The 57,124-nt window shown below is 60.5% G+C and carries 53 protein-coding genes (1 of these 53 cut by a window edge); 23 read left to right on the forward strand and 30 right to left on the reverse strand.

The window, feature by feature from the left end; translation table 11 throughout:
- Positions 1-74 precede the first annotated feature (74 nt).
- On the forward strand, positions 75-494 hold the full coding sequence (locus HX783_RS20405) for a polyribonucleotide nucleotidyltransferase (protein ID WP_159960113.1): 420 nt from the start codon (positions 75-77) through the stop codon (positions 492-494).
- A gap of 9 nt (positions 495-503) precedes the next feature.
- Positions 504-1,397 (forward strand): cation diffusion facilitator family transporter, encoded by an 894-nt coding sequence (locus HX783_RS20410; protein WP_159960115.1) that lies wholly within the window; start codon positions 504-506, stop codon positions 1,395-1,397.
- On the opposite strand, the gene HX783_RS20415 is transcribed toward HX783_RS20410, so the two are convergent.
- Positions 1,394-2,413, reverse strand: coding sequence for a DUF6515 family protein (locus tag HX783_RS20415; protein WP_177018048.1), 1,020 nt, complete (start codon positions 2,411-2,413; stop codon positions 1,394-1,396). The genes HX783_RS20410 and HX783_RS20415 overlap by 4 nt on opposite strands.
- 443 nt (positions 2,414-2,856) lie before the next feature.
- On the opposite strand from HX783_RS20415, the gene HX783_RS20420 reads away from it, so the two are divergent.
- Complete coding sequence (locus HX783_RS20420) at positions 2,857-3,336, forward strand: Lrp/AsnC family transcriptional regulator (RefSeq protein ID WP_003194418.1); 480 nt, start codon at positions 2,857-2,859, stop codon at positions 3,334-3,336.
- A 204-nt stretch (positions 3,337-3,540) separates the two neighbouring features.
- Entirely contained in the window at positions 3,541-3,750 is a 210-nt protein-coding gene (locus HX783_RS20425; protein WP_025858220.1) for a DUF2788 domain-containing protein, read from the forward strand.
- Here the strand turns inward: HX783_RS20425 and HX783_RS20430 are convergent.
- The 4 genes from HX783_RS20430 to HX783_RS20445 all read right to left on the reverse strand — a co-directional run bounded on the left by HX783_RS20430 (position 3,745) and on the right by HX783_RS20445 (position 10,226).
- A complete protein-coding gene (locus HX783_RS20430) occupies positions 3,745-4,380 on the reverse strand; it encodes a pseudouridine synthase (RefSeq protein WP_256347219.1) in 636 nt (211 codons plus the stop codon). The two genes, HX783_RS20425 and HX783_RS20430, sit on opposite strands and share 6 nt — an antisense overlap.
- Before the next feature lie 71 nt (positions 4,381-4,451).
- The gene (gene amn / locus HX783_RS20435) at positions 4,452-5,924 is read right to left on the reverse strand and encodes an AMP nucleosidase (protein WP_024077553.1); all 1,473 of its coding nucleotides are present in this window, start codon (positions 5,922-5,924) and stop codon (positions 4,452-4,454) included.
- Positions 5,925-6,108: 184 nt separating this feature from the next.
- Positions 6,109-7,758 carry an acyl-CoA dehydrogenase family protein gene (locus HX783_RS20440; protein ID WP_177018049.1) on the reverse strand — a complete coding sequence of 550 codons (1,650 nt, stop codon included), beginning with the start codon at positions 7,756-7,758 and terminating at the stop codon, positions 6,109-6,111.
- 89 nt (positions 7,759-7,847) lie between these two features.
- Positions 7,848-10,226 carry a hybrid sensor histidine kinase/response regulator gene (locus tag HX783_RS20445; protein ID WP_177018050.1) on the reverse strand — a complete coding sequence of 793 codons (2,379 nt, stop codon included), beginning with the start codon at positions 10,224-10,226 and terminating at the stop codon, positions 7,848-7,850.
- Positions 10,227-10,512: 286 nt separating this feature from the next.
- On the opposite strand from HX783_RS20445, the gene HX783_RS20450 reads away from it, so the two are divergent.
- The 4 genes from HX783_RS20450 to HX783_RS20465 all read left to right on the forward strand — a co-directional run bounded on the left by HX783_RS20450 (position 10,513) and on the right by HX783_RS20465 (position 14,033).
- Positions 10,513-11,310, forward strand: a complete 798-nt coding sequence (locus tag HX783_RS20450; RefSeq protein ID WP_159960125.1) for a hydroxymethylpyrimidine/phosphomethylpyrimidine kinase — start codon at positions 10,513-10,515, stop codon at positions 11,308-11,310.
- A gap of 19 nt (positions 11,311-11,329) precedes the next feature.
- Positions 11,330-11,959 carry a thiamine phosphate synthase gene (thiE, locus tag HX783_RS20455; protein WP_119740910.1) on the forward strand — a complete coding sequence of 210 codons (630 nt, stop codon included), beginning with the start codon at positions 11,330-11,332 and terminating at the stop codon, positions 11,957-11,959.
- 11 nt (positions 11,960-11,970) lie between these two features.
- Complete coding sequence (gene hemL, locus HX783_RS20460; protein WP_010174801.1) at positions 11,971-13,254, forward strand: glutamate-1-semialdehyde 2,1-aminomutase; 1,284 nt, start codon at positions 11,971-11,973, stop codon at positions 13,252-13,254.
- A gap of 224 nt (positions 13,255-13,478) precedes the next feature.
- Entirely contained in the window at positions 13,479-14,033 is a 555-nt protein-coding gene (locus HX783_RS20465; protein ID WP_177018051.1) for a tetratricopeptide repeat protein, read from the forward strand.
- Positions 14,034-14,161: 128 nt separating this feature from the next.
- Here HX783_RS20465 and HX783_RS20470 read toward each other — a convergent pair whose 3' ends face one another.
- On the reverse strand, positions 14,162-14,488 hold the full coding sequence (locus HX783_RS20470) for a DUF1820 family protein (protein ID WP_003194436.1): 327 nt from the start codon (positions 14,486-14,488) through the stop codon (positions 14,162-14,164).
- Positions 14,489-14,619: 131 nt separating this feature from the next.
- On the opposite strand from HX783_RS20470, the gene miaB reads away from it, so the two are divergent.
- The 5 genes from miaB (at position 14,620) to lnt (ending at position 20,224) form a co-directional block, all read left to right on the forward strand.
- Entirely contained in the window at positions 14,620-15,948 is a 1,329-nt protein-coding gene (miaB, locus tag HX783_RS20475) for a tRNA (N6-isopentenyl adenosine(37)-C2)-methylthiotransferase MiaB (protein WP_159960131.1), read from the forward strand.
- Between the two features lie 230 nt (positions 15,949-16,178).
- Positions 16,179-17,180, forward strand: coding sequence for a PhoH family protein (locus tag HX783_RS20480; RefSeq protein ID WP_159960133.1), 1,002 nt, complete (start codon positions 16,179-16,181; stop codon positions 17,178-17,180).
- A complete protein-coding gene (gene ybeY, locus HX783_RS20485; RefSeq protein WP_159960135.1) occupies positions 17,173-17,631 on the forward strand; it encodes an rRNA maturation RNase YbeY in 459 nt (152 codons plus the stop codon). Before HX783_RS20480 ends, ybeY begins: the two co-directional genes overlap by 8 nt.
- 43 nt (positions 17,632-17,674) lie before the next feature.
- Positions 17,675-18,514, forward strand: coding sequence for an HlyC/CorC family transporter (locus tag HX783_RS20490; protein WP_015373027.1), 840 nt, complete (start codon positions 17,675-17,677; stop codon positions 18,512-18,514).
- A gap of 186 nt (positions 18,515-18,700) precedes the next feature.
- Positions 18,701-20,224, forward strand: a complete 1,524-nt coding sequence (gene lnt, locus HX783_RS20495; RefSeq protein WP_177018110.1) for an apolipoprotein N-acyltransferase — start codon at positions 18,701-18,703, stop codon at positions 20,222-20,224.
- Between the two features lie 154 nt (positions 20,225-20,378).
- Here lnt and HX783_RS20500 read toward each other — a convergent pair whose 3' ends face one another.
- On the reverse strand, positions 20,379-21,140 hold the full coding sequence (locus HX783_RS20500) for a YdcF family protein (protein WP_177018052.1): 762 nt from the start codon (positions 21,138-21,140) through the stop codon (positions 20,379-20,381).
- A gap of 96 nt (positions 21,141-21,236) precedes the next feature.
- Positions 21,237-21,554: a hypothetical protein gene (locus tag HX783_RS20505; protein WP_159960139.1), complete on the reverse strand. Its 318-nt coding sequence runs from the start codon at positions 21,552-21,554 to the stop codon at positions 21,237-21,239.
- Between the two features lie 262 nt (positions 21,555-21,816).
- On the opposite strand from HX783_RS20505, the gene leuS reads away from it, so the two are divergent.
- The 5 genes from leuS to HX783_RS20530 all read left to right on the forward strand — a co-directional run bounded on the left by leuS (position 21,817) and on the right by HX783_RS20530 (position 27,887).
- A complete protein-coding gene (gene leuS, locus HX783_RS20510; protein WP_177018053.1) occupies positions 21,817-24,423 on the forward strand; it encodes a leucine--tRNA ligase in 2,607 nt (868 codons plus the stop codon).
- Positions 24,424-24,511: 88 nt separating this feature from the next.
- Positions 24,512-25,117, forward strand: coding sequence for an LPS assembly lipoprotein LptE (lptE, locus tag HX783_RS20515; RefSeq protein ID WP_177018054.1), 606 nt, complete (start codon positions 24,512-24,514; stop codon positions 25,115-25,117).
- A 39-nt stretch (positions 25,118-25,156) separates the two neighbouring features.
- Positions 25,157-26,194, forward strand: a complete 1,038-nt coding sequence (gene holA / locus HX783_RS20520; RefSeq protein ID WP_106579369.1) for a DNA polymerase III subunit delta — start codon at positions 25,157-25,159, stop codon at positions 26,192-26,194.
- A gap of 141 nt (positions 26,195-26,335) precedes the next feature.
- On the forward strand, positions 26,336-26,500 hold the full coding sequence (gene arfA, locus HX783_RS20525) for an alternative ribosome rescue factor ArfA (RefSeq protein WP_003176285.1): 165 nt from the start codon (positions 26,336-26,338) through the stop codon (positions 26,498-26,500).
- A gap of 61 nt (positions 26,501-26,561) precedes the next feature.
- Positions 26,562-27,887: a lytic murein transglycosylase gene (locus HX783_RS20530; protein WP_177018055.1), complete on the forward strand. Its 1,326-nt coding sequence runs from the start codon at positions 26,562-26,564 to the stop codon at positions 27,885-27,887.
- Positions 27,888-27,926: 39 nt separating this feature from the next.
- Here the strand turns inward: HX783_RS20530 and HX783_RS20535 are convergent, their stop codons facing one another.
- From HX783_RS20535 to HX783_RS20595, 13 genes are all read right to left on the reverse strand, one after another.
- A complete protein-coding gene (locus tag HX783_RS20535) occupies positions 27,927-28,856 on the reverse strand; it encodes an LD-carboxypeptidase (protein ID WP_177018056.1) in 930 nt (309 codons plus the stop codon).
- Positions 28,857-28,983: 127 nt separating this feature from the next.
- A complete protein-coding gene (gene lipA, locus HX783_RS20540) occupies positions 28,984-29,985 on the reverse strand; it encodes a lipoyl synthase (protein ID WP_057444888.1) in 1,002 nt (333 codons plus the stop codon).
- A 26-nt stretch (positions 29,986-30,011) separates the two neighbouring features.
- Entirely contained in the window at positions 30,012-30,659 is a 648-nt protein-coding gene (gene lipB / locus HX783_RS20545; protein ID WP_106579371.1) for a lipoyl(octanoyl) transferase LipB, read from the reverse strand.
- The gene (locus HX783_RS20550; protein WP_017136054.1) at positions 30,659-30,940 is read right to left on the reverse strand and encodes a DUF493 domain-containing protein; all 282 of its coding nucleotides are present in this window, start codon (positions 30,938-30,940) and stop codon (positions 30,659-30,661) included. Before HX783_RS20550 ends, lipB begins: the two co-directional genes overlap by 1 nt.
- Before the next feature lie 85 nt (positions 30,941-31,025).
- Entirely contained in the window at positions 31,026-32,183 is a 1,158-nt protein-coding gene (locus HX783_RS20555; RefSeq protein ID WP_159960148.1) for a D-alanyl-D-alanine carboxypeptidase family protein, read from the reverse strand.
- A 178-nt stretch (positions 32,184-32,361) separates the two neighbouring features.
- On the reverse strand, positions 32,362-33,366 hold the full coding sequence (locus HX783_RS20560) for a septal ring lytic transglycosylase RlpA family protein (RefSeq protein ID WP_177018057.1): 1,005 nt from the start codon (positions 33,364-33,366) through the stop codon (positions 32,362-32,364).
- A complete protein-coding gene (gene mltB / locus HX783_RS20565; protein WP_159960152.1) occupies positions 33,366-34,376 on the reverse strand; it encodes a lytic murein transglycosylase B in 1,011 nt (336 codons plus the stop codon). The genes HX783_RS20560 and mltB overlap by 1 nt, the downstream gene beginning before the upstream one ends.
- Positions 34,377-34,393: 17 nt before the next feature.
- Positions 34,394-35,497, reverse strand: a complete 1,104-nt coding sequence (rodA, locus tag HX783_RS20570) for a rod shape-determining protein RodA (protein ID WP_162530315.1) — start codon at positions 35,495-35,497, stop codon at positions 34,394-34,396.
- A gap of 31 nt (positions 35,498-35,528) precedes the next feature.
- A complete protein-coding gene (gene mrdA / locus HX783_RS20575) occupies positions 35,529-37,427 on the reverse strand; it encodes a penicillin-binding protein 2 (protein WP_177018058.1) in 1,899 nt (632 codons plus the stop codon).
- A 15-nt stretch (positions 37,428-37,442) separates the two neighbouring features.
- A complete protein-coding gene (rlmH, locus tag HX783_RS20580; protein ID WP_003176297.1) occupies positions 37,443-37,910 on the reverse strand; it encodes a 23S rRNA (pseudouridine(1915)-N(3))-methyltransferase RlmH in 468 nt (155 codons plus the stop codon).
- A 9-nt stretch (positions 37,911-37,919) separates the two neighbouring features.
- Positions 37,920-38,414, reverse strand: coding sequence for a ribosome silencing factor (gene rsfS, locus HX783_RS20585; protein ID WP_003215432.1), 495 nt, complete (start codon positions 38,412-38,414; stop codon positions 37,920-37,922).
- A 69-nt stretch (positions 38,415-38,483) separates the two neighbouring features.
- On the reverse strand, positions 38,484-39,128 hold the full coding sequence (gene nadD / locus HX783_RS20590; protein WP_078739280.1) for a nicotinate-nucleotide adenylyltransferase: 645 nt from the start codon (positions 39,126-39,128) through the stop codon (positions 38,484-38,486).
- Positions 39,128-40,393 (reverse strand): glutamate-5-semialdehyde dehydrogenase, encoded by a 1,266-nt coding sequence (locus HX783_RS20595; RefSeq protein ID WP_177018059.1) that lies wholly within the window; start codon positions 40,391-40,393, stop codon positions 39,128-39,130. Before HX783_RS20595 ends, nadD begins: the two co-directional genes overlap by 1 nt.
- A gap of 173 nt (positions 40,394-40,566) precedes the next feature.
- Here HX783_RS20595 and HX783_RS20600 point away from each other — a divergent pair, with 173 nt between their 5' ends.
- Both HX783_RS20600 and HX783_RS20605 read left to right on the forward strand, forming a co-directional pair.
- Complete coding sequence (locus HX783_RS20600) at positions 40,567-41,250, forward strand: DNA-3-methyladenine glycosylase (RefSeq protein ID WP_177018060.1); 684 nt, start codon at positions 40,567-40,569, stop codon at positions 41,248-41,250.
- Positions 41,251-41,424: 174 nt separating this feature from the next.
- The gene (locus tag HX783_RS20605; RefSeq protein WP_177018061.1) at positions 41,425-42,741 is read left to right on the forward strand and encodes a bifunctional DedA family/phosphatase PAP2 family protein; all 1,317 of its coding nucleotides are present in this window, start codon (positions 41,425-41,427) and stop codon (positions 42,739-42,741) included.
- On the opposite strand, the gene HX783_RS20610 is transcribed toward HX783_RS20605, so the two are convergent.
- The 3 genes from HX783_RS20610 to HX783_RS20620 are packed head-to-tail and all read right to left on the reverse strand — an operon-like array spanning position 42,735 to position 44,416.
- Positions 42,735-43,328, reverse strand: a complete 594-nt coding sequence (locus HX783_RS20610; protein ID WP_159960164.1) for an LON peptidase substrate-binding domain-containing protein — start codon at positions 43,326-43,328, stop codon at positions 42,735-42,737. The genes HX783_RS20605 and HX783_RS20610 overlap by 7 nt on opposite strands.
- 21 nt (positions 43,329-43,349) lie before the next feature.
- Positions 43,350-44,066 carry an LrgB family protein gene (locus HX783_RS20615; RefSeq protein ID WP_159960166.1) on the reverse strand — a complete coding sequence of 239 codons (717 nt, stop codon included), beginning with the start codon at positions 44,064-44,066 and terminating at the stop codon, positions 43,350-43,352.
- Complete coding sequence (locus HX783_RS20620; protein ID WP_094951239.1) at positions 44,063-44,416, reverse strand: CidA/LrgA family protein; 354 nt, start codon at positions 44,414-44,416, stop codon at positions 44,063-44,065. The genes HX783_RS20615 and HX783_RS20620 overlap by 4 nt, the downstream gene beginning before the upstream one ends.
- Positions 44,417-44,575: 159 nt before the next feature.
- On the opposite strand from HX783_RS20620, the gene HX783_RS20625 reads away from it, so the two are divergent.
- The 3 genes from HX783_RS20625 to HX783_RS20635 all read left to right on the forward strand — a co-directional run bounded on the left by HX783_RS20625 (position 44,576) and on the right by HX783_RS20635 (position 47,526).
- Positions 44,576-45,031 carry a MaoC family dehydratase gene (locus HX783_RS20625; RefSeq protein ID WP_005791783.1) on the forward strand — a complete coding sequence of 152 codons (456 nt, stop codon included), beginning with the start codon at positions 44,576-44,578 and terminating at the stop codon, positions 45,029-45,031.
- Between the two features lie 105 nt (positions 45,032-45,136).
- Positions 45,137-46,855: a C13 family peptidase gene (locus HX783_RS20630; RefSeq protein ID WP_159960168.1), complete on the forward strand. Its 1,719-nt coding sequence runs from the start codon at positions 45,137-45,139 to the stop codon at positions 46,853-46,855.
- 29 nt (positions 46,856-46,884) lie between these two features.
- Positions 46,885-47,526: an oxidoreductase gene (locus tag HX783_RS20635; RefSeq protein WP_159960170.1), complete on the forward strand. Its 642-nt coding sequence runs from the start codon at positions 46,885-46,887 to the stop codon at positions 47,524-47,526.
- Between the two features lie 117 nt (positions 47,527-47,643).
- Here the strand turns inward: HX783_RS20635 and HX783_RS20640 are convergent, their stop codons facing one another.
- The 6 genes from HX783_RS20640 to HX783_RS20665 form a co-directional block, all read right to left on the reverse strand.
- Positions 47,644-47,928 (reverse strand): YceK/YidQ family lipoprotein, encoded by a 285-nt coding sequence (locus tag HX783_RS20640; RefSeq protein ID WP_177018062.1) that lies wholly within the window; start codon positions 47,926-47,928, stop codon positions 47,644-47,646.
- Positions 47,921-48,550 carry a flavin prenyltransferase UbiX gene (ubiX, locus tag HX783_RS20645; RefSeq protein WP_003219402.1) on the reverse strand — a complete coding sequence of 210 codons (630 nt, stop codon included), beginning with the start codon at positions 48,548-48,550 and terminating at the stop codon, positions 47,921-47,923. The genes HX783_RS20640 and ubiX overlap by 8 nt, the downstream gene beginning before the upstream one ends.
- Entirely contained in the window at positions 48,547-49,896 is a 1,350-nt protein-coding gene (mpl, locus tag HX783_RS20650) for a UDP-N-acetylmuramate:L-alanyl-gamma-D-glutamyl-meso-diaminopimelate ligase (protein WP_177018063.1), read from the reverse strand. Before mpl ends, ubiX begins: the two co-directional genes overlap by 4 nt.
- Before the next feature lie 160 nt (positions 49,897-50,056).
- On the reverse strand, positions 50,057-53,257 hold the full coding sequence (locus HX783_RS20655) for a hypothetical protein (protein ID WP_177018064.1): 3,201 nt from the start codon (positions 53,255-53,257) through the stop codon (positions 50,057-50,059).
- A gap of 202 nt (positions 53,258-53,459) precedes the next feature.
- Positions 53,460-54,839 (reverse strand): hypothetical protein, encoded by a 1,380-nt coding sequence (locus tag HX783_RS20660; protein ID WP_177018065.1) that lies wholly within the window; start codon positions 54,837-54,839, stop codon positions 53,460-53,462.
- A 498-nt stretch (positions 54,840-55,337) separates the two neighbouring features.
- Positions 55,338-57,124 carry the 3' portion of a hypothetical protein gene (locus tag HX783_RS20665; RefSeq protein WP_177018066.1) on the reverse strand. 1,426 nt of this gene lie beyond the right edge of the window, so 1,787 of the gene's 3,213 nt are visible here — the last part of the coding sequence; the start codon falls outside the window, past its right edge; the stop codon is at positions 55,338-55,340.

Below are 57,124 nucleotides of genomic sequence, written 5' to 3' on the forward strand. Positions count from 1 at the left end.
CTCCCACATTGGATCATCGTCGTCCGGTGGATCTGGCTTATAGTTTCGTATCAACCGTGTTCAGGAGAGTCTTCATGCGTATCGCTTCCCGTGTTATCGGCGGTGTCCTCGCCGTCACCCTGCTGAGCCAATTGACGGCCTGCGGTTCGATCTTCTACCCGGACCGCCGTGGCCAGATCGACGGCAAGATCGACCCGGCCATTGCCGTGCTCGACGCCGTGGGCCTGCTGTTCTATGTAATCCCGGGCCTGATCGCGTTCGGCGTCGACTTCGCCACCGGCGCGATCTACTTCGAGCCGGGCAAGACCGCCCAGGTCGCCCCGGAAAAACTGCGCGAAGCCATCGGCGCCGACGGCAAGGTCGACAACGCCAAGCTGCAAACCATCATCCAGAAAGAAACCGGCCGCACCTTGCCGCTGGACGATCCACGCATGATCCAGTTCAAGGGCAGCGTGCAACAGCTGGCTTCCCTGGGCCTGCAACCCGCTGCTTAAGGACCGTTCATGACCAGCAGTCCCGAACACGCCAGGCTCTTGCGCCTGGCCACACGCGCGTCGGTGGGCGTGGCGTGTGCGTTGATTATCACCAAGGCCATCGCCTGGTGGTTCAGTGGCTCGGTGAGCATGCTCGCCGGGTTGACCGACTCACTGCTCGACGGCGTGACCTCGCTGCTGAATTTGCTCGCGGTGCATTACGCGCTGCGCCCGGCCGATGATGATCATCGCTATGGGCATGGCAAGGCCGAGTCGCTGTCGGGCATGGCTCAGGCGCTGTTTATCGCCGGCAGTGCGGTGTTGATCGCGTTCCAGGCGTACCAGCGCTTGCAGCATCCGGAACCGGTCGGCGCGCCGTGGCTGAGCATTGGCGTGATCGTGTTTTCGCTGGTGATGACGGTGGCGCTGCTGATGCTGCAACACCGGGTGATCCGCGAAACCGGCTCCAACGCCGTGCGCGCAGATTCGCTGCACTATCGCTCGGACTTGATGCTCAACGGCAGCATCTTGGTAGCACTGGTGTTGGCGGGTTTAGGCTTTCATCAGGTGGACGCGTGGTTCGGCCTGGGGATCGCCGCGTACATCTTGTGGAGTGCAATCCAGATCGCCCGGGAAAGTTTTGCGGTGTTGATGGACGAAGAGCTGCCGCCGGATGTGAGCCAGCACATGCTGGAGCTGGCGCGGGGTGTGCCGGGCGTGTTGGGTGCGCATGACCTGCGCACGCGGATTTCCGGCAGCCACTGGTTTGTGCAGCTGCACCTGGAATTGCCGGGGGAATTGACGCTGTCAGTGGCCCACGGCATCAGCGACCAGGCCGCCGATGCCATTCACGCCGCCTACCCGCGCGCCGAAGTGCTGGTGCACGCCGACCCGCGGGAAGTGGTCACCGGTAACAAGGCCTAGTACTGCACCTGATAGCCACGGCTGGTCAGGCAGTTGCCCTGGGCCTGGCGGTAGGTTTGCACCACCGCCGGGTCCGGAGCGTAGGTGACGGTGCGTGGGTCGAACCCGCTTTGCTGCACGGCCCAGCGATAACAATCGTAACCGTCCTGCTGCACCTGAGCCGGTGATTGGCCGTTGGCCGGGTAGGCCGTCACGTCATACCCGTTGCCCTGCGGCGCGGGTTGCGGCGCCGGCACTTCGGTTGGTGGCTGCACCACCACGTATTGCTGGGTGGCGCTTTCGTAGGTGTAGTAGGAACCGGCTGCGAGGAAAAACAGCGCGCTGCCCACCCACACTTCCCGCGCGTAGTCCGGCAGGTATTGCACGCGAATGCCATACGGCGGCGTCACCACCACGTAGCGCGGGCCTTGCGGGCGATACCAGTAGCCGCCGGAGAAGAAGTAATCCTGGCCACGGTAAGGCACGCGGTAATTGCGGTCGGGGAAACGGTCGACGATGTAGCCCGGGCGGTATTGCGGGCCTGGGCCCCAGCCGTTGCCGTGCCCATTCGGGCGGCCCGGCCAGTGGTTGTCATTGGGGTGGCCATTGTTGAAGCCGCCACCAGGGCGCGGGCCGGGGCCATTGCCGCCCTGCCAATGCGGGTTGCCATCGTTGCGACGTGGGATGTCCTGGTAATAGCCCTGGCGCGGTTCCTGGGTTTGCCGAACCGTGTCCGGACGCCCCTGGATCGGCAGGTTATTCGCAGGCTGCGGCGCTGGCCGAGGCTGCTCGGCATTTTGCGGGCGACCTTGCCACTGCCCGCCGCCATGGGGCTGTTGCTCGGCGCGGTCGAAATGCTGGTTTTGCGGATGCGGCTGGTTGTTTTCCGGGCGCGGCTGTTCGTTGCCTTGCCGCCCGCCCTCCGGACCTCTTTCATGCTGACCGCCGCCTTCAGAGCGCGGGTCGTCGGCCATCACTTGCGTGCCGACGGTAACCATCAGCAAACCTACACCTGCCATACGCCAGATGCGCTTCATGCTATTCCTCACTGCGGATAAGGGCCTAGAACGTCCGGCCTCATAGATGAGACTGGAAAAGCCTCGCCCGGTTCTGAGACAGGTTATCAGTCACGAGAAGTATTTTTTCGGCAAAACGCGCAGGCAAAGAAAAAGGGGTGACCCGTCGGCCACCCCTTGAGAATTTCGTCCTTGCTCAACGCTTTTGACGTTGGCTCACCTCACGCCGTCTTGTGGACAGTGTGCAGCCTGGAGGCCGGCTCAACCCTGCTGGGGCGGCGGCCGCAACGGGCCTGATTGGGCTCGCTGCAAGTGGACTGTTGTCCAGGCGGTGATTCTGTTGGTAATCATAGGCTCGCCGCACCGGCAGATGATTGCGAAGATTGCGTCAATAAACAGTGCTTGCGCAATTTTTAACCCTTCATAGATAATTCGCCGCAATAGTTACGACAAAGGCCAACCCAATGAGCAAGCTTGACCGATACGACCTGAGTATTTTGGCGGAATTGCAGCGCGACGCGAGGATCTCCAACCAGGAGTTGGCCGAACGCATCGGCCTGTCGCCTTCGCCCTGCTCGCGCCGGGTCAAGCAGCTTGAAGACGATGGCTACATCGCGCGCCAGGTCGCGCTGCTCGACCGCAAGATGCTTGGCTTGAGCCTCACGGCCTATGTGCTGATCGGCATGGACCGCCATACACCCGAGCGTTTCGAAAACTTCGAAGCGGCGATCCGCACCCTGCCGCAGGTGCTGGAATGCAGCTTGGTGACCGGGATGGATGCTGACTATCAGTTGAAAGTGGTGGTGCCGGACATGGATCACTACCAGAAACTGCTGCTGGGGCATTTGACCCGTATTGAAGGCGTGACCAGCGTGCGCTCAAGTTTTGTGCTCAACCAAGTGCTCAACAGCACCGAATTGCCGCTGACCCACCTGCGTACCTGATCTCAAGCACAATGAAGATCCCCTGTGGGAGCGGGCTTGCTCGCGAAAGCGATCTGTCAGTCGACGAATATGTTTCTGATACACCGCATTCGCGAGCAAGCCCGCTCCCACATTTGGGCTGCACTTCGATTCAGGTCAATATTGCGTCTGTAACGCTGCCGTATACTTGCCCGCCTGCCCTGTCGGAAGAAGCCCATGAACAACATCGACCCCGCCCTGTTCGAAGAATGGATGATGACCGGCCTGGTCACCCTCCTGATCATTTTCATGGGCTTCATCGTCTGGGACCTGGCGAAGAAATCCAAGGCCGGGCGCTTTGGCTCGTTCATCCTGTTCTTCGTATTGGGCCTGGGCGTGGCCGCGTTCATCATCAAGAGCGTAGTGATCGGCCTGATCGAGTCCGGCGCCTTATAAACGCGCCGGTACTTCCTTCCATTGGCCCTGGTCCAGGCCATCAATCGACCAGTCACCAATGCGCACGCGCACCAGACGCAAGGTCGGCAAGCCCACCGCCGCGGTCATGCGCCGCACCTGGCGGTTACGCCCTTCACGAATCACCAGCTCCAGCCAGTGCGTGGGCACACTTTTGCGAAAACGCACGGGTGGGTTACGCGGCCACAGTTCAGGCTCGTCCAACGGGCGTGCCTCGGCAGGCAAGGTCATGCCGTCGTTAAGCTCCACACCGTCGCGCAGGCGTTGCAGTTGCTCCTCGGTGGGCTCGCCTTCGACTTGCACCCAGTAGGTTTTTGCCAGCTTGTGCTTGGGGTCGGCAATCCGCGCCTGCAACTGGCCATCGTTGGTCAGCAGCAGCAGGCCTTCGCTGTCACGGTCCAGGCGCCCGGCCGGGTAGATGCCGGGGATGTCGATAAAATCCTTGAGCGTCGCGCGCCCGCCTTCGTCGCTGAACTGGGTCAGCACGTCGAAGGGTTTATTGAACAGGATCAACTTCGGCTCGGCCGGTGGCGCCTTGGCGACGCGACGTGCAGCGGAGTACGTAGGTTTCACGCCAGGGCGGCGCGCATCGGGACGGGTGGGACGGGACATGGCAAAGGAACATCTAACGGTCAGGACCGACAATGCTAGTGGCCTGACCGCTAAATGACCATCCCAACCGCTTAGCGGAACGGCGGCTCGTCGAAGCTGCGCAGTTTGCGCGAGTGCAGCGAGTTGAGTTCGGTGCGCAACAGGTCGACCGCCTCGATGCCGATCTTCAAGTGCTGGCTGACCGCACGTTCATAGAACGCGTTGGCCGAACCCGGCAGCTTGATTTCACTGTGCAGCGGTTTGTCCGACACGCACAGCAACGTGCCATACGGCACCCGCAAACGGTAACCCTGGGCGGCGATGGTGCCGCTTTCCATGTCCACGGCCACGGCGCGGGACAGGTTGATCAGCGGCCGTTCCTGAGCCCAGCGCAGCTCCCAGTTGCGGTCGTCGTAGGTCAGCACGGTGCCGGTACGCAGGCGTTTTTTCAGCTCTTCGCCTTTCTCACCGGTGACGTTCGCCGCCGCTTGTTGCAACGCCATCTGCACTTCGGCCAGGGCCGGGATCGGGATGTTCGGCGGCACCACGCGGTCGAGAATCCCGTCGCGGCGCATATAGGCGTGGGCCAGTACATAGTCGCCGATGGTCTGGGATTGGCGCAGGCCGCCGCAGTGACCGATCATCAGCCAGCAGTGCGGGCGCAGCACGGCCAGGTGGTCGGTGATGTTCTTCGCGTTGGACGGGCCGACGCCGATGTTCACCAGGGTCACGCCGTGGCCGTCGCTGGCTTGCAGGTGGTAGGCCGGCATCTGGTAACGATGCCAGACCACGCCCGCGGCAATGGCCGAGGCTTCGCCGTGGTCCATGCTCTTGTCGATGATCACGTTGCCCGGCAACACCATGCGGATAAACCGTGGGTCGCTGCGCAATTGCTCCAGGCCATGCAGGATGAACTGGTCGACGTAGCGGTGGTAGTTGGTCAGCAGGATCCACGGCTGCACATGGCGCCAGTCGCTGCCGGTGTAATGCACCAGGCGGCGCAGGGAGAAGTCCACGCGGGCGGCATCGAACAGCGCCAGGGGCAGCGGGTCGGTGTTTTCCCAGTCGTAGAGGCCATCGGCAATGCCGTCGGTGGCGGCGGACAGGTCGGTGCTGGGGAACACGCGCGCCAGGGTCGCGGCGGTGACGCCGGAGCCGGCCAGTTCATCGCCCTGCTCGACTACGTACGGGTACGGAATGTTCTGTTGGCTCACGCCGACTTCGACCGTGACGGTGAAGTCGTGCATCAGCGGCACCAGTTGTTCCAGCAGGTATTTACGGAATGCTGCCGGATGGGTGACGGTGACGCTGTAGGTGCCCGGCAGTTGGACCTTGGCATACGCGCGGGTGGTCTGTGGGACTTCGCCGTGGCAGTGGTAGGTCAGCCGCAGTTCCGGGTAGCGGAACAGTGCGCGTTGTTCGGCGTCGGGCTCGACGCGGTCCTTGAGGTATTGCTTGAGGGCTTGATTGAGCGCGCCGGTAGCACGCTCATGAAGAGCCGCCAGCCGATCCACGGCTTCTTCGGCGGTTTGAACGACAACAAAAGCTTCGGTCACGGTAAGCATCCTGTGTTCTGACTTGCAGGCCTTTATCTTGCCTGTATCCCAGCCTCACTGAAACAGTCGGATTGGAATGCGGTGAATATGTGGGAGCGGGCTTGCTCGCGAATACGGTGTATCAGTCACATACTTAATAACTGACAGACCGCATTCGCGAGCAAGCCCGCTCCCACATTTTGACCGAGTTTAGTCAGAGGTTTGGGGTCGAGCGGGCGACGATCGCCTCAACATCCACGCCACGCGGCAAGGTGCCATACACCCGGCCGGACGACTCACCCAAGCGGCTGGCAATAAACCCATCACTGACCGCCGCATTCCCGGCCTCCAGCAACAGCTTGGCCTGCAGCGCCACGGCAATGTCCTCGGTCAGTTGCCGCGCACGGTATTGAATATCCTGGGTATCCATAAACGCCGACTTGAGCTGCTCGATATGCCGCGCCAACGGCTTGTCGCCATGCCCGTCACCCAGTTCGACAAACAGCGTCTCCAGCACGCCCGGCTCTTTCGACAGCGCCCGCAGCACGTCCAGGCACTGCACATTGCCGGAACCTTCCCACGTCGAATTCACCGGCGCCTCACGGTACAGGCGCGGCAGGATACTGTCTTCGACATAGCCGGCACCGCCCATGCACTCGGCGGCCTCGTTGATCATCGCCGGCGCGCGCTTGCAGATCCAATACTTGCCCACCGCCGTCACCAGCCGGGCGAACTTGGCTTCCTGCTCGTTATCGAGGTGGTCCAGCGCGCGGCCCATGCGCATGCTCAAGGCCAGCGCAGCCTCGCTTTCCAGCGCGAGGTCGGCCAACACGTTTTGCATCAGCGGCTGTTCGTTGAGAATGCGGCCACCGACCATACGGTGCGCGCAATGGTGGCTGGCCTGGGTCAGCGCCTGACGCATCAAGGCGCTGGAGCCGACCATGCAGTCGAAGCGGGTCATGGCCACCATTTCAATAATGGTCGGCACACCACGGCCCTCTTCGCCGATCATCCAGGCCAGGGCGCCGCGAAACTCCACTTCGCTGGAGGCGTTGGAGCAATTGCCGAGTTTGTTTTTCAAGCGCTGGATGTAGAACTCGTTGCGCGTGTCGTCCGGACGGTGCCGAGGCAGCAGGAAACAGGTCAGGCCTTTGTCGGTCTGCGCCAGGGTGAGGAATGCATCGCACATCGGCGCCGAGCAGAACCACTTGTGCCCCACCAACTCATAGGCTTGCCCGGGGCCGCCCGCGCCTACCGGATACGCACGGGTGGTGTTGGCGCGCACGTCGGTGCCGCCCTGCTTTTCGGTCATGGCCATGCCGATAGTGGCGCCAGCCTTGTGGGCGATGCCGACATTGCGCGGGTCGTATTCGGTGTTGAGGATTTTCGGCAGCCAGGTCTGCGCCAGGTCCGGTTGCAGGCGCAAGGCCGGTACGCAGGCGAAGGTCATGGTCAGCGGGCAACCGGTGCCGGCTTCGGCCTGGCTGTGCAGGTAGGTCATGGCGGCGCGGGCCACGTGGGCGCCGGACTGCGGATGCGCCCACGGCAGCGACGGCAGGCCATGTTCGACGGCGGTGCGCATCAACTCGTGATACGCCGGGTGAAACTCCACCAGGTCAATGCGATGGCCATAACGGTCATGGCTGTTGAACACCGGTTTATTCTGGTTCGCCAGGAACCCTGCTTCCATCAACGGCCCGCCTGCCAGCGCGCCATAGGCATCGATACGCGCCTCGGCCCAGCCGGCGCCAAAGCGGCGCGACCACTCTTGCAGCGGCAAGTCGATGCGGTACAGGTTGGTGCCGTCCAGGGACGGTGGCTGGTTGGTGACGTCGTGGGTTTCGGCGAACGGGTGCAGGTTCATGGCAGGCCTCCTGGAAAAAGGCCACGTACAGTTGAGGCCAGAATTTCAGTTAAGCACCGTCACAGGGGTTAAAAAAGTGGCATACCTGCCTAATGTTCGGCGCTTTCGCCCTCTAATGGGCACAGTAAACGGCACTCCAGTACGGCCTGCAACGCGTCAAAACGCACGGGTTTGGCGAGCCGGTCGGTGATTCCGATGCCATGGCAGCGCTCACGATCCGACACATTCAGTGACGCACTCAGGGCGATCACCGGCAGTTCACCGCAACCGGGTAAAGCACGAATCTGACAACACAACGAGAAACCGCCTTCAGGCACATCCAGCAGTACCGCGTCGAAGGTTTCATTCTGCAAGAGCGCCAGCGCGGAGGGCCCGTTGTCCACCGTTTTCACCCGGTAGCCCAACTTGAGCAGCATGCCGCGCACCGCCAGTTGGCCCACGCTGTTGTCGTCTACCAGCAGCACCGTGCATTCATGGGGCGCGCGTTGCGTGAGGGGGTCATGGGGCTGCGCTTTTGGCTCGGGCGGCAGCGGATTCACGCTCACATCCAGCTGAAAACGGCTGCCCTTGCGTGGCTCGGAATGATGAGTCAGGCGCCCACCCAACAGCTCGATCAGTTGTCGGCAAATCGCCAGGCCGATGCCCAGGCCGCCGTATTCGCGGGTCGTCGAGCCGTCCACTTGGAAGAAGCGCTGGTACAGCGTGGCCTCGTCGAGGAAAGCGAAACCGATACCGCTGTCGGTCACGATAAAGCTCAGGCGCAGGCTGCCGTCGCTGTGTGGAACACCCACCACACGCACGCGTACGGACCCGTCATGGGTGAACTTGAAGGCGTTGTCGAGCAGGCAGTCGAGGCACTGGATCAGTTTGCCGGCGTCGCCGATCACGCGGTCCGGCAGCTCATCCGCGACGTCGATGGAAAATTCCAACCCTTTGCTCTGCGCACTGGCGTTGAACTGCTGGCGCAAGGTGTCGAGGGCGCCGCGCAAGCTGAACACCTGCGGCTGGGCTGTCAGGCGCCCGGCTTGCAATTCGGTCAGGGTGAGAATGCCGTTGACCATACGCATCATGTCCCGCGCCGAGCCGGCGGCGGTTTGCTGGTACTGCGCGAGATCGTCGTCCAGCGGCACGGTTTGCATCAACTCCAGTGATCCGATTACGCCGTTCATCGGCGTGCGCAATTCGTGGGTCAGGGTGGCGAGGAATTCGTCCTTGAGGCGGTTACTGCGCGCGAGCTGCTGGTTGAGCACTTCGAGTTTCTGGCTGGCGTCGAACAGGATCTGCGCCTGCTGCTCACGCATGCCATTGATACGGTCTGCCAGGGCCAGGGACAGCAGCGCCACTTCGATGGCCGAGCCGAGCTGGCTGGCGTACATGGTGAGGAACATATTTGGCAGGTAGCCCAGCACCATCATCGTGTTGACCACCCCGCCCAACAGGAATGCCGACCAGGCGATGATGAAATAGCGCGCCATGCGCTGGCCGCAATACCAGGCTTTGATGGCGGCAATAAAGATGGTCACGGTGAACACCAGCGCCAAGCCGGTAGCCAGGCGCAGGGCCACGGCATAGCTGGTCAGCAGCGCCAGCACCATCACCACCGCGCCGCAGGCCGCCAGCGCAAGCAATAGGCGGTCGAGCCAACGGCTGTGTTGCGCGGTGTGCAGGAAGCTGCGCGCAAACAGGCTGCCGAACAGCGCCGCCGACCCGATCAGGAACGGCACCGCCGCATTCGCCCACCACGGGTTGTTGGGCCAGAAGTACTCCACGGCCACGCCATTGACGGATAGCTGATAAAGGCCGAACGAGGCGATATAGAGGATGTAATAGAGGTAACTGGTGTCGCGCACGCTCAGGTAGATGAACAGGTTGTAGACCAGCATCCCCAGCAGTACGCCATAGATGGCACCCAACACATACAGGCGCAGCGGTTGTTCTTCCAGATAGGCAGTGCCGGCCCAGAGCGTCAGCGGCGCCTGGATCGAGCCTTCGCTTTGCAGGCGCAGGTACACCGTTTGTTGCTGGTCGGGCACAAAGTTGAGCTTGAACAGGTAGTTGCTCTGGCGCACTTCGCGGCTGGCAAAAGGCAGTGCGCTGCCGGTGCGCGTGGTCAGCCGGTAATTGCCGGTGCCGTCGTTCTGGTACAGGTCCAGGCGGTTCAGCGGCGGGTACGCCAATTCCAGGAACCAGGTACGCGGCGCGCGCGCGTCAGTGGCGGTGTAATGCAGGTCGACCTTGAGCCAGAACACCGAGCGCGAATAGCCGGCATTGAGGGTGGCTTTATCATGGGCCTTGAACTGGGCGGCGTAGGCGGGGGAGCTGACTTGGGCGATGGTGAGGGCGTCGGTGGGGTCTTCGAGCACTTGCATGACGCGGCCCAGCGGCAGGCTTCGAGTGCTCTGATTGAACTCGACGGCGCCGGCGAACATCGGCAGCCAGCACAAAAATAAAATCAGCAAATAGCGCATAGAGCCCCAGCGTGGCCTGTCCGGTTAGGTCAAAAGCCCCCCATTCCTTTTGAGTAGACGTAAACCGGCGATATCGTAAGTTGTTTGGATCCACTCTAGCATAGCCGCTAGAGGCCATTAGACACCATTGATAAAATTTTTTGAAAGGCTCTGGGACGAGGCTTTCAGCGAATTTTCGAACACCGCTCGATGCTAGCAAACCGCCACAATCCCACGTAAACATTGACGCAATTGAACCTGCGCCCGACGGCCACGCAAAAAGCGTTTGGTGGTAAGCTCGCGCACCATGAATATCTACAGCTCTCGCCCTGTTGTTCTCTGTCTCTCCGGCCATGATCCCAGTGGTGGCGCCGGCTTGCAGGCAGATATCGAAGCCCTGCTCGCCCAAGGCTGTCATGCGGCTCCTGCCGTTACCGCCCTGACCGTGCAGAACACCGTCAATGTCAGCGATTTCCGCGTGCTCGACCGCGAGTGGGTACTGGCCCAGGCCAATGCCGTGCTCAGCGATTCCGAAGTGGCGGCGGTCAAGCTCGGCATGCTCGGCTCTACCGCGATGGTCGACACCGTGGTCGAGCTGCTGCAGGCGCACCCGCACCTGCCGGTGGTCTGCGACCCGGTGCTGCGCGCCGGTGGCGGCGGCAGCCTGGGCAAGGACGAGGTCGGCTACGCGATGCGCGAGCGGCTGTTGCCGTTGTCGCTGATCGCCACGCCCAACCTGCCTGAAGCGCGCATCCTCGCCGAACTGCCTGAAGGCACGGCGGACGAATGTGCCGAGAAGCTGCTGCCGTTTATCAAGCACCTGCTGATCACCGGCGGCCATGGCGACGAGCACCAAGTGCACAATCGCCTGTACAGCCGCGACGGCACGCGCCAGACCTTTACCTGCCAGCGCCTGCCCGGCAGCTATCATGGTTCGGGCTGCACGCTGGCGAGCGCACTGGCCGGTCGTATCGCCCAGGGCGAAGGCCTGGTCAGCGCTGTGCAATCGGCGCTCAACTACACTTGGCGCACGTTGCGTGACGCCGAACAACTCGGCCAGGGCCAGTTCGTGCCGCGCCGTTTGCCGCTGGATTTCTGCTCTTAAAGCAAAAGAGGCCTGCCCGATGAAACTACGTGGCCTGTATGCCATTACCGACAGCCAACTGTTGGCCGGCAAATTCCTCGCTTACGTCGAAGCGGCGTTGGACGGCGGCGTGACCCTGCTGCAGTACCGCGACAAAAGCAGCGACGAAGCCCGCCGCCTGCGTGAAGCCGAGAAGCTGCGAGAGCTGTGCTCGCGCTACAAGACCCAGCTGATTATCAACGACGACGCCGAACTGGCTGCGCGCCTGGGCGTCGGCGTACACCTGGGCCAAACCGACGGCCCGCTGACCCCGGCCCGTGCGTTGCTCGGTTCCAAAGCGATCATCGGCGCCACCTGCCACAGCCAGATCGAACTGGCCGAACAGGCCGCCAAAGAGGGCGCCAGCTACGTCGCCTTCGGGCGCTTCTTCAATTCCAACACCAAGCCCGGCGCACCCGCCGCCACCGTTGAAATGCTGGCCCAGGCCCGCGCGCGTTTGCAGCTGCCGATCTGCGTGATCGGCGGCGTCACCCTGGAGAACGCCGAACCCCTGGTGGCCCACGGTGCCGACCTGCTCGCCGTGGTGCACGGCCTGTTTGGTGCCGACAGCACCCAGGAAGTCACGCGCCGCGCCCGCGCCTTCAACGATCTTCTTAAAATTTCAGTTTAGAGAGCCCGACCATGTCCCGTTCCGAAACCCTGTTTGCCAATGCCCAAAAACACATTCCCGGCGGTGTGAACTCCCCCGTGCGTGCGTTCAAGAGCGTGGGCGGCACGCCGTTGTTCTTCAAGCATGCCGAAGGCGCCTACGTCACCGACGAAGATGACAAGCGCTACGTCGATTACGTCGGTTCGTGGGGCCCGATGATCCTCGGCCATAGCCACCCGGACGTGCTCGACGCAGTGCGCCAGCAGCTGCAGCACGGCTTGTCCTACGGCGCACCGACCGCCATGGAAACCGAAATGGCGGACCTGGTCTGCTCGATCGTACCGTCGATGGAAATGGTGCGCATGGTCAGCTCCGGCACCGAAGCCACCATGAGCGCGATTCGCCTGGCCCGTGGTTTCACCGGCCGCGACAGCATCATCAAGTTCGAAGGCTGCTACCACGGCCACTCCGACAGCCTGCTGGTGAAAGCCGGTTCCGGCGCGCTGACCCAAGGCGTACCAAGCTCGGCCGGTGTACCGGCGGCCTTCGCCAAGCACACCCTGACCCTGCCGTTCAACGACATCGCCGCCGTCGAGCAGATGCTCAGCGAAGTAGGCCAGGAAGTCGCGTGCATCATCGTCGAGCCGGTCGCCGGTAACATGAACTGCGTGCCGCCGGCGCCGGGCTTCCTCGAAGGCCTGCGCGAGCAGTGCGACAAGCACGGCGTGGTGTTGATTTTTGATGAAGTAATGACCGGTTTCCGTGTCGCCCTCGGCGGCGCCCAGGCTCACTACGGCGTTACACCGGACCTGAGCACCTTCGGCAAGATTATCGGTGGCGGCATGCCGGTGGGCTGCTTCGGCGGCAAGCGCGAAATCATGCAACACATCGCGCCACTGGGCCCGGTGTACCAGGCGGGCACGTTGTCGGGTAACCCGCTGGCCATGGCTGCCGGTTTGACCACGCTACGCCTGATCAGCCGCCCGGGCTTCCACGCCGAGCTGACCGACTACACCACTCGCCTGCTGGACGGCCTGCAACAGCGTGCCGATGCGGCCGGCATCCCGTTCGTGACGACCCAGGCGGGCGGTATGTTTGGCCTGTACTTCAGCGGCGCCGACGACATCGTCACCTTTGATGACGTGATGGGCAGTGACGCCGACCTGTTCAAGCGCTTCTTCCACCTGATGCTGGAAGGCGGTGTTTACCTGGCACCGAGCGCTTTCGAAGCCGGTTTTACCTCGATCGCCCATGGTGACGCAGAGCTGAAACTGACCCTGGATGCTGCCGAGCGCGCCTTCGCGGCCCTGAAATAAACGGCCAATCCGTCTGACGTTGCCCTTGGTGGCGTCAGATTTGCTACTTTGCTTACAGAGACTTCCTAAGTTTTACGAGAAATTACCTGCAATTGGGCAGATAACTTGCCCACGCAGCAGAAAAACGAGTAAAGACTTTGTAAGCAGAGGCCTGCTTATTTCATAATGCGCGCTTATTGGACCCCCGAGGGTCCGCGCGCCCCGTCAGAGGTAAGTCGATTCCCATGAAACGCACCGGCCGCACCCTGGTTCTGGGCTGCCTGTTGCTCCTTCAGCCGCTGCTGGCACATGCACAAGCAGGCGGCAACTCGTTGTTAATCCCAGCGATGGGTCGTTGCACCCTCAATACCCAGCCAGACAGCCAGGCCGAAGCCCTGAGCGCGTGCCAGAAACAGGCCGATGGCGGGGATGCGCAGGCGCAATACGAGTTGGGCGAGTACTACCACGACGACAAAAACCCCGCCCGTGACCTCAACAAAGCCTTGAGCTACTTCGAGAAAGCTTCGTTGCAGGGCCACGCCCAGGCGCAATTCCAACTGGGCAACATGTTCTTCAAAGGCGAAGGCGTGCCGGCCAATAACGTCCAGGCCTACATCGTGCTGAAAATGGCTGCGGTCAACGGCGCCGAAGACGCGCTGGACACCGCCGACGAAGTCGCCGAACACATGCAGCGCGATGAATTGGAAGTGGCGACCCAGGTGCTGGGCCAGATCTTCCGCAATTACCTGCAGGAATTGCAGAGTGCCGATGGGCGCTCGCCGTTCTCGCCCCTGCCCTGAATCTTCAGTGCCTTTGAAGGCCTCTTCGCGAGCAAGCCCGCTCCCACATTTAATTGCATTCCAAATTTGGAACTCGGTCGAATGTGGGAGCGGGCTTGCTCGCGAAGGGAGCGACGCGGTCTAACGCCCTACTTCTCAGGCATCGGCATCGGAAACGGCATCACATTGCTGGTGCCACGCGCTTCACTGATCTTCGGCGTGCCCAGGCGCTCGACTTCATCGATGCGCACAATCGAATGCATCGGCACAAAGCTGCGCACCACGCCTTCAAACTGCGCCTTGAGCTTTTCTTCGCCCGGATCGACGACCAACTGAGTGCGCTCGCCAAAGACGAACTCTTCCACTTCCAGGAAACCCCACAGATCGCTTTGATAGATCTGCTTGGCGTACATTTCGAACACCTGGCCCTGGTTAAGGAAAATCACCTTATAGATTGGAGCTTCACGTTTGGTCATGGTGGGCGGATAACACATCGGGGATATAAAAGAGGGCGCGAACTATAGCATGGCACCCGATGCACAACGCTAGGAACCAATGGACATGCCCCCTATAATGCGCGGTTCTTTACCACCAGTTGACGATTCCCATGGCCAAGAAGCTTTACATCGAAACCCACGGTTGCCAGATGAACGAGTACGACAGCTCGCGCATGGTCGATCTGCTGGGCGAACACCAGGCCCTGGAAGTCACCGCCCGCGCCGAAGATGCCGACGTAATCCTGCTCAATACCTGCTCGATCCGTGAGCGGGCCCAGGACCGTGTCTACTCTCAGCTGGGCCGCTGGCGTGAATTGAAACTGGCCAACCCGGACATGGTGATCGCCGTCGGCGGTTGCGTGGCCAGCCAGGAAGGCGCCGCGATCCGCGACCGCGCGCCGTATGTCGATGTGGTCTTCGGCCCGCAAACCCTGCACCGTCTGCCGGAAATGATCGACGCCGCGCGCATCACCAAGCTGCCGCAGGTGGACGTGTCGTTCCCGGAAATCGAAAAATTCGACCACTTGCCCGAGCCGCGCATCGATGGCCCAAGCGCTTATGTGTCGGTGATGGAAGGTTGCAGCAAGTACTGCACGTTCTGCGTGGTGCCCTATACCCGTGGTGAAGAAGTCAGCCGGCCATTTGACGACGTGCTGTCGGAAATCATCCACCTGGCCGAAAACGGTGTGCGCGAAGTGACGCTGCTGGGCCAGAACGTCAACGGCTATCGCGGGCAGACCCACGACGGGCGCCTGGCTGACCTGGCGGAGTTGATTCGCGTGGTGGCCGCCGTTGATGGCATCGAACGCATTCGCTATACCACTTCGCACCCGCTGGAGTTCTCCGACAGCCTGATCCAGGCCCACGCCGAGGTGCCGGAGCTGGTCAAACACCTGCATTTGCCGGTGCAATCGGGTTCGGACCGCATTCTGTCGGCGATGAAGCGCAACCACACTGCCCTGGAATACAAATCCAAACTGCGCAAATTGCGCGCGGCGGTGCCGGGTATCTGCATCAGCTCGGACTTTATCGTCGGTTTTCCTGGCGAGACCGAGAAAGACTTCGAACAGACCATGAAGCTGATCGAGGACGTCGGTTTCGACTTCTCCTACTCGTTTGTCTACAGCCAACGCCCAGGCACGCCGGCAGCCGACCTGGCGGATGACACGCCCGAAGCGCTGAAAAAAGAGCGCCTGAATGCGCTGCAGCATCGTCTGAACCAGCAAGGCTTCGAGATCAGCCGACAAATGGTCGGTTCGATCCAGCGCATCCTGGTCACCGACTATTCGAAAAAAGACCCGGGCGAGCTGCAAGGCCGTACCGAGAACAACCGGATCGTCAACTTCCGCTGCGACACGCCCACCCTGATCGGCCAGTTCGCCGATGTGCACATTGATGCGGCGCAACCGCACTCGTTGCGCGGGTCGCTGGTCAACTGATCGCTCTGACCTGATGAAGATCAAAATGTGGGAGCTGGCTTGCCTGCGATGACGGTGAGTCAGCCAATACAACTGGCACTGATACACCGCTATCGCAGGCAAGCCAGCTCCCACAGTGGATCTTCAGGGTTCTTGAGATCGAAACCAGCCCATTTAAGTGCTTTCGCACCTCGGCCACTGGCGTTATCCTCTCTTTCACCTCAACAGCCAAAGGGCGGCTAAAAGCGACCTTGAACGCACCCATAGAACCCCATCGTTTTCTCCTCGAGCCGTTTGAGGCTCGCCGTTTCGCCAACCTGTGCGGACAGTTCGACGAGCACCTGCGCCTGATCGAACAACGCCTGAGCATCGAGATCCGCAACCGCGGCAATCAGTTCGAGCTTATTGGTGAACCCCAACACACCACGTCTGCAGAAAACCTGCTCCGCCGCCTCTACCGCGAAACCAAGGGTAGTGAGCTGTCGCCGGAGACCGTACACCTGTACCTGCAGGAATCGGCGGTGGAAGATTTGGCCAACAACCCGGTGGCTGAAGCCAGCGTGGCCCTGCGTACCAAAAAAGGCATGATTCGCCCACGCGGCTTGAATCAGCAGAAGTACGTCAAGGAAATCCTCGGTAACGACATCAACTTCGGTATCGGCCCTGCCGGCACCGGCAAAACCTACCTGGCCGTGGCCTGTGCGGTGGACGCGCTGGAGCGCGAGCAAGTACGCCGCATCCTGCTGGTGCGCCCGGCGGTCGAGGCCGGTGAGAAGCTCGGCTTCCTGCCCGGCGACCTGGCCCAGAAGATCGACCCGTACCTGCGCCCGCTCTACGACGCGCTGTACGAGATGCTCGGCTTTGAATACGTGGCCAAATTGATCGAGCGCCAGGTGATCGAGATCGCCCCGCTGGCCTACATGCGTGGCCGTACGCTGAACAACAGCTTCATCATCCTCGACGAAAGCCAGAACACCACCGTCGAGCAGATGAAGATGTTCCTGACCCGTATCGGTTTCGGCTCCACCGCCGTGATCACTGGCGACGTCACCCAGGTCGACCTGCCCAAGGGCACTAAATCGGGGCTGGCGCAGGTGATTGAAGTGCTCAAGGACGTGCCGGGCATCAGCTTTACGCACTTCATGCCCAAGGACGTGGTGCGCCACCCGCTGGTGCAGCGCATCGTCGAGGCCTACGAGCGTTTCGACCACAAGGACGACGCACCCGCCAAGGACGTTCGCCGCGATGCTTGAGCTTGACCTGCAGTTGGCCACCGAAGCGCCCGCCCCCAGCGAAGCACAGTTCCGTCAATGGTGTGCCCTGGCCCTGCGCCAGCGCACCGCCGACTCGGAGCTGACCATCCGTCTGGTGGACGAGCCCGAAGGCCGTGAACTGAATCACACATGGCGCCAAAAGGATTACGCGACCAACGTGCTGTCCTTCCCCGCCGACGTACCGGATGAGTTACTGGATATCCCGTTGCTGGGCGATCTGGTCATCTGTGTCGAAGTGGTGGAACGCGAAGCCAGGGAACAAGGCAAGGAACTTGAGGCGCATTGGGCCCATCTAGTCATCCACGGCTGCTTGCATCTCTTGGGTTACGACCATATAGACGATGACGAAGCCTTGGAAATGGAAACACTGGAACAAACGTTGCTTGCTGAATTGGGTCACCGCGACCCGTATGCAGACGACGAAAACTGAAACTACACCTTACTGACACAACAAAGGATTTAGAGTAATCGCTATGAGCGAAGACCGATCGAGCAACGGGCAGAAGTCATGGCTGGGTAAACTGACCCAGGCTTTTGCCCACGAGCCGAAAAACCGCCAGGAGCTGCTTGAGCTGCTGCGCGAGGCCCATCAAAACAAGTTGCTGGACAGCGAAGCGCTGGCCATCGTCGAAGGCGCCATCCAGGTGGCTGACCTGCAAGTTCGGGACATCATGGTCCCGCGTTCGCAGATGATCAGCATCAAGGCGACCCAGACCCCACGGGAATTCCTCCCGGCCGTGATCGACTCGGCGCACTCGCGCTACCCGGTGATCGGTGAAAGCCATGACGACGTCATGGGTGTCCTGCTGGCCAAGGACCTGCTGCCGTTGATCCTCAAGGAGAACGGCGACAACTTCAACATCAAGGACCTGCTGCGCCCGGCCACTTTCGTGCCTGAATCCAAGCGCCTGAATGTGCTGCTGCGCGAATTTCGCGCCAACCACAATCACATGGCCATTGTGATCGACGAATACGGCGGCGTGGCCGGTCTTGTGACCATCGAAGACGTGCTGGAACAGATCGTCGGCGACATCGAAGACGAGCACGACGTCGAAGAAGACAGCTACATCAAGCCGCTGCCCAGCGGTGATTTCCTGGTCAAGGCGCTGACGCCGATCGAGAACTTCAACGAGTTCTTCGACAGCGAATTCTCCGACGATGAGTTCGATACCGTCGGTGGCCTGGTGATGAGCGCGTTCGGGCACCTGCCAAAACGTAACGAAACCACCGAGATTGGCGCGTACCGCTTCCGCATCCTGAATGCCGACAGCCGCCGTATCCACTTGATTCGCCTGACACCTATTGCCCGCTAAGGAAGGGGTGGGTCATCAGCTATTTCCTGTGTCGCGTTGCCCCTTAGAGCGGGCCAGGCAAGGCGCAGGCCGCAGGAAATGGCATTCCCTTTTCAAGGCCTGCAACGCAGCATGGCCCGTTCTAAGGAGCAACCCGAAGGGCCGGGCCTGCTGCGACACAGGAAATAGCTGATGACCCACCCCTACATGCGCCGTTTGATCGCACCCGGCTGGCCCGGTAACTTGCTGGCCGTGGTGGCCGGCGCCATCACCACCCTGGCGCTGGCGCCGTTCGATCTGTGGCCATTTGCACTGGTGGCGGTCGGATTGTTCTATATCGGCCTGCGCGAGCTGACCCCACGCCAGGCCCTGGGCCGTGGCTGGTGTTTCGGATTTGGCCTGTTTGGCGCCGGCACCAGCTGGATCTACTACAGCATCCACCATTTCGGCGGCGCTTCGGTGCTGCTGGCTGGCTTCCTGATGCTGCTGTTTACCGCCGCCATTGCCTGGTTCTTCGCCCTGCCCGCCTGGCTGTGGGCGCGCTGGCTGCGCCGCAATGAAGCGCCATTGGCTGACGCGCTGACGTTTGCTGCGCTGTGGGTCGGCCAAGAGGCATTTCGCGGCTGGTTCCTGACCGGTTTCCCGTGGCTTTATTCCGGCTACAGCCAACTGGACGGCCCACTCACCGGCCTCGCGCCGCTGGGCGGGATGTGGTTGATCTCCTTCGCCCTGGCGCTGACCGCTGCAGTGCTGTGCAACTTGCCGCGCTTGCTGGCGAGTAAGCGCAACGGCTTTATCGGCGCGGGGCTGGTGCTGCTGGTTGCGCCGTGGGCCATCGGCCTGGCACTCAAGCATCACGCCTGGACCTCGCCCTCGGGCGCCCCACTGACGGTGGCGGCGATCCAGGGCAATGTCGAACAAAGCATGAAGTGGGACCCCGAACAGCTCAATGCGCAGCTGGCGCTGTACCGCGACATGAGCTTCAGCTCCAAGCCTGTCGACTTGCTGGTGTGGCCGGAAACGGCCGTGCCGGTGCTCAAGGAATCCGTCGAGGGCTACTTGGGCATGATGGGCAAATTTGCTGCCGACCGGCACACGGCGCTGATCACCGGCGTGCCGATTCGCCAGGAAGTGCACCACCAGAAGCGCTACTTCAATGGCATCACGGTGGTCGGCGAAGGCGAAGGCACTTACCTGAAGCAGAAGCTGGTGCCCTTTGGCGAATACGTGCCGCTGCAAGACATGCTGCGCGGGCTGATTGCGTTCTTCGACTTGCCGATGTCGGACTTCGCCCGCGGCCCTGCCGATCAGGCGATGCTGCAGGCCAAGGGCTATCAGATTGCGCCGTTCATTTGTTATGAAGTGGTGTACCCGGAATTCGCTGCTGGCCTATCGGCCCAGAGCGACTTGCTGCTGACCATCAGCAATGACACCTGGTTCGGCCGCTCCATCGGCCCGCTGCAGCACCTGCAAATGGCACAGATGCGTGCGCTGGAGGCTGGCCGCTGGATGATCCGCGCCACCAACAACGGCGTTACCGGCCTGATCAACCCGTTCGGGCAGATCACCGCGCAGATCCCGCAATTCGAACGCGGGATTCTCTACGGCGAAGTGGTGCCGATGCACAACCTCACGCCCTACCTGCAATGGCGCTCGTGGCCGTTGATCATGGTGTGCCTAGGCTTGTTTGGCTGGGCGTTGCTGGCGGGCCGGATGTCCAAGACGGTCTAACGAACACCATAAACCAATGTGGGAGCTGGCTTGTGTGGGAGCGGGCTTGCTCGCGAAAGCGGTGTATCAGTTAACGAATAAGCTGACTGACACACCGCTTTCGCGAGCAAGCCCGCTCCCACATGAACCGCTTTCCACATTTGAAATTGCGGCGTTATCGGTAAAACACCCGATACCCCACCTGCCCCGCCGCCTCGTTGATCAACTGCCCGCTCTGCCACACCGACTTGACCTCCGGCATCCAGCCGCCCAGTGGCCGGGCATTGTCCACGCCCAAAAAGCCGACCGGCGCTGGCACCACGGTGAACCCCGCCTTTTCAAAGCTCCAGACTGCGCGCGGCATGTGCCAGGCCTGGGTCACCACTACAACGCGCTTGATGCCTTGCGGCAGCAGAATCTCGGCACTCATCTGCGCATTTTCCCAGGTGGTGCGGCTGCGCTCTTCCTTCCAGCGCACGCTGACGCCAAAGTCATCGAGCATCGACACGGCCATCAACTCAGCCTCACTGGGCGGCGTGCCGTAGTGCAATCCACCACTGGTCAACACCGGCAACCCGGACGCCTTGGCCAATCGCGCGGCATAACGCTGACGCTCCAGACCAATGCCGGTGGGCTGATCAGTGCCCCATGCCGGGTCACCGCGTTCACGCCCGGAACCCAGCACCACAATCGCATCGGCGCGCTGGGCCAATGTTGGCCACGCTTCACGGGCCAACGGTGGCTCGGTCTCCAACGCATGCGCGCCCCATTGCACCATCACCGGCAAGCTGATCAGCCACATCCCGCCCAACCCCAAGGCAAAACACAGCCCGGCCAGGCGCGGGCGACTTTTGCGAAACCACCAGGCAACCGCGATCAGCAGCAAAAAAATGCCGGGCGGCAACAACAATTGTTTAATGAAATAACGAAAAGGCATCGGGCATCTCCAAAGATGCCCGAAGCCTAAATGCAACGGGGTTTAGCGACAATCTTTACCAGCCTGTTCAGAGAAGGCTACCGAATAACGCGTGTTTCACTTGTACCGCACGGCCCGGTGTTTTTCGGGACCGCGTCCGGCAGCCACATCCTTCAGCCAGATCACCTTGGCCGAACGCGAGGGCTCCTGGGCAGGCGGGGAAGCCTGCCCCTGAGAGGCGCGGTGGTGATTCAATTCCAGGTAGCACTTGATCAGTTCAAGTTCTGCCTGGCTCAAGCCTCGCAACTCCAGCTCCAGAGGCCGCTCATCACACAATCGGCCTGCAGTTCTTGCGGCATCCAATGCTCGACCCAAACGGTCGATCAGTCCTTCGTACAACTGCGGTTTCGTTAAAGTTCGCTGCGATTCAACCATCCCCTCACCTCATTGAAGATAAGACTCACTCCCCAATAAACAGCGTAGTCCCCGTGGCTGCGCCTGCCTGGCGCCGCGACAGACGGCCCTGCCTGCGCAATCAGGGTTTCCCTCGATAGAGTGGGGTCATGTATGCTACGGCGCTTCCTGTAACTCCACTTCCCGCAGGGTTTGGGCACGGACGCGCCGCTTCTTGGTGTCGATCAACCTGAACGTTGCACCGAAGAGGATTAGGCCACCCCTATTCAGTTCAAAAGTAGCCATGCACGAACACTATCAGCCCCGTGAAATAGAAAATGCCGCCCAAACCTTCTGGGACGAGCAAAAGTCCTTTGAAGTCAGTGAACAGCCAGGCAAGGAGACTTACTACTGCCTATCGATGTTCCCTTACCCCAGCGGCAAGCTACACATGGGGCATGTGCGCAACTACACCATCGGTGACGTGATTTCGCGCTACCAGCGCATGCTCGGCAAGAACGTCCTGCAGCCTATGGGCTGGGACGCCTTCGGCATGCCGGCGGAAAACGCCGCGATGAAAAACAACGTGGCGCCCGCCAAGTGGACCTACGAAAACATCGCCTACATGAAGACCCAGCTGCGCAGCCTGGGCCTGGCGGTGGACTGGTCGCGCGAAGTGACCACCTGCAAGCCGGATTACTACCGCTGGGAACAATGGCTGTTCACTCGCCTGTTCGAAAAAGGTGTGATCTACAAAAAAAGCGGCACCGTGAACTGGGACCCGATCGACCAGACCGTACTGGCCAACGAGCAGGTTATCGACGGTCGCGGCTGGCGTTCCGGCGCGCTGATCGAAAAGCGCGAAATCCCGATGTACTACTTCAAGATCACCGCCTACGCGGATGAACTCTTGTCGAGCCTCGACAACCTGCCGGGCTGGCCTGAACAGGTCAAGACCATGCAGCGCAACTGGATCGGCAAGTCCAAGGGCATGGAAGTGCAGTTCCCGTACAACGTCGATTCCATCGGCGCTGCCGGCGCACTGAAAGTCTTCACCACCCGCCCGGACACCCTGATGGGCGCGACCTATGTCGCCGTGGCCGCCGAACACCCGCTGGCCACCCAGGCCGCACAGAACAACCCGGAGCTGCAGACCTTCATCGCCGAATGCAAAGGCGGCAGCGTGGCCGAAGCCGACGTCGCCACCCAGGAGAAAAAAGGCCTGCCGACCGGCCTGTTCGTCGAGCACCCACTGACGGGCGAGAAATTGCCGGTGTGGGTCGCCAACTACGTGCTGATGCACTACGGCGATGGCGCAGTAATGGCTGTGCCGGCCCACGACGAGCGCGATTTCGAATTCGCCACCAAGTACAACTTGCCGATCAAATCCGTGGTGCGCACCAGCTCCGGCGACACCAACCCGGCCCCGTGGCAAGACGCCTACGGCGAGCACGGTGAGCTGATCAATTCCGGCGAATTCGACGGCCTGGATTTCCAGGGCGCTTTCGACGCCATCGAAGTGGCGCTGATCAAGAAAAACCTCGGTGCCTCGCGCACCCAGTTCCGCCTGCGCGACTGGGGCATCAGCCGCCAGCGCTACTGGGGCTGCCCGATCCCGATCATCCACTGCGAAAGCTGTGGTGACGTGCCGGTGCCGGAAGACCAACTGCCAGTGGTACTGCCGGAAGACGTGGTGCCGGACGGCGCCGGTTCGCCACTGGCGCGCATGCCCGAGTTCTACGAGTGCGCTTGCCCGAAATGCGGCCAGCCTGCCAAGCGTGAAACCGACACCATGGACACCTTCGTCGAGTCCTCGTGGTATTACGCCCGCTACGCCTCGCCACACTATGAAGGCGGCCTGGTAGAAAAATCCGCCGCTGACCACTGGTTGCCGGTGGATCAGTACATCGGCGGCATCGAACACGCCATTCTTCACCTGCTGTACGCGCGCTTCTTCCACAAGCTGATGCGTGACGAAGGCCTGGTGAGCTCGGATGAGCCGTTCAAGAACCTGCTGACCCAGGGCATGGTGATCGCCGAGACTTACTACCGTCGCGAAGCCAATGGCGCCTACACCTGGTTCAACCCGGCGGACGTCGAGCTTGAGCGTGACAGCAAAGCCAAAGTGATCAGCGCCAAGTTGAAATCCGACGGCCTGCCGGTGGAAATCGGCGGCACCGAGAAGATGGCCAAGTCGAAGAACAATGGCGTCGACCCGCAGTCGATGATCGATCAGTTCGGCGCCGACACCTGCCGCCTGTTCATGATGTTCGCCTCGCCGCCTGACATGAGCGCCGAATGGTCCGACTCCGGCGTCGAAGGTTCGCACCGTTTCCTCAAGCGCGTCTGGCGCCTGGCGCACGCCCATATCAGCCAGGGTCTGCCGGGCAAACTGGACGTGGCCGGCTTGAACGACGAGCAGAAAGCCATTCGCCGCAGCACCCACCTGGCCATCCGCCAGGCCAGCCAGGACGTGGGCCAGAACCACAAGTTCAACACCGCCATCGCCCAGGTGATGACGCTGATGAACGTGCTGGAAAAAGCACCGCAAGCCACCGAACAAGACCGCGCACTGGTACAGGAAGGCCTGGAAACGGTCGTTCTGCTGCTGGCGCCGATCACGCCGCACATCAGCCACGACCTGTGGAACCGCTTGGGCCACAGCGGCGCGGTAATCGACGCCGGCTGGCCGGTACAGGATGACAGCGCCCTGGTACAGGACACGTTGCAACTGGTGATTCAGGTCAACGGTAAACTGCGTGGCCAGATCGATATGCCAGCCAGCGCCAGCCGCGAAGACGTCGAGGCGGCCGCCCGCGTCAACGAGAACGTGCTGCGCTTTACCGAAGGCCTGACGATCCGCAAAGTGATCGTGGTGCCCGGCAAACTGGTCAATATCGTCGCTAGCTAATCGGATCGGGCGCAGGGCTTGAGCCCTGCGCCGAACAAAACCTCCAAGGCCTCGATAAGGCCCACATGGTTTCAAGGGGAGCAACAAAATGATCAAACGCAATTTGCTGGTGATGGGCCTTGCTGTGCTGCTGAGCGCTTGCGGCTTCCAGCTGCGCGGCACCGGCACCAATGAACTGTCGCTCAAGGAATTGGACCTCAGCGCCCGCAACGCCTACGGCGACACTGTGACTCAGCTGCGCCAGACCCTGGAAAGCAGCGGCGTGCATGTCTATAACGGCGCGACCTACAAGCTGAACCTGGTCGACGAAAGAGAAACCCAGCGTAACCTCAGCTACGCAAGCGCCGGCCGTGCGTCGGACATCGAACTGAGCACCGAGGTTTTCTTCGAAGTACAAGGCCGCGAACACCTGACATTGATGGGTGACAAGGTCCAGGTACAGAAAGTCGTGAGCCACGACGGTAACAACCTGGTGGGCTCGGACTCGGAAATCATCCAGGTTCGCAAAGAAATGCGCCGCGAAGTGATCCAGCGCTTGATGGTTCGCCTGCAACAGCTGACCCCGGAAAAGCTGCAAGCCCTGCAGCAAACTGCCGACAACAAGGCCAAGGCTGACGCCGACGCCCTGAAAGCTGCGCAAGAGTACGAAGACAACACGCCGAAACAATCGCCTGTTGAAGTTCCAGCTGAGTAAGCCAAACGGGGCGCCCCTGGCGCCCCGTTCGACCCGCCTATGAAACTCGCCCCCGCCCAACTCGCCAAACACCTGCAAGGTGGCCTCGCGCCTGTCTATATCGTCAGCGGTGATGACCCGCTGCTGTGCCAGGAAGCCGCAGACGCTATCCGCAGCGCCGCGCGCCAGCAAGGCTTCGATGAACGCCAGGTGTTCAGCGCCGACGCCAGTTTCGACTGGGGCACGCTGCTGCAAGCCGGCGCGAGCATGTCGCTGTTCGCCGAAAAACGCCTGCTGGAACTGCGCCTGCCTTCGGGCAAGCCCGGCGATAAGGGCGCGGCGGCCTTGATGGAATACTGCTCGCGGCCTGCCGAAGACACGGTATTGCTGATCAGCTTGCCCAAGCTCGACGGCAGCGCGCAGAAAACCAAATGGGGCAAGGCGCTGGTGGAAGGCCCACAGACCCAGTTCATCCAGATCTGGCCAGTGGACAGCAACCAGCTACCACAGTGGATTCGTCAGCGCCTGTCCCAATCCGGTCTGTCGGCGACGCAAGACGCTGTGGAGCTGATCGCTGCCCGGGTCGAAGGCAACCTGCTTGCCGCCGCCCAGGAGATCGAAAAGCTCAAGCTGATGGCCGAAGACGGGCAAATCACCGTCGAGACTGTACAAGGTGCGGTGGCCGACAGTGCTCGCTTTGACGTGTTCGGGCTGGTGGATGCGATTCTTAACGGCGAACCCGCCCATGCCTTGCGTATGCTCGAAGGCTTGCGTGGCGAAGGCGTGGAACCGCCGGTGATTCTTTGGGCCCTGGCCCGTGAGTTGCGGGTATTGGCCAATATTTCCCTGCAGTACAGCCAGGGCACACCGCTGGACAAGTGCTTCAGCCAAGCCCGGCCACCGGTCTGGGACAAGCGCAAACCGCTGATGAGCAAAGCCCTGCAACGGCACTCGGCGCAACGCTGGGCGCAGCTTCTGCTTGAAGCGCAGCGCATTGATGCGCAAATCAAAGGCCAGGCGGCGGGCTCGCCGTGGATGAGCCTGAGTCGTTTGTCACTTTTGATGTCTGGGCAGCGCCTGTCATTGCCGGCTGAATAGCGTCCCTCCCAACACCCCAGCTCCCACATTAATCCTGCCCACTTGATAGAGTGAAACCGCCTACACCGCGCCGGGCTTTACAGCAGCGCCACTTCGGCAGATGATTTGCACCGCTTCATCCCACCTCTAGAGAGTACCGACATGAGCAAAAAGCCATCCAAGCATGGCCCCAACAAGGCCAAATCCATCATCGCCCAGCCACTGTTCCGCAGCCGTCAGGAACGCGCCGGCAAGGGCAAAGGCAGCTACCGCCGCGAAGCCTTCCAGTCTAATAGCTGGGAGGCTTCTTACTTTCTGGCTGCCTGAAGGCAAGCGCCCCTCTGGCATGATAAGGTCTGCACCTGATTTGTAATCCCTGGACCTGTGCATGCCCTCTAGTCTTTCCCGTCGTTGGCACCTTCGCCAATTGATCGCTGCCTCCAGCCTCATTCTGCTTGTCGCCTGCGCGGAAAAACCCACCGCCGCGGACGCGCAACCCCTGCCAAAGCTGCAGACCGTGCCGGCCGTAGCGCCTGCCGTCGTCGCCCCACTGGCCGTGGACAACCTCGATATCCAACCGACCCAGACCTTTGCCGAATGGCAGGCGGGCTTTCGCGTGGAAGCGCTGAAGGCCGGGATTACACCCGCCGTGTTCGATAACGCTTTTGCTGGCGTGACCCCCGATATGGCCGTGATTCGCGCCGACCGCAGCCAACCGGAATTTTCCCGCCCTGTTTGGGAATACCTCGACGGTGCCCTGTCACCGCTGCGCGTGCGCAACGGCCAGGCCTTGCTGATCAAGTACGCCGATATCCTGCAAAGCATCGAGCAACGCTATGGCGTCGACCGCCAGGCGCTGGTGTCGGTCTGGGGCATGGAAAGTAACTTCGGCCAGTTCCAGGGCAATAACTCGGTGATCCGTTCCCTGGCGACCCTGGCTTACGAGGGCCGCCGCCCGGCTTTTGCCCAGGCGCAACTGCTGGCGGCGTTGCAGATCATCCAGCATGGCGATATCCAGGCCGACCAGATGAAAGGTTCGTGGGCCGGCGCGATGGGCCAGACCCAATTCATCCCGACGACCTACAACACCCACGCCGTCGACTTCGACGGTGACGGTCGCCGCGACATCTGGAACAGCCCGGCCGACGCCCTCGCCTCCACGGCGCACTACCTGCAAAGCTCCGGCTGGCAGAAAGGCCAGCCGTGGGGCTTTGAGGTAAACCGGCTACCGGCAAACTTCGACTACGCTCTGGCAGACGGCGGCGTGCGCAAGACCGTTGCCGACTGGTTGAAACTCGGTATCCAACTGCCGCCCGGCGCGAGCATGCCGGCCAATGTCGACCAACTGTCCGCCGCCCTGCTGCTGCCGGCCGGCTACCGTGGCCCGGCGTTCCTGGTACTGGACAACTTCCGCGCGATTCTCAAGTACAACAACTCATCGTCCTACGCACTGGCGGTTGGCCTGCTGTCGGAACGGTTTGCTGGCGGCGGGGTGATTCGTGGTGATTGGCCGAAAGATGAGCTGCCACTGAGTCGCTCTCAGCGCATTGATTTGCAGACCGTGCTCAGCGCCAAGGGATATGACGCGGGCAACGCAGACGGGATTATCGGCGCCAATACGCGTAAAGCCATTCGAGCGGCGCAGCAGTCGCTGGGGTGGCCGGCGGATGGGTACCCGACGGTGAAACTGCTGGAGTCGTTGCAGGGCCGTTAACAGATCGTTCCCACGCTCCGCGTGGGGACGATCTGCCGATCAGCGCAAGACGACATCCTGCTCCAACACCACCCGCTGCTCCCCCGCATCCAACCGCACCCTGGCGCCCATCGGCAGGGTCAGGTTCGGGTCACAATGCCCGCTGCGCCAGCCGGACAGCACCGGAATGCACAACGGCTCGAAAGTCTGCTTGAGCAGCCGCTCCAGCGCTGCGTTATCTACACCCGCCATATCCCCCACCAGCACACCGGCAATGTGCGCGAGCTTGCCCGCCAGGCGCAGGTGCGTCAGCAAGCGGTCTATACGGTAGAGCGGCTCGTTGACATCCTCGATAAACAAAATGATGCCGTCTGCATCGATTTCATAGTCGGTGCCCATCACTGCCGCGATCATCGACAAGTTGCCACCCAGCAAGGGCCCGCAGGCGATGCCAGGTTCAATCGTCGTCAGCGGGTAGGCCACCGGGTGCGCCAGCACGCTGCCAGCACTCAGTTGACCGCGCAGCATGCTGAATAACGACGACTCCGTAGGCTGTTGCTTATCGCCAAGCAAATCGGCATTGAGCATCGGCCCGTGAAAGGTCACGAAGCCTGCGTGACGGGTAATCGCCAGATGCAACGCGGTGATATCGCTGTAACCCACGAGCGGCTTGGGGTTGGCTCGCAGCAAGTTGAAGTCCAGGCTATCGAGCAGGCGGGGTGTGCCGTAGCCGCCGCGCAGGCAGAAGATGGCATCGATCTCGGGGTCGGCGAAGGCGGCGTGCAGGTCGCGAAGGCGCACCGCATCGCTGCCTGCGAGATAGCCATCGCGTTCGTATACACCTGGAAAGATCCGCAGCTCATGGCCACGGGCACGCATCCATTGGCCGGCTTTTTCAACGTCGAGTGTGGCAGGGCCGGCGGGGGCTATCAGGCCGATCACGCCTTCGGGGCGCAAGGCAGGAACAGCGACCGCGAGTTGAGTCATCATCCATGGTTCTCCGTGGTTGGATTACCCAGACACTCTAGCCAGTGATGGTTGCAAACAGAAGAGAGAAACGGAGGGGAATTCTGTAGGAGCTGGCTTACCAGCTCCCACAGTAGAGCGGCGTTGCGGCTTACGAAACCAGGCTGGCCTTGACCAGCTTGGCCTGCTCGTCGGCGTGGTACGAGGAGCGTACCAGCGGGCCGGACGCCACGTTCTTGAAGCCCATCTTGTAGCCTTCCTCGGCAAACCAGGCGAAGGTGTCCGGGTGTACGAAGCGCTGTACCGGCAAGTGGCTGCGCGATGGCTGCAGGTACTGGCCCAGGGTCAGCATGTCGATGTCGTGTTCGCGCATGCGCTTCATGACTTCGATGACTTCTTCGTCGGTTTCGCCCAGGCCCAGCATCAGGCCGGATTTGGTCGGAATATGCGGCATCATCTGCTTGAATTTCTGCAGCAGGGTCAGCGACCACTGGTAGTCCGAACCCGGACGCGCAGCCTTGTACAGGCGCGGTACGGTTTCCAGGTTGTGGTTGAACACATCCGGTGGCTCGGCCGCGGTGATTTCCAGCGCGACGTCCATGCGGCCACGGTAGTCCGGAACCAGCGTCTCGAGCATCACGTTCGGCGACAGCTTGCGGATTTCACGGATGCAATCGGCAAAGTGCTGGGCGCCGCCGTCACGCAGGTCGTCGCGGTCTACCGAGGTGATCACCACGTATTTGAGTTTCAGGTCGGCGATGGCGATGGCCAGGCTTTCCGGCTCGTTGACGTCCAATGGCTTCGGTCGGCCGTGGCCAACGTCGCAGAACGGGCAACGACGGGTGCAGATGTCACCCATGATCATGAAGGTGGCGGTGCCGCCGGAGAAGCACTCGCCCAGGTTCGGGCAGGACGCTTCTTCGCACACGCTGTGCAGCTTGTGTTTGCGCAGCAGGGCCTTGATACGGTCGACTTCCGGCGAAACCGGGATACGCACGCGGATCCAGTCAGGTTTTTTCGGCAGTTCGGTGGTCGGGATGATCTTGACCGGGATGCGTGCAACCTTCTCGGCGCCGCGCAGCTTGACGCCGGCTTCCACCTTGGCACGCGGGGCCGGGGCCGGACGCTCGGTGATGTCCAGCGTCGGGATCATGGTTTGCACTGCATCAGTAGTCATAATCAGTCGATTCCGCCCGTAAGGGTCGTCTGCTCAGCATAGTCGAGGTGTTTGACGAGCTGCGCACGCAGCCGGGCACTTACCTCGGCAAATTTAATCGGTGTGGCGTGGTCGCTCAGCTGGGTCATTGCCAACCCTGCGTAACCGCACGGGTTGATCCGCCCGAAGGGCGCCAGGTCCATGTCCACGTTCAGGGCCAGGCCATGAAAGGAACAACCGTGGCGGATCCGCAAGCCGAGGGAGGCGATTTTCGCGCCGTCCACGTACACACCGGGTGCATCGGGCTTGGCCGCGGCGCTCACGCCGTAACTGGCCAACAGCTCGATCAGGCAAGCCTCCATGCGGCTCACCAGGTCACGTACGCCAAACCCGAGTTTGCGCACGTCCAGCAGCAGATACGCCACCAGCTGACCCGGCCCATGGTAAGTCACTTGACCCCCTCGGTCGACCTGCACCACCGGAATATCCCCCGGCAGCAGCAGATGCTCGGCCTTGCCGGCCTGGCCCTGGGTGAACACTGGCGGGTGTTCCACCAGCCAGATTTCATCCGGGGCCGAGCTGCCGCGTTCATTGGTGAACCGCTGCATGGCGTGCCAGACCGGCTCATAGGCCATCTGGCCGAGCTCGCGAAAGCCCAGGACCTGAGACATCACAGCACCATGTGCACGAAGCCGGTGGCCCGCAGTTCGCTGTTGATGTCGTAGAGCTGGTCTTGACCGGTCGCAACGATGTGCAACTGGATCGTGGTGTATTTACCGTTGGAGCTCAAACGCTCGTCCACCCGGTTGTCGTTGATCGTCGCGTGTTTACGCACGATTTCGAGAATCTTGTCTTTGTTGCCCACACCGGTATCGCTGATCACCTTGACGGGATAGTCCACGTTGGGGAATTCGATCTTTGGCGCCTTTACTTCTACTTCTTTATCGGTCATGGCGTAACGGCCTCGTAAGCGTAAGCCGTGGCGACGGGCAAAGCCCCGCGTCAGGTCGACGCGGGGCTTTGCAGGTGCACACTTATCAGTTGAACAAGCTGTAGAAGAATAGACGGATGCTATCCCACACGCGGCGGAAGATACCACCTTCGTCGACGGCGTCCAGCGCGATCAGGTCGGCGCTGTGCACCACCTTGTCGTCCAGCTTCACTTCGACCTTACCGATCACGTCACCCTTGGCGATTGGCGCAACCAATTGCGGGTTCATGGTCATGCTGGCCGCGAGCTTTTTCAGCTGGCCTTTAGGCATGGTCAGGGTCAGGTCGTCAGCCAGGCCAGCTTTGACTTGGTGAGTAGCGCCTTTCCATACCGGGGCTTGAGCCAGCTCGGCACCCTTCTGGTAGAAGGTCTGGGTTTCGAAGAAACGGAAACCGTAGGTCAGCAGCTTTTGCGTTTCGGCCGCACGGGCCTGCTCGCTGTTAGTACCGAAGACCACCGCAATCAAACGCTGGCCGTCACGTACAGCGGACGACACCATGCAGTAGCCGGCTTCGTCAGTGTGGCCGGTTTTCAGGCCATCAACGGTCTTGTCGCGCCACAGCAGCAGGTTGCGGTTAGGCTGCTTGATGTTGTTCCAGAAGAATTCCTTCTGGGAGTAGATCGCGTAGTGCACCGGGTCGACGCGAATGATCGCGCGAGCCAGCACGGCCATGTCGTGAGCCGACGAGTAGTGCTCCGGGTTCGGCAGGCCGGTCGGGTTCATGAAGTGGCTGTTGGTCATGCCCAGGTCGCCGGCGGTCTTGTTCATCAAGTCGGCGAAGGCGTCTTCACTGCCGGCGATGTGCTCGGACAGGGCCACGCTGGCGTCGTTACCGGACTGGATGATGATGCCGTGCAGCAGGTCGCTCACGGTGACCTGCGAGCCCACCTTGATGAACATCCGCGAACCGCCGGTGCGCCAGGCGTTTTCGCTGACGGTGACCGGGTCGTTTTCGCCGATCTGGCCGCGACGGATTTCCAGGGTCGCGATGTAGGCCGTCATCAGCTTGGTCAAGCTGGCTGGGGGCAGGCGCTGGTCACCGTTGTTCTCGACCAGCACGTTGCCGCTGGCGGCATCCATGAGGACCCAGGCCTTGGCGGCCAGTTGCGGGGAAGCCGGCACCATTTCAACCGCCCAGGCGGCCGGGGTGATGATCAGCGAAAGAAGCAGGCACGTGCGTTTGGCTAAGGTGGTGATGTTCATCCGTCTCTCGAAATTGCTTATGGAAACTTGCCCTCGCGGGCAAAACTATTCAGACAGCCCGCTGCCAGACTGTCACGTGTTCGGTTGCCCGCTCACCCCTTGCCCCTGGGTTTTTATTCTTCAACGAGCCAACAACCAGGGCCCGGACCCGCGTACGGGCCTGAGCCATCAATCTTTATTATTCGGCGGTGACCACGCTGGGTTGCCCCAGGTTGGCCAGGCGCACGCTGTTCTGTACTTGCGCCACTTCACCGGGCGTTCCGATCGGCCCCATGCGCACACGGTGCAGGGTCTGCTGGTTACGCACGATGGAGCTAATGAAAACCGGCGCATTGACCATGCTGCTGAGCTTGGACCTTAACAGTTCTGCCGCATCCGGGTTGGCGAAAGCGCCCACTTGCAGGTACTGGCCACCCACTGTCGAGGCGCCCGGTGCTGCTTGAGGCACCACCACCGTGTCCGGCGCGTGCTGCGCCGGTGGTGGTGTCCACTGTTCGATCTTGCCGGCTGATGCGGTGACTTGCGGTTGCGGGGTTTGCGGCTCGTTGAGCATCAACGGCGCCGGTTTACCGCGCTGGGCCCAGTACTGCGCCGGGTCGATACCTTCCACCTTGACGCGCGCGGTGCCGATTTCGGCGTAACCGAGTTTCTTCGCGGCGGCGTAGGACAAGTCGATGATGCGGTCCGAATAGAACGGCCCACGGTCGTTGACCCGCAGGATCACGCTGCGGTTGTTGTCCAGGTTGGTTACACGCACGTAGCTGGGCAGCGGCAAGGTCTTGTGGGCCGCGCTCATGCCGTACAGGTCATACACTTCGCCGTTGGCGGTGTTCTGGCCATGGAATTTGGTGCCGTACCAGGACGCCGTGCCCGTTTGCGAGTAGGTCTTGGAATCCTGCAGCGGGAAGTAATTCTTGCCCAGCACGGTATACGGGTTGGCCTTGTAGGGACCGGTGTGCAGGGTCGGCGTGGCATCCGGGATTTTCGACACGTCGACATCCCACCACGGTGCGCCGTCTTTGTGCGCGCGGTTGATGTCCAGGCCCGGCTGGGCGCGGACGATACCGCCACCGCCCTTCTGCGCCGGGGCGCGACTGGTGGTGGAGGAGCAACTGACAACCAGCAAGGACAACGCGGCAAACGCCACCAGCTTGAGCGGTTTATTGAACGGCGATGCCCGCATTACTTGTTGCCCCGTGCTTGGACCAGCATGTCTGACAGCTGATGCACGGCCATGGCGTACATCACACTGCGGTTATAACGCGTGATTGCGTAAAAATTCTTCAGGCCCATCCAGTATTCCGGGCCGTTTTCGCCTTCCAGGCGGAACGCCGTCACCGGCATATCATCGCGTGGCGCATTCTGACTCGACCAGCCCAGCGCTCGCAACTCCCCAACGGTCTTGACCGGCTCGATTCCCTGGGTCAGGCCTTCGTCGGCTCGCTCCCCAGTCACCTCGGCACGGATCACCACCGGCTCGCCATACACCCAGCCGTGGCGCTTGAAGTAGCTGGCCACACTGCCAATGGCGTCGTCAGGGTTGCTCCAGATATTGATATGGCCGTCGCCGTCGAAATCCACCGCGTAAGCACGGAAGCTGCTCGGCATAAACTGCGGCAAGCCCATCGCACCGGCGTATGAGCCCTTGAGGGTCAGCGGGTCGACCTGCTCTTCGCGGGCCAGCAGCAGGAATTCGCGCAGCTCCTTGCGGAAGAACTCGGCGCGCGGCGGGTAATCGAAGCCCAGGGTCGACAAGGCGTCGATCACCCGGTAATTGCCGGTGTTGCGCCCGTAGAAGGTTTCAATGCCAATGATCGCGACAATGACCTGGGCCGGCACACCGTATTCCTGCTCGGCGCGGGCCAGCACGGCTTCGTGCTGGCGCCAGAAGTCCACGCCCCGCGCCACGCGGGCATCGGTGAGGAACATCGGGCGGTATTCTTTCCACTGTTTAACGCGCTCGGCGGGACGCGAGATCGCGTCGAGGATCGCCTGCTTGCGCTGGGCTTCACGGAACACGCCCATCAGCTGTTCACCGGCGAAACCGTAGTCGCGGGTCATTTCACCGACAAACTCGGCAACCTGGGGTGAGCCATCGTAGTCACCGGCCTGCGCCTCTTGCGTCGCGCCCAGCAGCCCAATCAGGCTCATCCAGGACGCATGCCGAGTCGCCCAGCCGCGCATTACTTGCATTGACATCTTCACCTTATTCAAACCTGCGCGATCCATTTGCGATGCGTATGAATCGACATCAAAACCCCAAACGCTGACAGCAATGTCACCAGCGAAGTTCCGCCGTAGCTAATGAACGGCAACGGCACCCCAACCACCGGCAACAGGCCACTGACCATACCGATGTTGACGAAAACGTAAACAAAAAAAGTCATGGTCAGGCTGCCGGCGAGCAATTTGCCGAACAGCGTCTGTGCCTGCGCGGTAATCACCAGCCCGCGACCAATCAATAGCAAATAAATCAGCAACAGCGCGCAAATGCCCACCAGGCCGAACTCTTCGCCCAACACCGCAATAATGAAGTCGGTGTGGCTTTCGGGCAAAAAGTCCAGGTGCGACTGGGTGCCGAGTAACCAGCCTTTACCAAATACGCCGCCGGAACCGATGGCCGCCTTGGACTGGATGATGTTCCAGCCGGTGCCCAACGGGTCACTCTCCGGGTCGAGGAACGTAAGAATCCGCTGCTTCTGGTAGTCGTGCATAAAGAAGAACCACATGGCCACGGCCACGGGTATCGCAGCGGCCAGCACGCTGAGGATCCAGCGCCAGCGCAGGCCGCCCATAAACAACACGAACGCACCGCCCGCAAGGATCAGCAGCGAGGTGCCGAGGTCGGGCTGGCGCACAATCAGGATAAACGGCACGCCGATCAAGATCAGGCTGATGCCCACGTGCTTGAGCTGCGGCGGCAAGGTGCGTTTGGACAGGTACCAGGCGATGGTCGCCGGCATCAGGATCTTCATGAATTCCGACGGCTGGAAGCGAATCACCCCCGGAATATTGATCCAGCGCGTCGCGCCCATGGCGTTGTGGCCCATGACGTCCACCACCACCAGCAGCAAGACGCCGGCGACATAGCCCAGTGGCACCCAGCGCGCCATGAAGCGCGGCTCGAGTTGGGCGATCACCACCATCGATAACAGGCCCAGGCCGAACGACGAGGCCTGCTTGATCAGCAGGTCCCAGTTCTTGCCGCTGGCCGAATACAGCACGAACAGGCTGCCGGCTGCCAAGGTCAGCAGCAGGATCAGCAACGGGCCATCAATGTGCATACGTTGCAGCAACGTCGCACGGCGACGCATCACATCCTCACTGGAGAGGATGCGGTCAAAATTACTCTTCACGGGCCGTAACCTCGGTGTTTGAAGGGGGGCCACCATATTCGGGCTTGAGCCTGCCGTCGTCGGCCAACAGCCAGGCGTCCATCACTTGGCGCACCACGGGCGCTGCGACGCCGGAGCCGGACTCACCGTTTTCAACCATCACCGCCACGACGATTTTCGGGTCGTCGGCCGGGGCAAAGCCAACAAACAAGGCGTGGTCACGGTGGCGCTCTTGAACCTTGGAGCGGTCATATTTCTCGCCCTGCTTGATCGCGACCACCTGTGCCGTACCGCTCTTGCCGGCAATGCGGTATTGCGCGCCGACCGCCGCCTTGCGCGCGGTGCCACGGGAGCCGTGCATCACTTGCTGCATGCCGTGGTTAACCTTGGTCCAGTCGGACGGGTCGCGCAGCACGATGTCGGCAATCGGGTTTTCATCCACAGGCCGCTCGCCTTCAACCGTCTTGGCCAGGTGCGGACGGTTCCAGATGCCTTTGTTGGCCACCAGCGCCGTGGCCTGGGCCAGTTGCAAGGGCGTTGCCTGCATATAGCCCTGGCCGATGCCGAGAATCAGTGTTTCGCCCGGGAACCACGCCTGGCGACGGGTTGCGCGTTTCCACTCCCGCGACGGCATCAGGCCCGGGGATTCTTCGAACATGTCCAGGGAGACTTTCTGACCGAGGCCGAACTTGCCCATGTAGGCAGACAGCCGGTCGATCCCCAGCTTGTGGGCCAGGTCATAAAAATAGGTGTCGTTGGAGCGCATGATCGCGGTGTCCAGGTCGACATAGCCGTCACCGGTGCGGTTCCAGTTGCGGTATTTGTGATCGTAGTTGGGCAGCATGTAGTAGCCCGGGTCGAACACACGGCTCGACGCGGTGACCACGCCCGAATCCAGGCCGGCAATCGCCACCGCCGGCTTGATGGTCGAGCCCGGCGGGTACAGCCCGCGCAATACGCGGTTGAACAGCGGCCGGTCGATGGAGTCACGCAGCTCGGCGTAGGCCTTGAAGCTGATCCCGGTGACAAACAGGTTGGGGTCGAAACTCGGCTGGCTGACCATCGCCAACACTTCGCCGGTCTTCGGGTCCAGTGCAACCACGGCGCCACGCCGACCGCCCAGTGCCATCTCGGCCGCTTCCTGCAGCTTGATGTCCAGGCTCAGCACGATGTCCTTGCCCGGCACCGGGTCGGTGCGCTTGAGCACCCGCAGCACGCGGCCGCGGGCGTTGGTCTCGACTTCTTCGTAACCCACCTGGCCGTGCAGCTCGGGCTCGTAGAAGCGCTCGATGCCGGTTTTGCCAATATGGTGGGTGCCGCTGTAATTCACCGGGTCGAGGCTTTTCAGCTCTTTCTCGTTGATACGCCCCATGTAGCCGACGGAGTGGGCAAAGTGCGGCCCTTGCGGGTAATGCCGCACTAACTGCGCCACCACTTCCACACCGGGCAGGCGGAACTGGTTCACCGCAATGCGGGCGATCTGCTCTTCGGTCAGCTCAAACAGAATCGGCACCGGCTCGAATGGCCGGCGCCCCTGCTTCATGCGTTTCTCGAAGATCACCCGATCTTCCGGCGTCAGCTGCAGCACCTCGACAATCACATCGAGGATCTGCTGCCAGTCGCCGGAACGCTCGCGGGTCATGCTCAGGCTGAAGCTGGGCCGGTTATCCGCGACCACCACGCCATTACGGTCAAAAATCAGCCCACGGGTCGGCGGAATCGGCTGCACATGCACCCGGTTGTTTTCCGACAGCGTGGAGTGATAGTCGTACTGGATCACCTGCAGGAAATACAGGCGCGCAATCAGCACACCGATCAGCCCCACCACCAGAAAAGCGCCGAACACGACCCGCGCGCGTACCAGACGTGCGTCTTTCTCGTGGTCCTTGATGCGGATCGGCTGGGTCATCGGCAGGGGCGCAGATTATTTGTGGTAAGGGTGCCCGGACAGAACTGTCCAGGCGCGATACAGCTGTTCACCGATCAGAATCCTTACCAACGGGTGCGGCAGCGTCAACGCCGACAACGACCAGCGCTGGTCCGCCCGCGCACAGACTTCCGGCGCCAGCCCTTCGGGGCCACCGACCATGAAGTTGACCGTACGCGAATCCAGGCGCCAGCGATCCAGTTCCACCGCCAACTGCTCGGTGCTCCAGGGCTTGCCGTGCACCTCAAGGGTGACGATGCGCTCGTTGGGGCCGACCTTGGCCAGCATGGCTTCGCCTTCCTGACGGATAAAGCGCGCCACGTCGGCATTCTTGCCCCGGGTGTTGAGCGGTATTTCCACCAGTTCCAGCGACAGCTCAGCGGGCAGACGCTTGGCATACTCGTGCCAGCCTTCTTCCACCCACTTGGGCATGCGTGAACCGACAGCGATCAGACGCAGGCGCACAGCCGTTCCTTATTCCTGGTCTTTGTTGAGCTTGTCGAAGTGCGCGTGGCCCACTTCCGGGCTGTGGTGCTTGCCATCAGCGGCACGGCTCTGCTCGGCGCCTTTCCACAGACGCTCCAGGTCGTAGAACTGACGGGCATTGGAGGTCATCATGTGAACGATCACGTCGTCCATGTCCAGCAGCACCCAGTCGCTATCGCCCTTGCCTTCTTCACCCAGCGGCTTGACGCCTTGGGCTTTGACGGCTTCGCGAACCTTGTCGAGCATCGCGCCGATCTGACGGTTGGAAGTACCGGTGGCGATGATCATGAAATCGGTGATGCTCTGCTTGTCGCGCACGTCCAGGACCTGGATGTCCTGTGCCTTCACGTCTTCCAGAGCGGCAACGGCCACTTTTACCAGCTCTTCGCCAGCCAGCTCAGGGCCGGTGTGCGCTTCAACTGGCAGCGGGGCGCTTTTGAACGTGCCTTTGCGCTTAACTTTGCTTACGTCTTTGTTGGTCATATAAAACTCGTTTTGCTCATATGTTCGGGCGCTCGCTGCACGACTGTGCGTAGCGACAAGCGCGCCTTTTCAGTTCGACGCACGGTAAAGCCCGTGCGCATCGATGTAGGCCAGGACCGCGTCAGGCACCAGGAAACGTACCGACTTCCCGCTGGCCAGCAGTTGACGGATCTGGGTGGCGGACACCGCAAGCGGGGTCTGCCAGACGAATGCAATATTCCCGTTCGGCCCGGTCAGGGCCAAGGGGTCACTTACCGACCGCGCGGCCAGCAGGTTGCGCAAGGCATCCGGCGGTTCGCTGTCGGCATCCGGGCGTTGCAAAACCAGGATGTGGCAATGCTGGAGGAGTTCCTCCCAGCGATGCCAAGAGGGCAGGCCGCAAAATGCGTCCCAGCCCAAAAGCAGAAACAACTGGTCATCCGCGGCCATTTCGGCGCGCATCACTTCCAGGGTATCGACAGTGTAGGACGGTTTATCGCGCTTGAGCTCGTGGTCGTCGACCACCAGCGGCGCTATGCCCTCCACCGCCAGGCGCACCATTTCCAGGCGTTGCTGCGCTGACACCTGCGGCGTATCGCGATGCGGCGGCCGCGCGTTGGGCATCACCCGCAGCTCATCCAGCGCGAGGGCATCCGCGACTTCCAGGGCACTGCGCAAATGGCCGATGTGCACGGGGTCGAAGGTGCCGCCGAGCAGCCCGATGCGTTTAGCCATCAAGTGCGCACATGACCGTCGCCGAACACCACGTACTTCTCGCTGGTCAGGCCTTCAAGGCCAACCGGGCCGCGTGCGTGGAGCTTGTCGGTGGAAATACCGATTTCCGCCCCCAGGCCATACTCGAAGCCGTCGGCAAAGCGCGTCGAGGCGTTGACCATCACCGAAGCGGAATCCACTTCGTTGAGGAAACGCCGGGCATCGCTGAAATGCTCGGAAACAATGGCGTCGGTGTGCTTGGAGCCGTATTTATTGATGTGTTCAATGGCCTGGTCCAGGTCGTCGACGATGCGGATCGACAGGATCGGCGCCGTGTACTCGGTGTACCAGTCTTGTTCGGTGGCTTCGATCACGTCCGCGCCCAGCAGCGCACGGGTGCGCTCACAACCACGCAATTCCACACCCTTGTCACGGTAAATGGCAGCCAGCGGCGGCAGCACGCGATCGGCAATGCCAACGTGCACCAACAGGGTTTCCATGGTGTTGCACGGGGCGTAGCGGTGGGTCTTGGCGTTGTCGGCGATGCGGATCGCCTTGTCGATGTCGGCGGCGACGTCGATAAACACGTGGCACACGCCATCCAGGTGCTTGATCACCGGCACCTTGGCATCGCGGCTGACGCGCTCGATCAGGCTCTTGCCACCGCGCGGCACGATCACGTCGACGAACTCCGGCATGGTGATCAGCGCGCCAACGGCGGCGCGGTCGGTGGTTTCCACCACTTGCACCACTTCGGCCGGCAACTCGGCCACGGCCAGGCCTTGCTGAATGCAGGCGGCGATGGCGCGGTTGGAATTGATCGCCTCGGAGCCGCCACGCAGGATGGTGGCGTTACCCGACTTGAGGCACAGGCTCGCGGCGTCGATGGTTACGTTCGGACGCGACTCATAAATGATGCCGATCACGCCCAGGGGCACACGCATCTTGCCGACCTGGATGCCGGACGGCAGGTAGCGCATATCGCGGATTTCACCGATGGGGTCAGGCAGCTTGGCCACCTGACGCAGGCCTTCGATCATGTCGTCGATACGTGCCGGGGTCAGTGCCAGGCGGTCCAGCAGTGCCGGCTCCAGGCCATTGGCGCGGCCGCTGGCCAGGTCCAGTTCGTTGGCGGCAGCCAGCTCGGAGCGCGCAGCATCCAGAGCATCGGCGGCGGCCAGCAGGGCACGGTTCTTCTGCGCAGTGCTCGCACGGGCGATCAACCGCGAGGCCTGACGGGCAGCGCGACCCAGGCGGGTCATGTAGTCAAGAACGGACTCAGTCATGGTCAGGGAGTCTTGGCAAAGAGGAAAGCGGCAGATTATAGCTGCGACGCCGCCCGACTGACAGCGGTGAGGGGCGGATGGTCGAAATGAACTGTAAAAACTTGGGGTTCAGCGGTAATTAAGGTGGGAGTTGTTATTATTCCGTCACATTTAGCCGTATTAACCTTACCGCCATGTCCAGTTTTGCCCCGCAACGCCCCGCCAGCGCCCTGCCCGACAGCTTCTTCGACCGTGACGCGCAAGTGCTCGCGCGCGAATTACTCGGCAAAGTCATACGCCATCGCGTCGGCGAAACCTGGCTTTCAGCACGAATTATTGAAACCGAAGCCTATTACGTGGCCGAAAAAGGCAGCCACGCCTCACTCGGCTACACAGAAAAGCGTAAGGCTTTGTTTCTGGATGGCGGGCACATCTACATGTACTACGCCCGTGGCGGTGATTCGCTGAACTTCAGTGCCCACGGCCCGGGCAATGCCGTGCTCATCAAATCGGGCTATCCCTGGGTAGACGGCATGTCCGGCCCGGCGAGCCTGGCGCAGATGCTGCTGAACAACCCGGACGCCAACGGCCACCCTCGCCCCTCGCAGAAACTCTGCGCCGGTCAAACTTTGCTGTGCAAAGCCCTGGGACTGAAAGTGCCGATGTGGGATGCCAAGCGTTTTGATCAGGAGCAGCTCTACGTCGAGGACGTGGGCCAGACGCCGACGCAGATTATCCAGACCACTCGCTTGGGCATTCCCAGCGGGCGCGATGAACATTTGATGTACCGCTTTGTGGATGCGGGCTATGCACCGTATTGCACCAGGAACCCGCTGCGCCGGGGCCAGGTCGAAGGGCGCGATTATTTTTTGATTTGAATTGAACATTAATACCGGCAGCGCAGCAGATCCAATGTGGGAGCGGGCTTGCTCGCGAATGCGGTGTGTCAGCTAAAGATTTTTTCACTGAGACACCGCATTCGCGAGCAAGCCCGCTCCCACAATTGATCTCCATCGCTTCAGGTTATGTATTGAATAAAGGGAGTTGATTGTATGAGCCAATGGCTCGATAGCATTACCGGCTGGCTGACCCTCAACCCAGAATGGCTGGCCGTGGCGGTGTTTATCGTCGCGTGTGTGGAATGCCTGGCCATCGCCGGGCTGATCGTGCCGGGTACGGTGTTGCTGTTTGCCATTGCGGCGCTCGCCGGCAGCGGCGCGCTGTCATTGAGCGAAACCCTACTGCTGGGCTTCCTCGGCGGCTTGCTCGGCGACGGGGTTTCCTACTACCTGGGCCGACATTTCCACCAGAACATCCGGCGCCTGCCCGGCTTGCGTCACCACCCTGAATGGATGAACGGCGCTGAAACCTACTTCCATAAATACGGCATCGCCAGCCTGCTGGTAGGACGTTTCATCGGCCCACTGCGCCCGATGCTGCCGATGGTGGCCGGCATGTGCGACATGCCGTTCCCACGCTTTGCCGCCGTCAGCATCGTCGCCGCCGCCGGTTGGTCGGTCGCGTATCTGTTGCCGGGCTGGGCGACCGGCGCCGCGTTCCGCCTGCCGTTGCCGGAAGGTTTCTGGCTGGAGGCCGGGATTGTCGCCGGATGTATCGCCGTGCTGCTGGGGCTGAGCTTGAACAGCAGCCTGCGTGGCCATCGTCGCGCCACGTTGTGGGTCGGTTGCGCCAGCCTGACGCTGTTGATCGCCCTGTTTATCGGCTACCCCCATCTCAATGACTTCGATCAGGGCTTGAGCGCGCTGGTGCAGGAACACCGCAGCCCGTGGCTGGACGAGGTGATGGTACGGATTACCCAGTTGGGTGAGTTCAGGAAGATGTTTATCGCCAGCGCGATTTTCACCGGCTTGCTGTTAGTGGCGCGGCAATGGCGCCACGCGGTGTTTGTCGGCGCCACGTTGGCCGGCTCAGCGGTGATCAACACCGCCACCAAGCTGTTTTTCGCCCGTGGCCGGCCAGAAATCCTGACCGACCCACTGACCAGTTTCAGCATGCCAAGCGGCCACGCCTCGGGCGCCTTTGCATTTTTCCTGGCACTGGCGGTGCTGGCCGGTCGCGGGCAACCCACGCGGCTGCGCCTGACCTGGCTGCTGCTGGGCTGCATTCCTGCCGCGTTTATCGCGCTGTCGCGGGTTTACCTCGGTGCGCATTGGCCGACGGACATCCTGGCCGGCACGCTGCTGGCAATGACAGTGTGTGCGTTCAGCCTGGCCATCAGTCAGTACCGCAGCCCGCTGCCGCCGCTACCACAAAAAATCTGGTGGTGGATGCTGCCGATCGTGCTCGCCGTGCTCGGTTTCATCGCGCTCACCGGCACTTCCCACGCGATGCTGCGCTACGCCTATTGAGTGAAGAGTTCGCCCTGCAATTCGTCGAGCAACATCTGGATCGCATCCAGACGTTGCTGCGGGTCGTCGAGTTGCAGCAGGTCGATCTTGTCGGCCTCGGTGAACGGCAACAGGTACGCCAACTGATTGCCCAGGGCTTGCTGGCCATCAGCGTGGGTGCCCATGTCGAGCGAGGCGACCATCGGGTGTTCGGCCAGGGCCTGAAGCAACGCCAGCAGGTCAGCGTCCTCTTCTTCCAGCGGTTGGTCCGGCAGTTCTTCAAGCCACTGCACCTCGGCGACCAGCAACTGGTCCTTCTGCACGCCAGCATCAAGCACACGGAAGCGCCGCCCGCCCTCGACACGAATCCCCAGCAGGCCGTTGTCCTGCTGCTTGAAGTCGCGAATCAGCGCTTCGCAGCCGATCAGCGCATAGCCTTGCGTGGCCATGCCCACTTCCCTGCCGCCGAGGGTGCACACCACACCGAAACTTTCGCCCTTTTTCATGCAGCGGCTGATCATGTCCAGGTAGCGCGCCTCGAACAGTTGCAAATCGAGGGTGCAGCCAGGGAACAACACGGTATTGAGCGGGAACAGCGCCAGACTCATAAAGGCTTCCTTAAACCCGATTTAAACAATCACCGACACGGCCAGCGGCAGGAACACCGCCGTGGCCACGCCCATCAGACTCATGGCCAGCGCCGCAAAGGCGCCGCACTCTTCGCTTTCCTGCAGGGCCACCGAGGTGCCGACGGCGTGGGCGGTCATGCCCAAGGCCATGCCGCGCGCCTCGGGGCTGTGCACACCCAGGCGCGACAGGTACGCCGGGCCGATCATCGCGCCGATCACCCCGGTGATCAGCACAAACACCGCCGCCAATGCGGCCACGCCGCCGATCTGCTCGGCCACCAGCATCGCAATCGGCGAGGTTACCGACTTGGGCGCCATGGTCATCAGCATCATGTGTTCGGCGCCGAACCACCAGCCCAGCAGCACGCACAGGCCGGTAGCCAGCACGCCGCCTATCACCAGCGTAGTAAAAATCGGCCAGAACAATTGGCGAATCCGCCGCAAGTTCAAGAACAGCGGCACCGCCAGCGCCACGGTCGCAGGGCCGAGCAGAATACTCATGATCTCGGTGCTCTTGCGGTACTCGACGTAGGTCAGGCCGCAACTGAGCAATACGCCGATCACCAGCAGCATGGACACCAGCACCGGCTGCAGGAAGATCCAGCGGGTTTTCTCGAACGCCGCCAGCACCAGTTGATAAGCACCCAGGGTGATACCGATACCAAATAGTGGGTGATGAATGACAGCCGTCCAGGCGCCCTGCCAGTCGAAAATCATTGATCCTTCTCCTTGCGCTTGACCATCTGCTGCATCAGCACGCCGACAAAGCCCATGGCAATCACCAGCGACAACACCAGCGCGCCGACAATGGCCCAGAAGTCAGCGGCGATGTCTTTGGCGTACACCATTACGCCGACGGCAGGCGGCACCAGCAGCAGCGGCAAATAGCGCAACAGGCTGCTGGCGGCCAGGCTCAGGGGTTCGCCGACTTCGCCACGCCAGATCAGAAAGCCGAGCATCAGCAGCAAGCCAATGATCGGCCCCGGCAGCACCGGCAACAGCAAATGGTTGATCGCGGTGCCGATCAACTGAAACAGCACCAGCCATGTCAGGCCACGTAACAGCATCCGTTCTCCCCCCTAAAAGACTCGCCCGCATTATAAGCACGCCGGCTCTATGCTCCGGCATTCGCCAAAAGCATGGTGGGTTGACCGACTGGGTTGCCCATGATGATCTAACATGGATTTCGCATACCTATAAAAACCGATGAACCAAGGAGAGTCGTAATGCCCTATGTACCTGTAGCGCAGCTCAAAGATTATGTCGGCAAGGAACTGGGACGTTCCGAATGGCTCACCATCGACCAGGCGCGTATCAACCTGTTCGCAGAAGCCACTGGCGATCATCAGTTCATCCACGTCGACCCGGTCAAGGCCGCCCAGACGCCGTTCGGCAGCACCATCGCCCACGGTTTCCTGTCGCTGTCGCTGATGCCCAAGCTGATGGAAGACATCCTGATCATGCCCGAGGGGCTGAAGATGGCCGTCAACTACGGCCTGGACAGCGTGCGTTTTATCCAGCCGGTGAAGGTCGACTCCAAGGTGCGCCTGAACGTGACCCTGACCGACGTCACCGAGAAAAAACCTGGCCAATGGCTATTTAAGGCCACCGCCACCCTGGAAATCGAAGGCCAGGAAAAACCCGCGTACATCGCCGAGTCGTTGTCACTCTGCTTCGTGTAAGGCCTCGCCTGTGGTGAGGTGATAAACCTTGCCACAGTGTATGTAAATTTATGTATGAATCCTGCGGCTGCGGCATACTCGGCGCTCAATTATCCGGATCCCGCTATGCGCCCACTCGCTCCCCTTGCCCTTGCCCTGTTGCTCACCGCTTGCGGAGACGGCGAATCGCTGTTGCCGCCCGATGCGCGCCTGCCCGACGGCGGCCGCTACCGGGGCGATGTGGTCAATGGCTTGCTGCAAGGCCAGGGCCGGGTGGACTACCCCAACGGCAGTTGGTACGCCGGCCAGTTCGACAAAGGCCAGTGGCACGGCCAGGGCGAATGGCATGGCAGCAACGGCGAGGTCTATAAAGGCCAGTTCAAGCAAGGCCTGTTCGACGGCCAGGGCAGCCTGACCACGGCGGGCAGCAGCTACGTCGGCGGTTTCAAGAATGGCCGACGCAATGGCGAAGGCACCCTCAAAGAGGGGCAGATGACCTATCGCGGCGAATTCAAGGACGACCAGTATTCCGGCCTCGGCCGCCTGGAGCTGGCCGACGGCAGCCAGTACCAGGGCCAGTTTGCCCACGGCAAGCCGAATGGCGAAGGCCAACGCAACGACGACAGTGGCAACCAGTTCAGTGGCCACTTTGTCGATGGCCAGCTCGAAGGCAATGGCACGTTCAACAGCGCCGACGGCGACATCTATGTCGGCCAGTTCAAACAGAACCAGCTCAACGGCAAGGGCCGCTATGAAAACGCCGACGGCGACGTGTGGATCGGCCAGTTCAAGGAAGGCGCGCTCAGCGGCAAGGGCGAGCTGATCGGCGTCGACGGCAGCCACTATGTCGGCTACTTCAGCGACTGGCGCTTTACCGGCGAGGGCCGCCTGAACCTCACCGATGGGAGCTTCTATATCGGCGGTTTCGACAGCGACAGCTACCAAGGCAAAGGCACGCTGGTGCTCACCGACGGCACCGTCCAGGCCGGCACCTGGGTCAACGGTATGCGCGTGCGCGATGCCGACGGCAAGTTGTTACCCGACCCATTGGAAATCGGCGTACTGGCCCAGGGCCGCTTGCTCGATGCCGCGCTCGCCGCCGTGCCGCCCTCGACGCCCGCCGTGGAGCTGTACAGCCTGGCCGTGGCGGGTGATGGCAAGCAAAGCGTGTTCCTGCGTGAAGCCGATTATGTGAGCAACATGCTTGCCACCCGTTTCGGCGCGCGCGGGCAGATCCGCCTGGTCAACCACCGCGACCATATCGCCGACCGCCCGCTGGCCACCCGCGAAAGCCTGCGCCGCGCGGTGCAAACCCTGGCTGAGCGCACCGGCCCGGAAGACCTGGTGTTTATCTACATGACCAGCCATGGCACCCACGAACATGAACTGGTGCTCGACCAGCCGCGCATGGAGCTGGCCGACCTGCCCGCCGACGAACTGGCCGCCGTGCTCGCGCCGCTGAAAAACCGCGACAAGATCATCGTGATTTCCGCCTGTTATTCCGGCGGGTTTATCCCGGCGCTGAAAGATGAGCGCACCCTGATCATGACCGCCTCGCGCGCTGATCGCGTGTCTTTCGGCTGTTCCGAGGAAGCGGACTTCACCTACTTCGGCGATGCCCTATTCGCACAGGCCTTCAACCAGACCGACGATTTACTGCAGGCCTTCAAACTGGCACAACTCCACGTGGCCGAGCGCGAACAGGCGGACAATTTCGAAGCCTCCGAACCGCAGATCTGGGCCCCCAAAGGTGTGATCGCCCATTGGCAATTATTACGCAAGCAGCAGGCACGAAAGGCGCTCGAAAGCGTCTCAATGAATAGCAAGGAAGCCAAAGGCAACTAAGCTGTAACGTGTAACAAGGGGGAAACACCATGTACCTGACACCTCAACATATCCTGCTCGCCGGCGCCTCGGGCCTGACCGGCGAACACCTGCTCGACCGCCTGCTCAACGAACCCACCGTGACCCGCGTACTGGCGCCGAGTCGCAAGCCGCTGGCCGAACACCCGCACCTGGAAAACCCGGTGGGCGACCCGCCGGCGCTGTTGCCGCACTTGAGCGGCCAGGTCGATATCGCCTTCTGCTGCCTGGGCACCACCATCAAGCAGGCCGGCTCCGAAGCGGCCTTCCGCGCGGTCGACCTGGACATGGTCGTGGCCTTCGCCAAGCGCGCACGGGAAATGGGCGCGCGGCACCTGATCGTGATCAGTGCGATTGGCGCCGACCCGAAATCCTCGATCTTCTACAACCGGGTCAAAGGCGAAATGGAACTGGCGCTCAAAGCCCAGGACTGGCCGCAACTGACCATCGTGCGGCCTTCGCTGCTGCTGGGGGAACGCTTGGAGCCACGCCTGGCCGAGCAGCTGGCCGGGCCGTTGTCGCGGTTGATTCCGGGCAAGTACCGCGGCATTGAAGTCTGCGAACTGGCCCGCGCCATGTGGCGCCTGGCGCTGGAAGAGCAGGATGGGGTGCGGGTGGTGGAGTCGGATGAGTTGCGTAAGCTCGGCAAATGATCGTTCCCACGCTCTGCGTAGGAATGCCGCCTATGACGCTCCGCGTCCGCTCTTGAAGGTCGTGACGCAGAGCGTCACAGGATTCACTCCCACGCAGAGCGTGGGAGTGATCTGGGGTTAAAGCCCGCCTGTTGCGTTAAACCCCACCCCCAACACCGTCAACACCGACAGCGGCAACAGCAGCGTGTCGAGCATCGCACTGGCCGGCAGGTCGAGATGCGGATAACTCGGCGCCTCAGCGCCAAACCGATCCTTGGCGCAACAGCCGCCGTTAATCGCATACAAATCCAGGCGCGTGCCGGCATACACCACCGGCGCGCCAGGTTGCGCGGCATCCAGGGTGCGCGCGGTGGCGCAGCCGGTCAGTTGCAGCGCCAACAGCACCAGCAAGGCCTTATTCATCGCTGCTCAAATGGTGCTCGCCCCAACGCGGCAGCATGTCCTGAGGAATGTTCAGCAGGTTAAGAATCCGCGCCACCACAAAATCCACCAGGTCATCGATGGTCTGCGGCTGGTGATAAAAACCGGGTGACGCCGGCAAGATGGTCACGCCCATGTTCGACAGCTTGAGCATGTGCTCCAGGTGAATACTCGAATACGGCGCCTCGCGTGGCACCAGAATCAACTGGCGACGCTCCTTCAAGGTCACGTCTGCCGCGCGTTCGATCAGGTTGTTGCACGCGCCTGTCGCAATCGCCGACAAGGTGCCGGTGGAACACGGCACCACCACCATCGCCGCCGGCGCGCCGGAGCCGGAAGCCACGGGCGACATCCAGTCCTCTTTGCCGTAAACCTTGATCTGCCCCGCCGCCGCACCGGTGTATTCGGTGAGGAAGGCCTGCATCATCTGCACTTTGGGCGGCAACGCCACATCGGTCTCGGTGGCCAGCACCAGTTGCGCGGCCTTGGAGATCAAAAAGTGCACCTCACGGTCTTCACGCACCAGGCAATCGAGCAAGCGCAGGCCATAGGGCGCGCCGGAAGCGCCGGTCATCGCCAGGGTGACGCGTTCCGGCCCACTCATTTCAACGCCTCGGCCAGCTTGCCATGTAAGCCGCCAAAGCCGCCGTTGCTCATCACCACCACATGGGTGCCGGGCTTGGCCTGATGCTTGACGTGCTCAATGATGCCCTCGATGGAATCGCAGACGATGGAAGGAACGGTACACAGCGCAGCGATGGCCGGCAGGTCCCAGCCGAGGTTGGCCGGCGCGTACCAGACCACCTGATCGGCATCGTTGACGCTTTCCGGCAAACCGTCGCGGTGTGCGCCGAGCTTCATGGAGTTGGAGCGCGGCTCGACAATCGCAATGATGTTGGCGTCACCGACACGCTTGCGCAGGCCGTCCAGCGTGGTCGCGATTGCGGTCGGGTGGTGGGCGAAGTCGTCGTAGATGGTAATCCCATTCACGTCGGCGACTTTTTCCATGCGGCGCTTCACGCTTTTGAACGCACTCAATGCGGCGATGCCCATGGACGGCACCACGCCCACATGCCGCGCAGCCGCCAGCGTCACCAGCGCGTTGGCGACGTTGTGCTGGCCGGTCATGTCCCACTCAACGATGCCTTGGGCTTCACCTTCGAACAGCACTTCAAATTTAGAGCCGTCTTCACTGAGCAACTTGACCTGCCACTGCCCGCCTGCGCCGGTGGTTTGCACCGGGGTCCAGCAACCCATGTCGATCACGCGCTGCAAAGCGGGCTCGGTGGTCGGATGGATGACCAGGCCTTCACTGGGGATGGTGCGCACCAGATGGTGGAACTGGCGCTCGATGGCCGGCAGATCGGGGAAGATGTCGGCGTGGTCGAATTCGAGGTTGTTCAGGATCGCCGTGCGCGGACGGTAGTGGACGAACTTGGAGCGCTTGTCGAAGAACGCACTGTCGTATTCGTCCGCTTCGATCACGAAGAACGGCGTTTCGCCCAGGCGCGCCGACACCGAGAAGTTTTGCGGTACACCGCCGATCAAAAAGCCAGGGCTCATGCCCGCATGTTCCAACACCCAGGCCAGCATGCTGCTGGTGGTGGTCTTGCCGTGGGTGCCGGCGACGGCTAATACCCAACGGCCCTGCAGCACATGGTCCGCCAGCCACTGTGGGCCAGAAACATACGGCAACCCCTTATTGAGCACGTATTCAACCGCCGGGTTGCCACGCACCATGGCATTGCCAATTACCACCAGATCCGGGACAGGGTCGAATTGCGACGGGTCGTAACCCTGGGTCAACTCGATACCCTGGGCTTGTAATTGCGTGCTCATGGGCGGGTAAACGTTGGCGTCGGAGCCGGTGACATGATGGCCCAGCTCTTTGGCCAGAACCGCCATCGAGCCCATGAAGGTGCCGCAAATACCGAGAATATGAATGTGCATGGTTGACCTCTTGAACATCGGGGCAGGTTAGCGCAGGGAAGGGGAAATCGCACCTTTTATGCGGCCGGGCGGCTGAGCGATTCAAGTGTGTGTGCTTCGCTCAGCCGTGTATTTTTCAGGCCTGCGGTAGCTTACGTGGCTACGCGCCAGGCCCCGCCACTCACGCAGCCTTGTCGCGCTGCGCCTTCATCTTCCGTAGCGCCGCGTTCACCACCGCCAACCGTTTCTCTATGGCATTGAATCGCTCGCGGGCCGTATAGCTGTCCGCAGGGTCAAGAGGGGCCGGTATGTGGCGATCAAATAACACATTGAACACACGCGCTTGTTCCTGGACGCGGTCCTCGAGCACATCAAGTTCGGCTTCGATTTGATCAAGGTTGCTAATAATGTCGGTCGGCCTGCCTTCGGACGCGTGATCAACGTCTTGTACCTCGCCACCTGCCAGCGCCGTCAGGTCCTTGTTTGCCTGCTTGAGCTCGCGCCAAAGTGTCTGCACGCGGGCAAGCCGTGTTTGATCGGCAAGCCTGTCAACGCTGTCGGCGGTGTTCTGTAGCGCGGAATCGTTTTGCGCCTGGGTTTGGCGTTGAAGTGGGTGCAGCATCAACTGCGGCTGTCGGGCGGCCTTTAGCGCTTGATCAATACCAAAGTTCACGCCGGCATCGATAATTGCGCTGACGGTCGCTTGCGCTATTTGCCTGGCAAACCCGACACCGGGCGTGAAACCTTTCAACGGAGCGCCGTAAGGCCCTTGGGTCTTGGGATCACAGGCGTACCACTTGCCATTACATTCAACCGCAACGACATTTACAGGTGCCGTTTTCCCGCCCAGAGGCCGGTAAACCCCCTCGGCAATGGCACCTTTCTTCCCGGGCTTGGGTATGTTCCAACTGCCACTGCGACCGCGGATATGACGCAATTTATAAAACGCGGAAAAGTCTGTACCCCCCAACCTTCTGATCCCGGATTTGCCCAGCTTGTATACGCCCTTCCCCGCATCATAAATACACCCGAGCGGGTTAGCGGCCAACACGCCAGCTTTGGCGAAACCCTTTAGAAACCTGAACCCTGTGCTGAGCGCCTTGACGCCCGCACTCGCGGCACTGATTCCGCCTTTAAGGGCGGGTATGACCAATCCAATAAGATCGAGCATTCCATAAATAATCGCTTCGCCCGTCTTGCCTTCAACGATGCATTTAACGAAGTCGTAGAAGGGAATAAAGCCCAGCATGAACCTGTGGAACGCCTTTCTTTGAGCCTGTTCCTTTTCCTGTTTGGTTTCCCCTTTGGCCGATGCTTTTGCCGTATTGAACTCTCGCGTATAAAAAGAGCCCACCGCATCGCCCAGCGCAGCGCTCCGTGCTGAAGGCGCTGCTGTCGCCACCGAGTCCAAATGCTTTTTGTCCAATTCGAGCATTTTTAAATCGTAGTCGCCCACTTTTCGGCTAAAGGCAGGCGAGTCATTCCTGACCCGTGGACTGCCGAACACCTCGGCAGGCACGGGCATACCGTAATCATTAAAGGGCTCAACCTGCTTGAAGATTTTCCCTTGGGTTGGCGAATACCAATAACGAACCTTCTTGCCCTCAAGCTCCGCGCCAATGACAACGCCGCCCTCTTTTATACAACGCAACATTGGCGTATCAATCGCCTTCGATTCGTCGAAACCCGTCAGAGGCTTCAGGTGTAAGACTGTAAGTTTTCCGCGTTCCAGCATCTGCTGATCTTCATCCGGCAGTTGCGACACTTGATACTTGAAGTTCACGCCCACTGCGTTGCCTACGCCGGCTGTGTAGTGGTGGAACGCTTCGTCAAATTTTTCCTCGATATCCGGCAGGTGGAGAATATCAGCCGCAAATTCACCCACAGAAAAATCATTGCCATCAGGAACACGGAAGCGCGACTTCAATTCACCTGACATATAAAGATCCAGCAGAGAATATCTATTCGTACTGTGCTTCGTCTGGCTGGCGCTTTTGAACATTTCCAGCTCAAAGAGGTGCGCTTTTTCTTTGCCGTATACCCGTGTCAACTCAACCAGTGCCAGCTCACGGCGAGTTGGCATGGGGCCTGTCATTGTCTTGACGGCTTCGACTACCTCACCGACTTGCTTCTCCATCGCAGCGGCTGCACGTTCAATGGTCTGCGCGCTGTAGTCTCCCTCACTATTTTCATCAATAACCTTATTGGCTATACCCCAGTCGATCACCGACTGCAGGCCCGCAAGCTCAGACTGGTACTGGCCCGCCTCCGTCACGGGTTCCAGCGCATCGTATTGCATGATCTGAGCATAGCTTTGCCCAGCCGTAGAGCCGGGGGTGTCCTGCTCGCGGCGCGACACCGCCGCGCTGAACGATGCCCATTGCGGTGAACCGTAAACCAGCGTGGGAGGAAAATCCTTGACCAAAAACTCCGGGGCAGACATGGCCAACAGCTGATAGGCCACCACTTTTGCCATCTCTTTCCCGACTCGGCCTTCCAAATGTTTTTCAAAAAGCCAGACGATATCCTCCGGCGTCCGCTTCCAGTTGTCTGGCTGGCGCAAATTATACCCAGCCAAATTATTTCGCTGCCGCCCTCCCTCGGGGTCGGCCTCCAACCCTAACGCGGTAAGCAGTGCCTCTTGGCCACTGGTTTGAGTGGGCACTGCGTCAATCGCCTCTTGCAATTGTTTACCCAATGCCTGGGCGTTGGGGGTATTGATCAATGCGCTGAGAAACGCACCGGGATTTGAGTTGGCCAGCGCAAGCTGTGCCGGTGTCAGCGAACGCTTCAGGTAGTCCAAAAGCGTCTGGACCTGGCCGGAGGGAGTCGGTGGCACCTGTGTTTGAAGCGCTTTCCAGGCGCCGACGGTGTCGAGTATTTTTTTCTGGCTGTCTTCGCTCAACGGCACGTCTTTGCTTAACAGCCCGCCGTAATCCGCCACACTGGGTGCAGTTAATGGCGGTGCGGCCAGCACACGCGCCAGGTTGGCGACTGCGTCCGGTGTGGTGGGCACTTGCAAGCCATAGGCCTTGAGCACCTGCTTGAGGTTCATCGTGATCGGTTGCGGTTGCTGTTCGTCCCAGAGCAAGGAATGCGGCGCGATCTGTACCCTAATGGATTCCAAATCCACCTGGGCGCCGGGCGCCGCACTCTGCGTGTTCAAAACGTCGAGCATGTTATTCAGCATCCGGGCTTCGCCGGTCTTGCGTAAAATCTCCATACGCGCGTTGTTGTCACCCGCCACGCTAGTAGACTCGTTATCTGGCACGAGACGACGTTTGCTCGTCTTGGGCGATGCAGCCTCTGTATTAATACTTGATGGGCGAGCATCCGTGCCAGTAACGCCAATACGCTCCGAGTTAACAGCGGGAACCGTCATACCTCACCTCTACGATGATCGGAATAAGCGGTGTTACGTGCACGGAAAATTAACAGCGCTCACACGGACGCTTGAATCAATAAAGCCATAAAAAAGTCTGGCGCCCTTGTTAACGCAAGAGCTCCAGACTGAGTGAACGCGTAAGAGACGTGTGTTACACCAAGAACCAAGGCTACCGATACCTTGGTTTATGTGCGCCACTTCAAGGGGTGATGTTCGCCCCAAGTGCAATTTGAGCTTCTACCTTTTTTCGCGACTTCGTCACTACTGCAAGCCGAGCTTCCAGTGACTTGGTCCGTGTTTCGAGCCCATCGAGGCCAGGGGGCGCCTCGTCCGGCGGCAAGTCATCGTTATAGCAAGATACATCATGTATCTTTGCCAGGTCTTTCATGTTCTCCTCAAGTTTATCCATCCGTTCTTCCAGCTTATCCATAATCGCTAACGGGTCTACTGGCCATTGTTCACTCGGCCCCAGCTCCTTATCAAGTGTGCCATAGGTTAATTTCAGCACCGCGTTACTGGTCTCGAGTATATTGACCTGGGCATTGTCTATACGCTCGCGAAGCGCCGCCGGTAGTTTATTTTCTGCCTCACTGTTGGCCTTATCCGCTTCAGGGGACTGATTCGTCCCTGGCGTTGGCGCGGTAGCCGGGGGCGTAGGCGGTACAGGCAGATATTTTTTTTTGATTTCTTCTGCCGTTATGGTCGTAAGGACAGTTTCTCCTATTTTGATGGGTATCGCTGCCAACGTACCTGCTGACTCCGAAACGGCACCGTTAATTGCAGTTCTACCCAATTCTGGACGTGAGGGGATTGCCCCCGACTGAAGCAACTTACTGGTCCATGTCGCGTTTTTGGCTGCGTCATCAGTGGTGGGTTGCGGCGCAGGGGGCTTCGCAGCCTGTTGAGAATGAATGCTGCCAGGACCTCTGAGCGCTTTCGGCACGTCATCGGTCTGCTTATGAGGTTCATTATTACCCTTCACCGCAGTTGACATAGACCTTGCCACCTTTCCGTCTTTGTCCAGAGGCCTGTCGTAAGCATCAACCCGATAGCCCTCTTTGTTAACTCGGTTGCCGTCCTTATCGATAAATTCTTTTTTCTCATTAACGAGCCGCCCCTCCCGATTGATCAGGCGACCTTGTGGGTCTATTGGGCGGTTCCTGTGATCTTTAGCGACCCCTTGAGTATCAATGCGCTGGTTATATTGATTGATCTTATGACCCTGCTTGTCTATCGCATGACCGTTAACGTCTACCCGTTGATTTGAGCTATTCAACGGCCAGCCTTCGTCATCTGTCTTCTGACCGGGCTTTTTTTCGGGCTTGATAACTTTATTATTGGCATCATGGGTGGCACGGGACGTGTCATGCGTGTCTTTATTGGTTTTATGGGAAGTTCCTGTACTTGACCCTGTACTTGACCCTGTCGTGGATCCTGTATCAACTGTATGGTTATTTCCTCTAGAGCCACGACGTGACGTTCCCCTAGGCTCCCGACTATGGTCAAACGCATCAGGGGCACTGTCAGAAACAGGATCCAAAGAAGGAACAAAAACGTTTACTGAAGGAATATTTAGCATCGTTAGAAAACCTATATCAAACATATCATTAAATAATGAGATGCCCTCCTTGCTCTCTACCCTATGTGTGATCCTGCCCCCTTGATCGGTTCCACAGCAAGTCATGTCCAAACGAAACTTTGCACACTGTAAAATAATCCTTCATCACGCGCTATGTAACACCCTCACTAGCGCTTAACTTTCCCAGTAAGAAAAATCTGCTATCGCTACTCAACGCGTAACATTACCAACGACCCCCTTCATACTTTCTTAACTTCCGGTAGCGGATGCCAAGTGTGGCCGGTATGGGTCATAGGCCAGCGCTGCTGCTCAAGGGTGCCCAACAGCGCTTTTCACTGGACCTCGTATCACAGTGAAACGTCCGCGGAGGTGATGGGCGCATCAACGTGTGGCAGCGCGATTCAACAGCCCGTTTGAACTCGCCCTCCCTGCGGTGACGATCAAAATACGCACCTTATTGATCGTCACCCTCATGCAGTTCGGGCTGTCTTACCAGGCCTACTGGGCTGCCTTCGGTTGAATAGGCTGCTGGGGCGGTGTCGGGCCCGACGCGTTTTCCTGAAACTCTCCTACCGTCTCAGCATGACCATTACCATCCTTTACAGAAGTACCAGTGTCATAACGAAGATCACGCAACTCTTTCACTTTAATGGGCTTGAAGCCCGGCAACTGAGGGCCGCAGTGTTCCAGCGTCTGGTGATCAAAGGCGTACCAGTTGTTACCTTGTTTCACGGCAACGACGGGAACCTTGGGACCGCTTTCACCCAGCGGCTGATAAGTGCCTTCGGCGATGGTCTGTTTGTAACCTCCGTGTGGGATGTCCCAACTACGCCCAGGGATGCGAAGTTTGCTCGAAAGCGAGGACAAGTTGACAGGCGGCGCCGCATTCAAAGCGGTCTTGCACACTTTGAATAAACCACTCCCGGAGTCATAAAACGCCCCTATCGGGTTAGCAGCCTTAACCCCTGACTTGACCGCCCCTTTGAAAAAAGCAATGGCTGAACTTACCCCTTTGGCGCCGACTTTAACACCCTGGAAGCCGCCCTTAGCACCCGGTATAAACAAGCCGACAAAGTCAAAAACCCCGCTGACAACCGCCTCATGCTTATTGCCTTCGATTATATTTTTTATAAGGTCGTGGAAAGGAAGGAGGCTCAACATGAAGTTTTTGAACATCTTCGTTCGAGCCCTTCTTTTTTCGGAGTCGCTCATACCGTTAGCCGCGTCTTTAAGCTCATCGACCGCTTTTTTATAAAGTTCACTTACCTGCCCGGCCAAAACGCCGATCCTTGGCGATGGCGTATTCCTCGGTTTAAGAATATGCGGCGGTGGCAGTTCTTCAGCACCGCCGTACTTCCAAATAGGTTTTAAGTTGTAACGTTTCCCCCCAACACTCAAACTGAAGAAAGGTGCGGTGCGACTGGAATTCACACTCCACCCCTCAGGGACGCCAGGCAGAGGGTCACCATTCTTGATAATCTTGCCTAACTGTGGTGAGTAAATATACTCAACCTTTTTACCCTCCAATACCGTAGTGATGAGAAACGCACCACTTCCGAACATCTGAAATAACGCATTACTCTCACTGTCTTTAGGAAAATTAGAACCCGCCGGCTGGCTCAAATGTCTCATTTCCATTTTGCCAAAATCAAATCTCTTCAGATCTTCATCCGGGAGCTGCGACACTTGATACGCGAACATCTCACCTGCCGCCTTGCTGAAGCTGTCGGCATACTCATCAAATTTCTCAACAAACTCTTTCTTGATATCAGGCAGCTTCTTAATGCCTGCGTGTAAAACGGCAGTCGTAAAGGTTGAATCCGTAGAACTCCAACTGGCCGTGAGTTCACCCGACATAAAAAGATTCAACAAGGAGTCTTTTTTCAGATTCAGCCCCATGGGGCGGGTGAGTATTTTTTTCTCAAACAGGTGTGCGTTTTCTTCGCCGTATATCTGCGTTAATGCCGCCAGCGCCAAATCCCGGCGAGTCGGCAGTGGCGCTAAAACACCTTTCAGCGCAGTCGCCATACGGTTGGCTTCCTCTTCCAGGGCAGCCGTTACACTGGCGATGGTTTCAGCGCTATAGCCTTCACTGTTTTCCTTAATGATGCCTTTGGCCAGACCCCAGTCGACCACTGCCTGCAGAGCAGCAGCTTTCGTCTGAGACTCCTGTTCCAGGGTAACGGGCTCCAGATCCGCTTGTTCCCTGATCTGAACATAGCTCTGGCCCGCCGACGATCCGGGGGTGCTCTGTTCGCGGCGAAATACTTCAGCGCTGAACATGA

The organism is Pseudomonas sp. D2002, from assembly GCF_013385735.1.
GTDB lineage: Bacteria > Pseudomonadota > Gammaproteobacteria > Pseudomonadales > Pseudomonadaceae > Aquipseudomonas.

Coding starts and splice junctions, on each gene's coding strand:
- HX783_RS20405 (WP_159960113.1), top strand. CDS start 75: ATGCGTATCGCTTCCCGTGTTATCGGCGGTGTCCTCGCCGTCACCCTG.
- HX783_RS20410 (WP_159960115.1), top strand. CDS start 504: ATGACCAGCAGTCCCGAACACGCCAGGCTCTTGCGCCTGGCCACACGC.
- HX783_RS20415 (WP_177018048.1), bottom strand. CDS start 2,413: ATGAAGCGCATCTGGCGTATGGCAGGTGTAGGTTTGCTGATGGTTACC.
- HX783_RS20420 (WP_003194418.1), top strand. CDS start 2,857: ATGAGCAAGCTTGACCGATACGACCTGAGTATTTTGGCGGAATTGCAG.
- HX783_RS20430 (WP_256347219.1), bottom strand. CDS start 4,380: ATGTCCCGTCCCACCCGTCCCGATGCGCGCCGCCCTGGCGTGAAACCT.
- amn (WP_024077553.1), bottom strand. CDS start 5,924: ATGCTTACCGTGACCGAAGCTTTTGTTGTCGTTCAAACCGCCGAAGAA.
- HX783_RS20440 (WP_177018049.1), bottom strand. CDS start 7,758: ATGAACCTGCACCCGTTCGCCGAAACCCACGACGTCACCAACCAGCCA.
- HX783_RS20445 (WP_177018050.1), bottom strand. CDS start 10,226: ATGCGCTATTTGCTGATTTTATTTTTGTGCTGGCTGCCGATGTTCGCC.
- HX783_RS20450 (WP_159960125.1), top strand. CDS start 10,513: ATGAATATCTACAGCTCTCGCCCTGTTGTTCTCTGTCTCTCCGGCCAT.
- thiE (WP_119740910.1), top strand. CDS start 11,330: ATGAAACTACGTGGCCTGTATGCCATTACCGACAGCCAACTGTTGGCC.
- hemL (WP_010174801.1), top strand. CDS start 11,971: ATGTCCCGTTCCGAAACCCTGTTTGCCAATGCCCAAAAACACATTCCC.
- HX783_RS20465 (WP_177018051.1), top strand. CDS start 13,479: ATGAAACGCACCGGCCGCACCCTGGTTCTGGGCTGCCTGTTGCTCCTT.
- HX783_RS20470 (WP_003194436.1), bottom strand. CDS start 14,488: ATGACCAAACGTGAAGCTCCAATCTATAAGGTGATTTTCCTTAACCAG.
- miaB (WP_159960131.1), top strand. CDS start 14,620: ATGGCCAAGAAGCTTTACATCGAAACCCACGGTTGCCAGATGAACGAG.
- ybeY (WP_159960135.1), top strand. CDS start 17,173: ATGCTTGAGCTTGACCTGCAGTTGGCCACCGAAGCGCCCGCCCCCAGC.
- HX783_RS20490 (WP_015373027.1), top strand. CDS start 17,675: ATGAGCGAAGACCGATCGAGCAACGGGCAGAAGTCATGGCTGGGTAAA.
- lnt (WP_177018110.1), top strand. CDS start 18,701: ATGCGCCGTTTGATCGCACCCGGCTGGCCCGGTAACTTGCTGGCCGTG.
- HX783_RS20500 (WP_177018052.1), bottom strand. CDS start 21,140: ATGCCTTTTCGTTATTTCATTAAACAATTGTTGTTGCCGCCCGGCATT.
- HX783_RS20505 (WP_159960139.1), bottom strand. CDS start 21,554: ATGGTTGAATCGCAGCGAACTTTAACGAAACCGCAGTTGTACGAAGGA.
- leuS (WP_177018053.1), top strand. CDS start 21,817: ATGCACGAACACTATCAGCCCCGTGAAATAGAAAATGCCGCCCAAACC.
- lptE (WP_177018054.1), top strand. CDS start 24,512: ATGATCAAACGCAATTTGCTGGTGATGGGCCTTGCTGTGCTGCTGAGC.
- holA (WP_106579369.1), top strand. CDS start 25,157: ATGAAACTCGCCCCCGCCCAACTCGCCAAACACCTGCAAGGTGGCCTC.
- arfA (WP_003176285.1), top strand. CDS start 26,336: ATGAGCAAAAAGCCATCCAAGCATGGCCCCAACAAGGCCAAATCCATC.
- HX783_RS20530 (WP_177018055.1), top strand. CDS start 26,562: ATGCCCTCTAGTCTTTCCCGTCGTTGGCACCTTCGCCAATTGATCGCT.
- HX783_RS20535 (WP_177018056.1), bottom strand. CDS start 28,856: ATGATGACTCAACTCGCGGTCGCTGTTCCTGCCTTGCGCCCCGAAGGC.
- lipA (WP_057444888.1), bottom strand. CDS start 29,985: ATGATCCCGACGCTGGACATCACCGAGCGTCCGGCCCCGGCCCCGCGT.
- lipB (WP_106579371.1), bottom strand. CDS start 30,659: ATGTCTCAGGTCCTGGGCTTTCGCGAGCTCGGCCAGATGGCCTATGAG.
- HX783_RS20550 (WP_017136054.1), bottom strand. CDS start 30,940: ATGACCGATAAAGAAGTAGAAGTAAAGGCGCCAAAGATCGAATTCCCC.
- HX783_RS20555 (WP_159960148.1), bottom strand. CDS start 32,183: ATGAACATCACCACCTTAGCCAAACGCACGTGCCTGCTTCTTTCGCTG.
- HX783_RS20560 (WP_177018057.1), bottom strand. CDS start 33,366: ATGCGGGCATCGCCGTTCAATAAACCGCTCAAGCTGGTGGCGTTTGCC.
- mltB (WP_159960152.1), bottom strand. CDS start 34,376: ATGCAAGTAATGCGCGGCTGGGCGACTCGGCATGCGTCCTGGATGAGC.
- rodA (WP_162530315.1), bottom strand. CDS start 35,497: ATGCGTCGCCGTGCGACGTTGCTGCAACGTATGCACATTGATGGCCCG.
- mrdA (WP_177018058.1), bottom strand. CDS start 37,427: ATGACCCAGCCGATCCGCATCAAGGACCACGAGAAAGACGCACGTCTG.
- rsfS (WP_003215432.1), bottom strand. CDS start 38,414: ATGACCAACAAAGACGTAAGCAAAGTTAAGCGCAAAGGCACGTTCAAA.
- nadD (WP_078739280.1), bottom strand. CDS start 39,128: ATGGCTAAACGCATCGGGCTGCTCGGCGGCACCTTCGACCCCGTGCAC.
- HX783_RS20595 (WP_177018059.1), bottom strand. CDS start 40,393: ATGACTGAGTCCGTTCTTGACTACATGACCCGCCTGGGTCGCGCTGCC.
- HX783_RS20600 (WP_177018060.1), top strand. CDS start 40,567: ATGTCCAGTTTTGCCCCGCAACGCCCCGCCAGCGCCCTGCCCGACAGC.
- HX783_RS20605 (WP_177018061.1), top strand. CDS start 41,425: ATGAGCCAATGGCTCGATAGCATTACCGGCTGGCTGACCCTCAACCCA.
- HX783_RS20610 (WP_159960164.1), bottom strand. CDS start 43,328: ATGAGTCTGGCGCTGTTCCCGCTCAATACCGTGTTGTTCCCTGGCTGC.
- HX783_RS20615 (WP_159960166.1), bottom strand. CDS start 44,066: ATGATTTTCGACTGGCAGGGCGCCTGGACGGCTGTCATTCATCACCCA.
- HX783_RS20620 (WP_094951239.1), bottom strand. CDS start 44,416: ATGCTGTTACGTGGCCTGACATGGCTGGTGCTGTTTCAGTTGATCGGC.
- HX783_RS20625 (WP_005791783.1), top strand. CDS start 44,576: ATGCCCTATGTACCTGTAGCGCAGCTCAAAGATTATGTCGGCAAGGAA.
- HX783_RS20630 (WP_159960168.1), top strand. CDS start 45,137: ATGCGCCCACTCGCTCCCCTTGCCCTTGCCCTGTTGCTCACCGCTTGC.
- HX783_RS20635 (WP_159960170.1), top strand. CDS start 46,885: ATGTACCTGACACCTCAACATATCCTGCTCGCCGGCGCCTCGGGCCTG.
- HX783_RS20640 (WP_177018062.1), bottom strand. CDS start 47,928: ATGAATAAGGCCTTGCTGGTGCTGTTGGCGCTGCAACTGACCGGCTGC.
- ubiX (WP_003219402.1), bottom strand. CDS start 48,550: ATGAGTGGGCCGGAACGCGTCACCCTGGCGATGACCGGCGCTTCCGGC.
- mpl (WP_177018063.1), bottom strand. CDS start 49,896: ATGCACATTCATATTCTCGGTATTTGCGGCACCTTCATGGGCTCGATG.
- HX783_RS20655 (WP_177018064.1), bottom strand. CDS start 53,257: ATGACGGTTCCCGCTGTTAACTCGGAGCGTATTGGCGTTACTGGCACG.
- HX783_RS20660 (WP_177018065.1), bottom strand. CDS start 54,839: ATGCTAAATATTCCTTCAGTAAACGTTTTTGTTCCTTCTTTGGATCCT.